Origin of the sequence: Escherichia sp. HH26CH (genome assembly GCF_009820205.1) — a bacterium.
In the GTDB taxonomy this organism is placed as follows: Bacteria; Pseudomonadota; Gammaproteobacteria; order Enterobacterales; family Enterobacteriaceae; genus Escherichia; species Escherichia coli_F.
The window spans coordinates 1-57671 of sequence record NZ_VNXM01000038.1 but is presented as its reverse complement, the minus strand read 5'-3'; the positions used below and the strand labels follow the sequence as shown (position 1 = coordinate 57671).

The following is a 57671-nucleotide window of genomic DNA, read 5'->3' as shown; positions in this document are numbered from 1 at the left end:
CTGATTATTGGGGGAACGCGATTATTCCTAATATGACAAATTATCGACATAACACCATTACGGTAAATACTCAGGGGCACGATAATCTTGATATCGTTGATGCAACACAAGATGTTATTCCTTCGAAAGGTGCCGTCATTGGTGTCAATTTTAAAGCACGTAATGGTATGAGAGCATTATTGACATTGCTCCACGATAAAGAATACGTACCCTTTGGATCATTGCTGACATTAGGGGATAGTACATCAATTGTCGGTGAGGATGGTGAGGTTTATATTACTGGTGTGCAAAATGCCATGTCATTTACGGTACAGTGGGGAAAAGAAAACAATCAGCAATGTACAGGGATTATAGCTGTGCCAGAAACATATACCAAAGGTATCTATAAGGCCACAATAGAGTGCCGATAACAAACAGGACATGAATGAATAATGAAGCCAGGATTTTTCTCTTATGTAAAAACATTACTGACTATAATATTTCTTGCCTTAGTTGCCATTCCTGAGGTTTTCGCCGGTTGCAGCATTTCGGGAAATGGGGGAAATCCGGCAAAAATAGAATTCTCAGTTCCAGCGTTAGATGTTAATAACGATGCAGAGCCGGGAACGATTATTACCACACTCGAAGCTACTAGTAATTCAATTTCAGTTTCCTGCTCGGCGAATGGTGACATTTGGCAAGGGTTTACCGTCTTGACAAATAGCGATTTGCGTACCGATAACCCCCTTCATGATGTGTTTCAGACGAATGTTCCAGGGATTGGTTTTCGTGCTGCATGGGCGAATAACGTTAATGCGCAACTCACCTCAGGTTATTTAATAACACCATGGCATAAAGGCTCATCAATAGTGAATAGAGGATATGTTTATCCGATAAAAATACATGCAGCTATTCAGTTTGTTGTGACAGGGCCTGTCGGTAATGGGGTCATTGACACCAGTAAATTAGTTGCTGACTGGAAGTATGACAATCTTGTTATAGGACAGCTTCGTTTTATTTCTGTGCCGGTAAATATTATACCAGGGACATGTGATCTTATTAATAAGAATATTACCGTTCCACTCGATGATATCGGAACAGATGATTTTGATGTTAACAATGTGTCACCGGTAGTTTCTGATGATAGGTTTTCAATTCATATTGAAAATTGTTCCCAGGATGTAAAGGTTGATTACCGTTTCACCTCCGCAGGATCCACGGGGATAACGAGTAATAATATTCTCAATATTGAGTCTGGATCGGGGATGGCGGAAGGTGTTGGCCTGCAGATCCTGGACAGTAATAACAATGTTATAGCATTTGATACAGAGTATACTGTTATCGAAAAAACTACTTTAAATCAAAATATTAACATCCCATTAAAGGCGCGTTATATCAAAACGGGTAATGTAAAAAGTGGTCTGGTTAATTCTGTCGCCACCTTTGAAGTGTATTATCGATAAGCTTTCCCTGACTCCTATTTCATAAATGTTAATGTGATTTTACTTTGCAGTGCAATCATTAACATTTTTTGATTCCTCTGGTTGATTCTTGAACTTTTATATTGAACTGAAGGGGATGCTACTTGCTATCGCCGTAGCGTTTCGAATATTATCTTATCTTTATAATAATCATTCTCGTTTACGTTATCATTCACTTTACATCAGAGATATACCAATGGCGCGTTCCAAAACTGCTCAGCCAAACCACTCACTGCGTAAAATCGCAGTTGTAGTAGCCACAGCGGTTAGCGGCATGTCTGTTTATGCACAGGCAGCGGTTGAACCGAAAGAAGACACTATCACCGTTACCGCTGCACCAGCGCCGCAAGAAAGCGCATGGGGGCCAGCTGCAACTATTGCGGCGCGACAGTCCGCTACCGGCACCAAAACCGATACACCGATTCAAAAAGTGCCACAGTCTATTTCTGTTGTGACCGCCGAAGAGATGGCGCTGCATCAGCCGAAGTCAGTAAAAGAGGCGCTTAGCTACACGCCGGGTGTCTCTGTTGGTACGCGTGGCGCATCCAACACCTATGACCACCTGATCATTCGCGGCTTTGCGGCAGAAGGCCAAAGCCAGAATAACTATCTCAACGGCCTGAAGTTGCAGGGCAACTTCTATAACGATGCGGTCATTGACCCGTATATGCTGGAACGCGCTGAAATTATGCGTGGCCCGGTTTCAGTGCTTTACGGTAAAAGCAGTCCTGGCGGCCTGTTGAATATGGTCAGCAAGCGTCCGACTACTGAACCGCTGAAAGAAGTTCAGTTTAAAGCCGGTACTGACAGCCTGTTCCAGACCGGTTTTGACTTTAGCGATGCGCTGGATGATGACGGTGTTTACTCTTATCGCCTGACCGGTCTTGCGCGCTCTGCCAATGCCCAGCAAAAGGGCGCGGAAGAGCAGCGTTATGCCATTGCGCCAGCGTTTACCTGGCGTCCGGATGATAAAACCAATTTCACCTTCCTTTCTTACTTCCAGAACGAGCCGGAAACCGGTTATTACGGCTGGCTGCCGAAAGAGGGAACCGTTGAGCCGCTGCCGAACGGTAAGCGTCTGCCGACAGATTTTAACGAAGGGGCGAAGAACAACACCTATTCTCGTAATGAGAAGATGGTGGGCTACAGCTTCGATCACGAATTTAACGACACCTTTACTGTGCGTCAGAACCTGCGCTTTGCTGAAAACAAAACCTCGCAAAACAGCGTTTATGGTTACGGCGTCTGCTCCGATCCGGCGAATGCTTACAGCAAACAGTGTGCCGCTTTAGCGCCAGCCGATAAAGGTCACTACCTGGCACGTAAATACGTCGTTGATGATGAGAAGCTGCAAAACTTCTCCGTTGATACCCAGTTGCAGAGCAAGTTTGCCACTGGCGATATCGACCACACTCTGCTGACCGGCGTCGACTTTATGCGTATGCGTAATGACATCAACGCCTGGTTTGGTTACGACGACTCCGTACCGCTGCTCGATCTGTACAATCCGGTGAATACCGATTTCGACTTCAATGCGAAAGATCCGGCAAACTCCGGTCCTTACCGCATTTTGAATAAGCAGAAACAAACGGGTGTTTATGTTCAGGATCAGGCGCAGTGGGATAAAGTGCTGGTCACCCTGGGCGGTCGTTATGACTGGGCGGATCAAGAGTCTCATAACCGCGTTGAAGGGACGACCGATAAACGTGATGACAAACAGTTTACCTGGCGTGGTGGTGTTAACTACCTGTTTGATAATGGTATAACACCTTACTTCAGCTATAGCGAATCGTTTGAACCTTCTTCACAAGTTGGGAAGGATGGTAATATTTTTGCGCCGTCTAAAGGTAAGCAGTATGAGGTCGGCGTGAAATATGTACCGGAAGATCGCCCAATTGTGGTTACTGGTGCTGTGTATAATCTCACTAAAACCAACAACCTGATGGCGGACCCTGAGGGTTCCTTCTTCTCGGTTGAAGGTGGCGAGATCCGCGCTCGTGGCGTAGAAATCGAAGCGAAAGCGGCGCTGTCGGCGAGTGTTAACGTAGTAGGTTCTTATACTTACACCGATGCGGAATACACCACCGACACTACCTATAAAGGCAATACGCCTGCACAGGTGCCAAAACACATGGCTTCGCTGTGGGCTGACTATACCTTCTTTGACGGTCCGCTTTCAGGTCTGACGCTGGGCACCGGTGGTCGTTATACTGGCTCCAGCTATGGTGATCCGGCTAACTCCTTTAAAGTGGGAAGTTATACGGTCGTGGATGCGTTAGTGCGTTATGATCTGGCGCGGGTCGGCATGGCTGGCTCCAACGTGGCGCTGCATGTCAACAACCTGTTCGATCGTGAATACGTCGCCAGCTGCTTTAATACCTATGGCTGCTTCTGGGGCGCAGAACGTCAGGTCGTTGCAACCGCAACCTTCCGTTTCTAATTTCTCTTTTGGGGCACGGATTTCCGTGCCCGTTTCACAAGTTGGCTGTTATGCAGGAATACACGAATCATTCCGATACCACTTTTGCACTGCGTAATATCTCCTTTCGTGTGCCCGGGCGCACGCTTTTGCATCCGCTGTCGTTAACCTTTCCTGCCGGGAAAGTGACCGGTCTGATTGGTCACAACGGCTCTGGTAAATCCACGCTGTTAAAAATGTTGGGCCGCCATCAGCCACCGTCAGAAGGTGAAATTCTTCTTGATGCCCAGCCGCTGGAAAGCTGGAGCAGCAAAGCGTTTGCCCGCAAGGTGGCTTATTTGCCGCAGCAGCTTCCTCCGGCAGAAGGGATGACGGTGCGTGAACTGGTGGCGATTGGTCGTTACCCGTGGCATGGCGCGCTGGGGCGCTTTGGCGCGGCAGATCGCGAAAAGGTCGAAGAGGCTATCGCGCTGGTTGGCTTAAAACCGCTGGCGCATCGGCTGGTCGATAGCCTCTCTGGCGGCGAACGTCAGCGGGCGTGGATCGCCATGCTGGTGGCGCAGGATAGCCGTTGTCTGTTGCTCGACGAACCGACCTCGGCGCTGGATATCGCCCACCAGGTTGATGTGCTGGCGCTGGTGCACCGTTTAAGTCAGGAACGTGGTCTGACGGTCATTGCCGTGCTGCACGATATCAATATGGCTGCGCGTTACTGTGATTATCTGGTCGCCCTGCGCGGCGGTGAAATGATTGCTCAGGGAACGCCTGCGGAAATTATGCGCGGCGAAACCCTCGAAATGATTTATGGCATCCCGATGGGTATTTTGCCGCATCCGGCGGGTGCTGCACCTGTGAGTTTTGTTTATTGATGAGCGGCTTACCTCTTATTTCGCGCCGTCGACTGTTAACGGCGATGGCGCTTTCTCCGTTGTTATGGCAGATGAATACCGCCCGCGCGGCGGCTATTGATCCCAATCGTATTGTGGCGCTGGAGTGGTTGCCGGTGGAATTACTGCTGGCGCTCGGCATCGTACCTTACGGCGTGGCGGATACCATCAACTATCGCCTGTGGGTCAGCGAGCCACCATTGCCGGATTCAGTGATTGACGTTGGTTTGCGTACAGAACCTAACCTTGAACTGCTGACCGAAATGAAACCGTCGTTTATGGTCTGGTCGGCAGGGTATGGCCCTTCACCAGAAATGCTGGCACGCATTGCGCCTGGGCGCGGATTTAACTTCAGCGACGGCAAACAGCCGCTGGCGATGGCGCGTAAGTCACTGACGGAAATGGCAGATTTACTTAACCTGCAAAGCGCAGCAGAAACGCATTTAGCGCACTATGAAGACTTTATCCGCAGCATGAACCCCCGCTTTGTGAAGCGTGGTGCGCGTCCGTTATTACTGACGACACTTATCGATCCGCGCCATATGCTGGTCTTCGGCCCGAACAGCCTGTTCCAGGAAATTCTCGATGAGTACGGCATCCCAAATGCCTGGCAAGGAGAAACCAACTTCTGGGGCAGTACTGCCGTCAGTATCGATCGTCTGGCAGCGTATAAGGACGTTGATGTGCTCTGTTTTGATCACGACAACAGCAAAGACATGGACGCACTAATGGCAACCCCGCTGTGGCAGGCCATGCCGTTTGTCCGTGCCGGACGCTTTCAGCGCGTCCCCGCAGTTTGGTTTTATGGTGCGACGCTCTCGGCAATGCATTTTGTGCGTATTCTGGATAACGCCATTGGAGGTAAAGCGTGAGTAAACGTATTGCGCTTTTCCCGGCGTTATTGTTGGCGCTGCTGGTGATTGCCGCAGCAATGCTCACCTGGATGAACTTCTCTCAGGCGCTGCCGCGTAGTCAGTGGGCGCAGGCCATCTGGTCGCCGGATATCGATGTCATCGAGCAGATGATTTTTCACTACAGCTTGCTGCCACGTCTGGCGATTTCGCTGCTGGTGGGGGCGGGCCTGGGGCTGGTGGGCGTGCTATTTCAGCAAGTGCTGCGTAACCCGCTGGCGGAGCCGACCACGTTGGGCGTCGCAACTGGTGCGCAACTGGGAATTACTGTCACTACACTCTGGGCGATCCCTGGTGCGATGGCGAGCCAGTTTGCTGCGCTGGCGGGGGCTTGCGTTGTTGGCTTAATTGTCTTTGGCGTCGCGTGGGGGAAACGGCTTTCGCCGGTAACACTGATCCTCGCGGGGCTGGTGGTGAGCCTTTATTGTGGGGCAATTAATCAGCTACTGGTTATCTTCCATCACGACCAGCTGCAAAGCATGTTCCTGTGGAGTACCGGAACGCTGACGCAAACCGACTGGGGCGGCGTTGAGCGTTTATGGCCACAGCTGCTGGGCGGCGTGATGTTGACGTTACTGCTACTTCGTCCATTAACCCTGATGGGGCTTGATGATGGCGTGGCGCGTAATCTCGGACTGGCTTTATCGCTCGCGCGTCTGGCGGCGCTGTCGCTGGCGATAGTCATCAGTGCTCTGCTGGTGAACGCGGTGGGGATTATCGGCTTTATCGGGTTGTTCGCGCCGCTGCTGGCAAAAATGCTGGGGGCGCGGCGTCTGCTGCCAAGACTGCTGCTGGCGTCACTGATTGGTGCGCTGATCCTCTGGCTTTCCGATCAAATCATCCTCTGGCTGACTCGCGTGTGGATGGAAGTTTCTACCGGTTCGGTCACTGCGCTCATCGGTGCGCCGCTGCTGCTGTGGCTGCTGCCGCGTTTACGCAGCATTAGCGCGCCGGATATGAAGGTGAACGATCGTGTCGCTGCTGAACGCCAACATGTGCTGGCGTTTGCCCTCGCGGGCGGCGTGCTGCTGTTGATGGCTGTGGTGGTGGCGCTGTCGTTTGGTCGTGATGCGCACGGCTGGACGTGGGCGAGCGGGGCGTTGCTCGAGGATTTGATGCCCTGGCGCTGGCCGCGAATTATGGCGGCGCTGTTTGCGGGCGTCATGCTGGCGGTGGCGGGCTGTATTATTCAGCGGCTGACCGGAAACCCGATGGCAAGCCCGGAAGTGCTGGGGATTAGTTCCGGCGCGGCGTTTGGTGTGGTGTTGATGCTGTTTTTGGTGCCGGGTAATGCCTTTGGCTGGCTGTTACCCGCGGGCAGTCTCGGCGCGGCGGTGACGCTGTTGATCATTATGATCGCTGCCGGACGCGGTGGATTTTCCCCACACCGCATGTTACTGGCGGGGATGGCCTTAAGTACCGCGTTCACCATGCTTTTGATGATGTTGCAGGCAAGTGGTGACCCGCGAATGGCGCAAGTGCTGACGTGGATTTCCGGTTCGACCTACAACGCGACCGAGGCGCAGGTCTGGCGCACGGGAATTGTGATGGTAATTTTGCTGGCGATTACCCCGCTGTGCCGCCGCTGGCTGACCATTTTACCGCTGGGCGGTGATACCGCACGAGCAGTGGGAATGGCGCTGACGCCGACGCGAATTGCGCTACTGCTGCTGGCGGCTTGCCTGACGGCGACCGCGACAATGACCATTGGACCGTTGAGTTTTGTTGGTCTGATGGCACCGCATATCGCGCGGATGATGGGCTTTCGACGGACGATGCCGCATATTGTGATTTCGGCGCTGGTGGGGGGATTACTGCTGGTGTTCGCTGACTGGTGTGGGCGGATGGTGCTGTTTCCATTCCAGATCCCAGCGGGGCTGCTGTCGACCTTTATCGGCGCGCCGTATTTTATCTATTTGTTGAGAAAGCAGAGCCGTTAATAAAATGCCTCGCCCGGTGGGCGAGGCAAAATCATCACAACTTCGCAAACACCCGACGTGCAGCATCGATGGTGTTATTGATATCTTCCATGCTGTGCGCCACAGACATAAAGCCCGCTTCAAATGCCGACGGTGCCAGATACACACCTTCATCCAGCATCATATGGAAGAAACGCTTAAAGCGCTCGACGTCGCAGGCCATCACATCCTGATAGCACGTCACGGACTCGGCGTCGGTAAAGAAAATACCGAACATGCCGCCAACATGGTTAACGACCAATGGAATTCCCGCTTCTTCTGCCGCTTCCCGCAGACCTTCTGCCAGACGTGTTGTCAGCTCATCCAGCGTCTCGTGAACGCCCGGCTGCGCGACTTCATTCAGACAGGCGAAACCGGCTGCCATCGCAATCGGGTTACCGGAAAGCGTACCCGCCTGATAGACCGGACCGGTCGGGGCCAGCGCATCCATCACATCACGACGACCACCGAATGCGCCTACCGGCATTCCACCGCCGATGATTTTGCCCAGGCAGGTGAGGTCTGGCACCACGTCGTAATAATCCTGCGCGCCAGCCAGCGCCACGCGGAAACCGGTCATCACTTCATCGATGATCAGCAATGCGCCAAATTCGTCGCACAGTGCGCGCAGACCCGGTAGGAACTCTGGCAGCGGCGGAACACAGTTCATGTTGCCTGCTACTGGCTCGACAATAATACAGGCAATCTCTTGCGGGTATTGCTCAAACGCGGCGCGTACAGAGGCCAGATCGTTATAAGTACAGGTTAATGTATGTTTGGCGAAATCTGCCGGAACGCCCGGCGAGTTTGGCTGGCCTAACGTGAGTGCGCCAGAACCGGCTTTTACCAGCAGGCAGTCAGCGTGACCGTGGTAACAACCTTCAAATTTAATGATTTTGTCGCGACCGGTAAAACCGCGGGCCAGGCGGATGGCACTCATTGTCGCTTCAGTGCCGGAGTTCACCATGCGCACCATATCCATGGTCGGGACCAGTTCGGTCACCAGTTGCGCCATTTTCACTTCCATTTCGGTCGGTGCGCCAAAGCTCAGACCGCGTTCGGCGGCTTCAATCACGGCATTGCGGATCGCCGGATGGTTATGGCCCAGCACCATCGGCCCCCAGGAACCGACATAATCGATATAGGCTTTGCCATCAACATCGTACAGATAAGCGCCGTCCGCTTTTTCGATAAACAGTGGAGTGCCGCCCACGCCGGTAAAGGCGCGAACAGGGGAGTTCACACCGCCAGGGATCAGCTCGCGCGCTGCGCTGTAAAGATTTTCAGACTTACTCATGGAGGGTTCCTGATTCGTAGAAAAAGTGAATGGCTGCTATTCTATGTTATTCATAACAAGTTAAATACTCGTCAAACGTCAGGTTGCTTGTGCTGGTGCAATCCTGATTTCATAGAGTATAAAAGTTTTGTGCATTTGAAACATTACGCTTTGCAAAGGATTTTCATGGAACGTGCGAGTAAAATGCCGTCATCTTATTTGTATGACCAATAAGTGATCATTGGATGAAAACTGATACTCCCTCTTTAGAAACACCGCAGGCTGCGCGCCTGCGACGCAGACAACTGATTCGCCAACTTCTTGAGCGCGATAAAACCCCGTTAGTCATTTTGTTTATGGCTGCCGTCGTCGGCACGCTTGTCGGGCTGGCAGCTGTTGCTTTTGACAAAGGCGTCGCCTGGTTACAGAACCAACGGATGGGGGCGCTGGTCCATACTGCCGATAATTATCCGCTACTGTTAACCGTCGCTTTTCTCTGTTCGGCGGTGCTGGCGATGTTCGGCTACTTTTTGGTGCGCAAATACGCGCCGGAAGCCGGTGGCTCGGGGATCCCAGAAATTGAAGGGGCGCTGGAAGATCAACGTCCCGTTCGCTGGTGGCGTGTATTGCCGGTGAAATTCTTTGGCGGGCTTGGGACACTCGGCGGCGGCATGGTGTTGGGGCGTGAAGGGCCAACCGTGCAGATCGGCGGTAATATCGGTCGGATGGTGCTTGATATATTCCGCCTGAAAGGTGATGAAGCGCGCCATACGCTGCTGGCAACCGGTGCAGCAGCGGGTCTGGCTGCGGCCTTTAATGCGCCGCTGGCGGGTATTTTGTTTATTATCGAAGAGATGCGTCCGCAGTTTCGCTATACGTTAATTTCGATTAAAGCGGTATTTATTGGTGTCATTATGTCGACCATTATGTACCGGATTTTTAATCATGAAGTTGCGTTGATTGACGTCGGTAAACTTTCTGACGCGCCGCTTAATACACTGTGGCTTTATCTGATCCTCGGTATTATTTTTGGCATTTTCGGCCCTATTTTTAATAAATGGGTGCTGGGGATGCAGGATTTGCTGCACCGTGTGCACGGCGGCAATATTACCAAATGGGTACTGATGGGCGGTGCGATTGGCGGTCTGTGTGGATTGCTGGGGTTTGTGGCACCAGCAACTTCGGGCGGCGGCTTTAACCTGATTCCTATCGCTACCGCAGGGAACTTCAGCATGGGAATGCTGGTGTTTATCTTCGTCGCGCGAGTCATTACTACCTTACTTTGCTTCTCTTCCGGTGCGCCGGGCGGTATTTTTGCCCCGATGTTGGCGCTGGGTACTGTGCTGGGTACTGCTTTCGGAATGGTTGCCGTTGAGCTGTTTCCGCAATATCACCTTGAGGCGGGGACGTTTGCTATTGCCGGAATGGGGGCGTTACTGGCGGCATCTATTCGCGCGCCGTTAACGGGTATCATCCTGGTTCTGGAGATGACCGATAACTACCAGCTCATTTTGCCAATGATTATTACCGGTCTTGGCGCAACACTATTAGCGCAATTTACCGGCGGGAAACCGCTATACTCGGCGATTCTTGCACGCACGCTGGCGAAACAGGAAGCTGAGCAACTGGCGCGAAGCAAGGCCGCATCAGCCAGCGAGAATACTTGAACGAAATACCAGGGTATTAGATAATGGCGATTATTATTGGGTTAGAATTTGCCCAATTGCCGATGTCGTTTGGAGCAAAATATGAGTGATGACGTAGCACTGCCGCTGGAGTTTACCGACGCAGCAGCCAACAAAGTTAAAAGCCTGATCGCTGACGAAGATAACCCGAATCTGAAATTACGCGTGTATATCACCGGTGGCGGTTGCAGCGGCTTCCAGTATGGTTTCACCTTTGATGATCAGGTGAACGAAGGCGATATGACCATCGAAAAACAGGGCGTTGGCCTGGTGGTTGACCCGATGAGCCTGCAATATCTGGTCGGCGGTTCCGTTGACTATACCGAAGGTCTGGAAGGTTCTCGTTTCATCGTGACCAACCCGAACGCGAAAAGCACCTGCGGTTGCGGTTCTTCCTTCAGCATCTAATCTGTTGTTCATGTGCCGGATAAACTATCCGGCACATCTTCTCTCTTCAACGCCCATTCTCATCCAGCGCAAACGTCGGTAGCTTAAGATGCCAACGAATAGCCGCCAGCCGAATCAATAGCGTCACGACCATGCCCATCATACTGGCTGTTTCCAGTGGTACGGAAAATGTGTAATAAGCCGTAGCGTGGACAATACCGCCAATAATACAGGCAGTTGCGTAGATTTCTGTACGTAAAATCATGGGGATTTCGCGGGCCAGTACATCACGAATGATCCCGCCGCCAACGCCAGTAATGACGCCCATACAAACCGCGATTAACGGACCGGCTTCCGCATTAAAGGCTTTATTCACGCCAATGCCGACAAACACCGCCAGACCAACGGCGTCCAGCACCGGCAACATCCATTTTGGTAAGCGTCTTGGCTGGCGCACCAGCACGATGGTCAGCATGCTGGTTACCATTGCAACGACCAGATCGGTGGGATCTTTCACCCAAAATACCGGGCCGTGATCCAGCGCCATGTCGCGAATTGTCCCGCCGCCTACTGCGGTAACCACGCCCAGTACCAGAACACCAAAAGGGTCCATACGCAATTTTCCGGCTAACAAAACGCCGGAGATGGCAAATACCGCTGTGCCGACTATATCCAGCCAATAGACGAGCATTGTTCTATCCCCACTGAGCACCTGAAAAGATCAGGCGCTAATCTACCTGTGAAAGCGCATTACAGAGCTGTTGTGCAGCGAGGATAATACGTGGGCTTGCACGTTCAAACCAGTCACTCGTGAGAGGAATAACGGGAATTTTGAGCTGTTCACCCCAGTATTGTTTGATTTTAGGAATTTGGTCCGGTCCACCTGTAATGACAATCGCCTGTGGCGCGCGTGCTAACACCTGTTCGCGGCTAACTTGCGGCCAGGGAACCCGGCTGTCTTTAAAGATGTTTTCTCCGCCACAAACTTCGAGTACCTGGTTTTGAATCGACTCTTTTCCACTGGTAAATGGCGGATTAATGCCGAATTGCAGAAAAACACGTTTTTTAGGTTTATCAGCATATTGCGCTTTCAATTGTGCGTACTGGTCCAGCAGGGATTGCGCGGCTTGTTCAGCCTTGTCCGGTTGTGGGCTCCAGGGGGCCAGTTGACGTAACGCATTGGCAATTTGTTCAATGCTTGTCGCATCGACCCACATCACTTTTATTCCCAGCGAAGCTAACTGGTCAACCTGCCGCTCGGCATTACCTCCACGCCAGGCAATCACCAGATCGGGTTTAAGGGCCACAATGCGTTCGAGATTCATCCCCTGCCAGGTTGAAACCTGCTCAATCTTTTGCGCTTGTGGAGGGTAGTCGGAATAACTGCTGACCCCAACCGGCGTGATCCCGGCGGCAAAAGCAAGTTCAGTGTTGGCGGGTGAAAGCGTGATGACGCGCGGTGCGGCGTTGAGCCACAGAGGGGCGAGAAAAGACAGGGCGACCAGCGCCCTGAACAGTGACTTAGCCATGTGCCAGTTTCTGCACCAGTGACTCAACCATCAGGCTGGACTGTTTAGCAGCAACAGCCAGGAACTCATCGAAGCTAAGATGAGACTGTTGATCGGCCACGTCGGAGATGGCGCGTACGACAACAAACGGGACGTTAAAATTGTGGCAGACATGAGCGATTGCCGTCGCTTCCATCTCTACTGCAATGGCCTGCGGGAAGTTGTGGCGGATTTTCGCCAGGCCAACAGAACCGTTGATGAAAGCGTCGCCGCTGACAATCAGGCCACGTACAGCGTTAAGATTCAGTTCGGCAATGCAGGCCTCAGCGGCAGCGATCAGTTTATCGTCAGCTTTGAAGCCAGCCGGGCAGCCAGGTAACTGACCGTATTCGTAACCAAATGCCGTGACATCCGCGTCGTGATAACGTGCTTCGTCCGAGACAACGATATCGCCCACTTTCAGCGTTGGTGCCAGGCCACCGGCAGAACCGGTGTTAATAATCACATCTGGCTTGCAGTGTTCCAACAGCAGAGTGGCACCCAGCGCCGCAGCGACTTTACCGATGCCCGATTTCAGAAGCGCAACCTCGGTTCCATTCAGTTGGCCGGTATAGATTTCGCAACCGCCCAGACTGATAGTTTGACGGTTTTCGATTTTGTCACGCAGCAGCGTAACTTCTTCTTCCATTGCACCAATGATGCCGATTTTCATAGATTTACTCGCGATAAGCCCGATTTGAAGGCATAGTTTACCATGCGCTTATGGGGAAGCGTATTTCTCACGCGGGAGAGGACATGGCACAGATTGATTTCCGAAAAAAAATAAACTGGCATCGTCGTTACCGTTCACCGCAGGGCGTTAAAACCGAACATGAGATCCTGCGAATCTTCGAGAGCGATCGCGGGCGTATCATCAACTCTCCGGCAATTCGTCGTCTGCAACAAAAGACCCAGGTTTTTCCACTGGAGCGCAATGCCGCCGTGCGCACGCGTCTTACCCACTCGATGGAAGTCCAGCAGGTGGGGCGCTACATCGCCAAAGAAATTTTAAGCCGTCTGAAAGAGCTTAAATTGCTGGAAGCATACGGCCTGGATGAACTGACCGGCCCCTTTGAAAGTATTGTTGAGATGTCATGCCTGATGCACGATATCGGCAATCCGCCGTTTGGCCATTTTGGTGAAGCGGCGATAAATGACTGGTTTCGCCAGCGTTTGTTTCCGGCTGATGCCGAAAGCCAGCCTCTGACTGACGATCGCTGCAGCGTGGCGGCATTACGTTTACGGGACGGGGAAGAACCGCTTAACGAGCTGCGGCGCAAAATACGTCAGGACTTATGTCATTTTGAGGGGAATGCACAAGGCATTCGTCTGGTGCATATATTGATGCGGATGAATCTCACCTGGGCACAGGTTGGCGGTATTTTAAAATATACTCGTCCGGCGTGGTGGCGTGGTGAAACGCCTGAGACACATCACTATTTAATGAAAAAGCCGGGTTATTATCTTTCTGAAGAAGCCTATATTGCCCGGTTGCGTAAAGAACTTAATTTGGCGCTTTACAGTCGTTTTCCATTAACGTGGATTATGGAAGCTGCCGACGACATCTCCTATTGTGTGGCAGACCTTGAAGATGCGGTAGAGAAAAGAATATTTACCGTTGAGCAGCTTTATCATCATTTGCACGAGGCGTGGGGCCAGCATGAGAAAGGTTCGCTCTTTTCGCTGGTGGTTGAAAATGCCTGGGAAAAATCACGCTCAAATAGTTTAAGCCGCAGTACGGAAGATCAGTTTTTTATGTATTTACGGGTAAACACCCTAAATAAACTGGTACCCTACGCGGCACAACGATTTATTGATAATCTGCCTGCGATTTTCGCCGGAACGTTTAATCATGCATTATTGGAAGATGCCAGCGAATGCAGCGATCTTCTAAAGCTATATAAAAATGTCGCTGTAAAACATGTGTTTAGCCATCCAGATGTCGAGCAGCTTGAATTGCAGGGCTATCGGGTCATTAGCGGATTATTAGAGATTTATCGCCCTTTATTAAGCCTGTCGTTATCAGACTTTACTGAACTGGTAGAAAAAGAACGGGTGAAACGTTTCCCTATTGAATCGCGCTTATTCCACAAACTCTCGACGCGCCATCGGCTGGCCTATGTCGAGGCTGTCAGTAAATTACCGTCAGATTCTCCTGAGTTTCCGCTATGGGAATATTATTACCGCTGCCGCCTGCTACAGGATTATATCAGCGGTATGACCGACCTCTATGCGTGGGATGAATACCGACGTCTGATGGCCGTAGAACAATAACCAGGCTTTTGTAAAGACGAACAATAAATTTTTACCTTTTGCAGAAACTTTAGTTCGGAACTTCGCGCTATAAAACGAATCTGAAGAACACAGCAATTTTGCGTTATCTGTTAATCGAGACTGAAATACATGAAAAAAACCACATTAGCACTGAGTGCACTGGCTCTGAGTTTAGGTTTGGCGTTATCTCCGCTCTCTGCAACGGCGGCTGAGACTTCTTCAGCAACGACAGCCCAGCAGATGCCAAGCCTTGCACCGATGCTCGAAAAGGTGATGCCTTCAGTGGTCAGCATTAACGTAGAAGGTAGCACAACCGTTAATACGCCGCGTATGCCGCGTAATTTCCAGCAGTTCTTCGGTGATGATTCTCCGTTCTGCCAGGAAGGTTCTCCGTTCCAGAGCTCTCCGTTCTGCCAGGGGGGCCAGGGCGGTAATGGCGGCGGCCAGCAACAGAAATTCATGGCGCTGGGTTCCGGCGTCATCATTGATGCCGATAAAGGCTATGTCGTCACCAACAACCACGTTGTTGATAACGCGACGGTGATTAAAGTCCAGCTGAGCGATGGTCGTAAGTTCGACGCGAAGATGGTTGGCAAAGATCCGCGCTCTGATATCGCGCTGATCCAGATCCAGAACCCGAAAAATCTGACCGCAATTAAGATGGCGGATTCTGATGCACTGCGCGTGGGTGATTACACCGTAGCAATTGGTAACCCGTTTGGTCTGGGCGAGACGGTAACTTCCGGGATTGTCTCTGCGCTGGGGCGTAGCGGTCTGAATGCCGAAAACTATGAAAACTTCATCCAGACCGATGCAGCGATCAACCGTGGTAACTCCGGTGGTGCGCTGGTTAACCTGAACGGCGAACTGATCGGTATCAACACCGCGATCCTCGCACCGGACGGCGGCAACATCGGTATCGGTTTTGCTATCCCGAGTAACATGGTGAAAAACCTGACCTCGCAGATGGTGGAATACGGCCAGGTGAAACGCGGTGAGCTGGGTATTATGGGGACTGAGCTGAACTCCGATCTGGCGAAAGCGATGAAAGTTGACGCCCAGCGCGGTGCTTTCGTAAGCCAGGTTCTGCCGAACTCTTCCGCCGCGAAAGCGGGCATTAAAGCGGGTGATGTGATCACCTCACTGAACGGTAAGCCAATCAGCAGCTTTGCCGCACTGCGTGCTCAGGTGGGCACTATGCCGGTAGGCAGCAAACTGACCCTGGGCTTACTGCGCGACGGGAAGCAGGTTAACGTGAACCTGGAACTGCAGCAGAGCAGCCAGAATCAGGTTGATTCCAGCACCATCTTCAACGGCATTGAAGGCGCTGAGATGAGCAACAAAGGCAAAGATCAGGGCGTGGTGGTGAACAACGTGAAAACGGGCACTCCGGCTGCGCAGATCGGCCTGAAGAAAGGTGATGTGATTATTGGTGCGAACCAGCAGGCAGTGAAAAACATCGCTGAACTGCGTAAAGTTCTCGACAGCAAACCGTCTGTGCTGGCACTGAATATTCAGCGCGGCGACAGCACCATCTATCTGTTAATGCAGTAATCTTCCTCAACCCCTTCCTGAAAACGGGAAGGGGTTCTCCTTACAATCTGTGAACTTCACCACAACTCCATACATCTTCCTCATCCTTTGGGCATTTGCACAATGCCGTACGTTACGTACTTCCTTATGCTAAGCCGTGCATAACGGAGGACTTATGGCTGGCTGGCATCTTGATACCAAAATGGCGCAGGATATCGTGGCGCGCACCATGCGCATCATTGATACCAATATTAACGTAATGGATGCCCGCGGGCGTATTATCGGCAGCGGCGATCGTGAGCGTATTGGTGAATTGCACGAAGGTGCATTGCTGGTACTTTCACAGGGACGAGTCGTCGATATCGATGACGCGGTGGCACGTCATCTGCACGGTGTGCGGCAGGGGATTAATCTACCATTACGGCTGGAAGGTGAAATTGTCGGCGTAATCGGCCTGACTGGTGAACCAGAGAATCTGCGTAAATATGGCGAACTGGTCTGCATGACGGCTGAAATGATGCTGGAACAGTCGCGGTTGATGCATCTGTTGGCGCAGGATAGCCGTTTGCGGGAAGAGTTGGTGATGAACCTGATTCAGGCGGAGGAGAATACTCCCGCACTCACTGAATGGGCGCAACGGTTGGGGATCGATCTCAATCAACCGCGAGTGGTGGCTATTGTTGAGGTCGATAGCGGTCAACTTGGCGTGGATAGCGCAATGGCGGAGTTACAGCAACTGCAAAACGCGCTGACTACACCCGAGCGTAATAATCTGGTGGCGATTGTTTCACTGACCGAAATGGTGGTGTTGAAACCGGCGTTGAATTCGTTTGGGCGCTGGGATGCAGAAGATCATCGTAAGCGAGTTGAACAACTGATTGCCCGCATGAAAGAGTATGGTCAGCTACGTTTTCGCGTTTCGCTGGGTAACTATTTTACCGGACCAGGCAGTATTGCCCGCTCTTATCGTACGGCGAAAACGACGATGGTGGTGGGTAAACAGCGGATGCCCGAAAGTCGCTGCTATTTTTATCAGGATTTGATGTTGCCTGTGTTGCTCGACAGTTTGCGTGGCGATTGGCAGGCCAACGAACTGGCGCGACCGCTGGCGCGGCTGAAAGCGATGGACAATAACGGCTTGCTGCGGCGAACGCTGGCGGCGTGGTTTCGCCACAATGTGCAACCGCTGGCAACGTCAAAGGCGTTGTTTATTCATCGTAATACTCTTGAGTATCGGCTTAATCGTATATCGGAACTGACCGGGCTTGATTTGGGCAATTTTGATGACAGGTTGCTGCTGTATGTGGCGTTACAACTGGATGAAGAGCGGTAGGTCGATTACAAAATTACAGCCGGGTGAGACTTTACCCGGCCCACAGAATGACATTATTTACGCGTCAGTTTTTCCAGATCGGCTTCAATCTCGCTGATCTTATTGGTTACTACTGACTCCAGGTGACGTAAGTCGTCGAGGATCTTACGCTTAAGATCAACTTCGCTGCGGTCACGCTGGCAGATTTGATCAAGCTCATCAATGATATACCGTAAATTCGGGCTGATTTCCTGGACTTCTTTATAACCCTGACCCACACCATCAGCGACGACCGTTTTACGCTGACGCGGATATTTAAACTTCACGCTCTTGGCGAAAAACTCGCCTTTGTCTTTCTGGAAATAGATTTTCAGAATATCGTTGTTGGCTTCCTGCCGGAGGCTGTAACGATCAATTTCTTCAGGATTGGTAATACCCAGACTTTTCAGATTGTCGTACATAGCGTTACCTCAAAATGAGTCAGTAAATTGTGCTTATTTTAGCATTTGGCCTGGCCCGCCCGGCTCGACTGTGATCGCAGAAAGCCTTTTTCTTCCAGACTTCTATCATGGCGTAAAAATCAAAAAATTACCTGCTTTATTCTGGCGATAAAATTCACGTTCTACACCAGTTCCAGCATCGTTACTTCCGGGCGGCAGTTCAGACGCAAACCATACAAACTGCCCACGCCACGGGTTGTGTAGATGTGTCGTTCGCCAAAGGCATTTAATCCGGCGACGTAACGTTTATCTTCGACAGGGGCAAAAGGTTCACCAACCAACGGTACGCGCAGTTGCCCGCCGTGAGTATGGCCGCACAGCATCAGATCCCAGGGTTCATCACGTATGACTTCTTTGCTGTCGGGATTATGTGCCAGCACCAGACGAGGCAGATTTGCTTCGCTGGCGGGAGGTGGTTTGCATTGTCCGGCCCATAAATCACCAGTGCCAACCAGTTCAAATTGCCGTTTTGATGTGGCGATTACCGTTGCCTGGTTAAACAACACAGTGATCCCCGCCGATTTTAACGCCTCGCCAATTAAGCGATTTTTCTCTGTACCCACGGGGTGATCGTGATTGCCAAAACAGGCAAATGTCGGTGCACATTTGGCAAGGGGAGAGAGTACGTCACTGAACGCCGAAAAATTCAGCGGCATATCAAATAAAACATAATCGCCACCCAGCAAAATCAAATCAGGTTTTTGCGCTACGCCAAGGGCAATAGCGTCAGAAATCAGGCTTAAAGGAACAAAACGAGAGTAATGGAGATCGGCCAGAAACAGAATTTTGAATGGTGCGGCTTTTTCTTCAAAAAAGGCGAAGCGGTGATGGCTTAATTCAAGCCAGCCGGGTTCCAGGTAATGCATATAACCGAAACCTGAACTCACCGTTAACGTCGCGGCGGCAGCCTGTAAAAAACGCCTGCGTGTGATCATCATTCATCCCTGTAAAAAAACGGGCAGCTTCATGCTGCCCGTGTACTGACTTTTAGTCGATGGTGCGTAGCAGTTCGTTAATGCCGACTTTGCCGCGAGTTTTCGCGTCAACTTTCTTAACGATAACCGCACAGTAGAGGCTGTATTTGCCATCTTTCGACGGCAGATTACCTGACACAACCACCGAACCAGCCGGAACGCGACCGTAGTGGATTTCGCCGGTTTCACGGTCGTAAATACGGGTGCTCTGACCAATGTATACGCCCATAGAGATGACGGAACCTTCTTCGACAATCACCCCTTCAACCACTTCAGAGCGTGCGCCGATGAAGCAGTTATCTTCAATAATGGTCGGGTTAGCCTGCAGCGGCTCCAGCACGCCGCCGATACCCACGCCACCGGAAAGGTGGACGTTTTTACCAATCTGCGCACAGGAACCGACGGTCGCCCAGGTATCAACCATTGTGCCTTCATCAACATATGCACCGATGTTGACGTAAGACGGCATCAGCACAGTGTTACGGGCGATAAACGCACCTTGACGTACTGCCGCTGGTGGTACAACGCGGAATCCTTCTTTCTGAAAACGCGCTTCGTCGTAGTCGGCGAATTTCATCGGTACTTTATCGAAGTAGCGGCTTTCTGCCCCTTCGATCACCTGATTATCATTAATACGGAAAGAGAGCAGCACCGCTTTTTTCAACCACTGATGCGTCACCCATTGACCGTCAATTTTTTCCGCAACACGCAGTGCGCCGGAATCCAGCAGGGCGATCACCTGATTTACCGCTTCGCGGGTAACGGTGTCTGCATTGGCTGGGGTGATCTCGGCACGGCGTTCAAAAGCGGTTTCAATAATGTTCTGTAACTGCTGCATTGTTAAACTCTTTTCATATCAGTAAACACATCACCCTTTATCGTTTGGATTGAGGGCCTCTGTCAACCGCTGATGCACTTCCTGCTGCAACTCGTTATTAAGCGCACGCCGGTCAGCGGTGGCAATTATGAATAAATCTTCTACTCGCTCGCCAATGGTTGTAATTCGGGCGCCATGAAGCGAAATTCCCAGATCGGCAAAAATTTTCCCGACTCGCGCCAGCAAGCCAGGTTGGTCGAGGGCAATCAATTCGAGGAATGATTTTCGGTCGGTATGGGTCGGCAAAAACGTCACTTCGGTTTCAACAGTAAAATGGCGCAATTTGGCAGGCTGGCGACGCGGCTGCGGTGGCTGCCAGCTACTTTGTGTCAGCACCTGTTCCAGACCAAACCGAATAACCTCATGACGATCGGCGGACAGTGGGCTGCCATCGGGTTCCAGCACTATAAAGGTATCCATCGCCATACCGTCACGAGTGGTGAAAATTTGTGCGTCGTGGACACTTAAATTGCGGCGGTCTAATTCGGCACAGACGGCGGCAAACAGATAGGGGCGGTCCGGGCTCCAGATAAAAATCTCGGTGCCTCCACGCGTAGCCTGCGGGCTAAGCAGTACCAGCGGTTTGCTTAAATCATGCTGTAATAAATGGCGCGCATGCCAGGCCAGTTGATTTGGGCTATGGCGGACAAAATAGTTAGCGCGACAGCGTGACCAAATTTGGTGCAGCGCCTCTTCGTCGATGTTATCCATGCGCAGTAGTGCCAGCGCCTGGAGTTGGTGATGGCGAACCCGTTCGCGCATATCCGGCGTGTTTTGCATTCCGCGTCGTAGCTGCTTTTCGGTGGCAAAATAGAGTTCGCGCAACAGACTTTGCTTCCAGCTATTCCACAGTGTTTCGTTGGTGGCGCAAATGTCAGCCACTGTCAGGCATACCAGATAGCGCAGACGATTTTCCGTTTGAACTTCTTCGGCAAACTGCTTGATGACTTCCGGGTCCTGAATATCGCGGCGCTGAGCTGTCACCGACATCAGCAAGTGCTGGCGAACCAGCCAGGCGACCAGCTGTGTTTCGCGTGAGTTCAGCCCGTGGAGTTCGGCAAAATGCACTACATCCTGAGCACCGAGAATGGAGTGGTCGCCGCCGCGTCCTTTGGCGATATCGTGAAACAGCGCGGCGATGAAAATCAGCTCAGTTGACGGCAGGCGCGGCCAGACGTCCACACACAACGGATGGCGCTGTCGCGTTTCTTCACTGGCAAAACTCTCCAGTTTCAACATCACGCGGATAGTATGTTCATCCACCGTGTAGGCGTGGAACAGGTCAAACTGCATCTGCCCGACGATATGCGACCATTGCGGCATATACGCGCCGAGCACGCTATGGCGATGCATTGGCAATAGTCCGCGTCGCACCGCTCCGGGGTGGCGTAGAATGCTCAAAAACAGTTTTCGCGCTTCCGGAATATTGCACAGTGGTTGTTGCAGATGGCGACGGGCGTGGCGCAACTGGCGCAGCGTGGTGGAGTAAATGCCGGTGATCGCACTGTTGCGCACCATGGTGTAGAACATACGCAAGATGGCTTCCGGCTGGCGCATAAACAGTGTTTCATCACGCAGGTCGATTAGCGTACCGCGTAGCTGAAACTCATCGTCGATTGGACGTGGTTTTTCGTCGGCGGGCAGGGCGAGGATGGCTTCATCGAACAGTTGCAGCAGCATCTGGTTGAGTTCACTGACGCGGCGCGTAACGCGGAAGTAATCCTTCATCATCCGCTCGACGGGTTCGTTACCTTCGCCACTGTAATTCAGACGCTGGGCGACGCTAAGCTGGCGATCAAACAGCAGGCGATTATCGTAACGGCTGACGACCAGATGCAGGGCAAAGCGAATACGCCACAATATATGCAGACATTCGTTTAATTCCGCCCGCTCCGCTGAGGTTAAGAAGCCAAACCCTACCATTTCATCCAGCGATGTTGCGCCAAAATGACGGCGTGCCACCCATTGCAGAGTGTGGATATCACGCAAGCCGCCGGGGCTACTTTTGATGTCTGGCTCAAGGTTGTAGCTGGTGCCGTGGTAACGCTGATGGCGCTGGTTCTGTTCTTCAACTTTCGCTGCGTAGAATTTGTCGGAAGGCCAGAATCCTTCGCTGAAAATATGTTTTTGCAGTTCGAGGAATAACGCAACATCGCCAATTAATAAGCGGGATTCGATTAAATTGGTGGCGACGGTTAAATCCGATAACCCTTCCAGCATGCACTCCTCAAGCGTGCGCACGCTATGACCGACTTCCAGCTTCACATCCCAGAGCAGCGTTAACAGCTCGCCAACTTTCTGTGCCTGATCGTCCGGGAGTTTCTTACGGCTTAAGATCAGTAAATCGATGTCGGAAAGTGGATGCAATTCACCGCGGCCATAGCCACCGACGGCAACCAATGCCAGGTCGGCAATCTGGCTGAATCCCGCTTCAATCCATAACCGTTGCAGGAGTTGGTCGATAAACTCGGTGCGTGCCTCAATCAATTGTTCTGCGGAGTTCCCATTGTCAAAGGCATCACCCAGCCAACGCTGGAAGGTATCAATATGGGCTTTTATCCCACAAACGGTTAATTCATCACGGGGCCAGGCGCATGGATTTTGCGGTTGACCGGGCAGGGTGGGGAGAGCGGTGTTTGCATACTGTTCTGGAAGGGTATTCATTGTGCGCCACCCATAAGATTAAATTATCGTATTAAAAAAGCCGGCATTCGCCGGCTTCATCTTATTCTTCGTGCGAGATTATCGCCGGGATGGTGTCATCCTTGCGTAGCGTCAGAATTTCGCAGCCGTTATCGGTCACCACAATAGTATGCTCATATTGTGCAGACAAGCTGCGATCTTTGGTTTTTACCGTCCAGCCATCTTTCATGGTGCGGATCTCTTTTTTACCCGCGTTGACCATTGGCTCGATGGTGAAGGTCATTCCCGGCTTCAGCACGACGTTGGTTTCACGGGAGTCATAATGCAGCACCTGCGGTTCTTCATGGAAGCCGCGACCAATACCGTGTCCGCAATATTCACGAACGACGGAGAAGCCTTCTGCTTCGACAAATTTCTGAATTGCCGCGCCGATTTCGCGCAGATTAATGCCCGGTTTTACCATGCGTAGCGCCAGGTACAGGCTTTCTTGCGTGATGCGGCACAGACGTTCGCCCATGATGGTCGGCTTACCGACGATAAACATTTTCGAGGTGTCGCCGTGGAAACCATCTTTGATTACAGTGACGTCGATGTTAACGATATCGCCATCTTTCAGCAGCTTGGCGTCGTCAGGGATACCGTGGCATACCACTTCATTAATAGAGATACACACGGATTTCGGATAGCCGTGATAGCCGAGGCAGGCAGAAACCGCGTGTTGTTCATTAACAATGTAATCATTACAGATGCGATCCAGCTCGCCGGTGCTGACGCCCGGTTTAACATACGGTTCGATCATTTCCAGCACTTCGGCAGCCAGTCGGCCAGCGACGCGCATTTTTTCGATATCTTCTGGGGTCTTGATTGAGATAGCCATTAATTCTGTCCATCAGCGTCGGTGATACCGACAATATATATGTAAGTGTCGTCAATGGTATCACACCCGGGCAAATTGAGAATCATTCTGAATTTCGCCAAACGTGCCACTGAACGTTTTCTATAATAGAAAATTCATCGTCTGATGCTGTACACAGCGCCAACAATTATTGGTGTCCACGACGTATTTGTGGTATAAAGCGCGCCGGACTTCCGATCCATTTCGTATACACAGACTGGACGGAAGCGACAATCTCACTTTGTGTAACAACACACACGTATCGGCACATATTCCGGGGTGCCCTTTAGGGTCGGTAATATGGGATACGTGGAGGCATAACCCCAACTTTTATATAGAGGTTTTAATCATGGCAACTGTTTCCATGCGCGACATGCTCAAGGCTGGTGTTCACTTCGGTCACCAGACCCGTTACTGGAACCCGAAAATGAAGCCGTTCATCTTCGGTGCGCGTAACAAAGTTCACATCATCAACCTTGAGAAAACTGTACCGATGTTCAACGAAGCTCTGGCTGAACTGAACAAGATTGCTTCTCGCAAAGGTAAAATCCTTTTCGTTGGTACTAAACGCGCTGCAAGCGAAGCGGTGAAAGACGCTGCTCTGAGCTGCGACCAGTTCTTCGTGAACCATCGCTGGCTGGGCGGTATGCTGACTAACTGGAAAACCGTTCGTCAGTCCATCAAACGTCTGAAAGACCTGGAAACTCAGTCTCAGGACGGTACTTTCGACAAGCTGACCAAGAAAGAAGCGCTGATGCGCACTCGTGAGCTGGAGAAACTGGAAAACAGCCTGGGCGGTATCAAAGACATGGGCGGTCTGCCGGACGCTCTGTTTGTAATCGATGCTGACCACGAACACATTGCTATCAAAGAAGCAAACAACCTGGGTATTCCGGTATTTGCTATCGTTGATACCAACTCTGATCCGGACGGTGTTGACTTCGTTATCCCGGGTAACGACGACGCAATCCGTGCTGTGACCCTGTACCTGGGCGCTGTTGCTGCAACCGTACGTGAAGGCCGTTCTCAGGATCTGGCTTCCCAGGCGGAAGAAAGCTTCGTAGAAGCTGAGTAATAAGGCTTGATAACTCCCCCAAAATAGTTCGAGTTGCAGAAAGGCGGCAAGCTCGAGAATTCCCGGGAGCTTACATCAGTAAGTGACCGGGATGAGCGAGCGAAGACAACGCATCTGCGGCGCGAAATATGAAGGGGGAGAGCCCTTATAGACCAGGTAGTACACGTTTGGTTAGGGGGCCTGCATATGGCCCCCTTTTTCACTTTTATATCTGTGCGGTTTAATGCCGGGCAGATCACATCTCCGAGGATTTTAGAATGGCTGAAATTACCGCATCCCTGGTAAAAGAGCTGCGTGAGCGTACTGGCGCAGGCATGATGGATTGCAAAAAAGCACTGACTGAAGCTAACGGCGACATCGAGCTGGCAATCGAAAACATGCGTAAGTCCGGTGCTATCAAAGCAGCGAAAAAAGCAGGCAACGTTGCTGCTGACGGCGTGATCAAAACCAAAATCGACGGCAACTACGGCATCATTCTGGAAGTTAACTGCCAGACTGACTTCGTTGCAAAAGACGCTGGTTTCCAGGCGTTCGCAGACAAAGTTCTGGACGCAGCTGTTGCTGGCAAAATCACTGACGTTGAAGTTCTGAAAGCACAGTTCGAAGAAGAACGTGTTGCGCTGGTAGCGAAAATCGGTGAAAACATCAACATTCGCCGCGTTGCTGCGCTGGAAGGCGACGTTCTGGGTTCTTATCAGCACGGTGCGCGTATCGGCGTTCTGGTTGCTGCTAAAGGCGCTGACGAAGAGCTGGTTAAACACATCGCTATGCACGTTGCTGCAAGCAAACCAGAATTCATCAAACCGGAAGACGTTTCCGCTGAAGTGGTAGAGAAAGAATACCAGGTTCAGCTGGATATCGCGATGCAGTCTGGTAAGCCGAAAGAAATCGCAGAGAAAATGGTTGAAGGCCGCATGAAGAAATTCACCGGCGAAGTTTCTCTGACCGGTCAGCCGTTCGTTATGGAACCAAGCAAAACTGTTGGTCAGCTGCTGAAAGAGCATAACGCTGAAGTGACTGGCTTCATCCGCTTCGAAGTGGGTGAAGGCATCGAGAAAGTTGAGACTGACTTTGCAGCAGAAGTTGCTGCGATGTCCAAGCAGTCTTAATTATCGAAAAGGAGCCGCCTGAGGGCGGCTTCTTTTTGCGCCCATCTTGTAAATTCAGCTAACCCTTATGGGGCTGCGCTGAAAAGCGACGTACAATGTCGCCGGTATTAATTCATTTCAATCGTTGACAGTCTCAGGAAAGAAACATGGCTACCAATGCAAAACCCGTCTATAAACGCATTCTGCTTAAGTTGAGTGGCGAAGCTCTGCAGGGCACGGAAGGCTTCGGTATTGATGCAAGCATACTGGATCGTATGGCTCAGGAAATCAAAGAACTGGTTGAACTGGGTATTCAGGTTGGTGTGGTGATTGGTGGGGGTAACCTGTTCCGTGGCGCTGGTCTGGCGAAAGCGGGTATGAACCGCGTTGTGGGCGACCACATGGGGATGCTGGCGACTGTAATGAACGGCCTGGCAATGCGTGATGCACTGCACCGCGCCTATGTGAACGCTCGTCTGATGTCCGCTATTCCATTGAATGGCGTGTGCGACAGCTACAGCTGGGCAGAAGCTATCAGCTTGTTGCGCAACAACCGTGTGGTGATCCTCTCCGCCGGTACAGGTAACCCGTTCTTTACCACCGACTCAGCAGCTTGCCTGCGTGGTATCGAAATTGAAGCTGATGTGGTGCTGAAAGCAACCAAAGTTGACGGCGTGTTTACCGCTGATCCGGCGAAAGATCCAACCGCAACCATGTACGAGCAACTGACTTACAGCGAAGTGCTGGAAAAAGAGCTGAAAGTCATGGACCTGGCGGCCTTCACGCTGGCTCGTGACCATAAATTACCGATTCGTGTTTTCAACATGAACAAACCGGGTGCGCTGCGCCGTGTGGTAATGGGTGAAAAAGAAGGGACTTTAATCACGGAATAATTCCCGTGATGGATAAATAAGGGTAAGATTCCGCACAAGTATCGCGGGGGCGTAAGTCTGGTTATAAGGCGTTATTGTTGCAGGCAGTTTGGTCACGGCCAGCGCGCAGCAACCGGAGCGTACACAAGTACGTGAGGATGGCGAGCACTGCCCGGGGCCAAAATGGCAAATAAAATAGCCTAATAATCCAGACGATTACCCGTAATATGTTTAATCAGGGCTATACTTAGCACACTTCCACTGTGTGTGACTGTCTGGTCTGACTGAGACAAGTTTTCAAGGATTCGTAACGTGATTAGCGATATCAGAAAAGATGCTGAAGTACGCATGGATAAATGCGTAGAAGCGTTCAAAACCCAAATCAGCAAAATACGCACGGGTCGTGCTTCTCCCAGCCTGCTGGATGGCATTGTCGTGGAATATTACGGCACGCCGACGCCGCTGCGTCAGCTGGCAAGCGTAACGGTAGAAGATTCCCGTACTCTGAAAATCAACGTGTTTGATCGTTCAATGTCTCCGGCCGTTGAAAAAGCGATTATGGCGTCCGATCTTGGCCTGAACCCGAACTCTGCGGGTAGCGACATCCGTGTTCCGCTGCCACCGCTGACGGAAGAACGTCGTAAAGATCTGACCAAAATTGTTCGTGGTGAAGCAGAGCAAGCGCGTGTTGCAGTACGCAACGTGCGTCGTGACGCGAACGACAAAGTGAAAGCACTGTTGAAAGATAAAGAGATCAGCGAAGACGACGATCGCCGTTCTCAGGACGATGTACAGAAACTGACTGATGCTGCAATCAAGAAAATTGAAGCGGCGCTGGCAGACAAAGAAGCAGAACTGATGCAGTTCTGATTTCTTGAACGACAAAAAACGCCGCTCAGTAGATCCTTGCGGATCGGCTGGCGGCGTTTTGCTTTTTATTCTGTCTCAACTCTGGATGTTTCATGAAGCAACTCACCATTCTGGGCTCGACCGGCTCGATTGGTTGCAGCACGCTGGACGTGGTGCGCCATAATCCCGAACACTTCCGCGTAGTTGCGCTGGTGGCAGGCAAAAATGTCACTCGCATGGTAGAACAGTGCCTGGAATTCTCTCCCCGCTATGCTGTAATGGACGATGAAGCGAGTGCGAAACTTCTTAAAACGATGCTACAGCAACAGGGTAGCCGCACCGAAGTCTTAAGTGGGCAACAAGCCGCTTGCGATATGGCAGCGCTTGAGGATGTTGATCAGGTGATGGCAGCCATTGTTGGCGCTGCTGGGCTGTTACCTACGCTTGCTGCGATCCGCGCGGGTAAAACCATTTTGCTGGCCAATAAAGAATCACTGGTTACTTGCGGACGTCTGTTTATGGACGCCGTAAAGCAGAGCAAAGCGCAATTGTTACCGGTCGATAGCGAACATAACGCCATTTTTCAGAGTTTACCGCAACCTATCCAGCATAATCTGGGATACGCTGACCTTGAGCAAAATGGCGTGGTGTCCATTTTACTTACCGGGTCTGGTGGCCCTTTCCGTGAGACGCCATTGCGCGATTTGGCAACAATGACGCCGGATCAAGCCTGCCGTCATCCGAACTGGTCGATGGGGCGTAAAATTTCTGTCGATTCGGCTACCATGATGAACAAAGGTCTGGAATACATTGAAGCGCGTTGGTTGTTTAACGCCAGTGCCAGCCAGATGGAAGTGCTGATTCATCCGCAGTCAGTGATTCACTCAATGGTGCGTTATCAGGACGGCAGTGTTCTGGCGCAGTTGGGTGAACCGGATATGCGTACGCCAATTGCCCACACCATGGCCTGGCCGAATCGCGTGAACTCTGGTGTGAAGCCGCTCGATTTTTGCAAACTCAGTGCGTTGACATTTGCCGCACCGGATTATGATCGCTATCCATGCCTTAAACTGGCAATGGAGGCGTTCGAACAAGGCCAGGCTGCGACGACTGCATTGAATGCCGCAAACGAAATCACCGTTGCAGCCTTTCTTGCGCAACAAATCCGCTTTACGGATATCGCCGCGTTGAATTTATCCGTACTGGAAAAAATGGATATGCGCGAACCACAATGTGTGGACGATGTGTTATCTGTTGATGCGAACGCGCGTGAAGTCGCCAGAAAAGAGGTGATGCGTCTCGCAAGCTGAGGATAATCCGGCTACAGAGAGTCACGCTATTTGTTAGCGTAGGGCTTCAGTGATATAGTCTGCGCCATCTGATCGTAAGTAGTTGGCTTTATAAGGTCAGGTATGCCGTGGTTTTACACGGCTTTTTTTTGTATAGGCTTCAGTATTCCTGAGTACCGTAAACCCTGTCAGGGAATAAGAAACGCGTGATGTTGTCTGCTACTCAACCACTTAGCGAAAAATTGCCAGTACATGGCTGTCGTCATGTTGCGATCATTATGGACGGCAATGGCCGCTGGGCAAAAAAGCAAGGGAAGATTCGTGCCTTTGGGCATAAAGCCGGGGCAAAATCCGTCCGCCGGGCTGTCTCTTTTGCGGCCAACAACGGTATTGAGGCGTTAACTCTGTATGCCTTTAGTAGTGAAAACTGGAACCGACCAGCGCAGGAAGTCAGTGCGTTAATGGAACTGTTTGTGTGGGCGCTTGATAGCGAAGTAAAGAGTCTGCACCGACATAACGTGCGTCTGCGTATTATTGGCGATACCAGTCGCTTTAACTCGCGTTTGCAAGAACGTATTCGTAAATCGGAAGCGCTAACAGCCGGAAATACCGGTCTAACGCTGAATATTGCGGCGAACTACGGTGGACGTTGGGATATAGTCCAGGGAGTCAGGCAACTGGCTGAAAAGGTGCAGCAAGGAAACCTGCAACCAGATCAGATAGATGAAGAGATGCTAAACCAGCATGTCTGTATGCATGAACTGGCCCCTGTAGATTTAGTAATTAGGACTGGGGGGGAGCATCGCATTAGTAACTTTTTGCTTTGGCAAATTGCCTATGCCGAACTTTACTTTACAGATGTTCTCTGGCCCGATTTCGATGAACAAGACTTTGAAGGGGCGTTAAATGCCTTTGCTAATCGAGAGCGTCGTTTCGGCGGCACCGAGCCCGGTGATGAAACAGCCTGATGGGGGTCGCTTTTGCTGAAGTATCGCCTGATATCTGCTTTTGTGTTAATACCCGTCGTCATCGCGGCGTTGTTTCTGTTGCCGCCGGTGGGGTTCGCCATTGTAACGCTGGTGGTCTGTATGCTGGCAGCGTGGGAATGGGGACAGCTTAGCGGTTTTACCACTCGCTCGCAGCGAGTATGGTTGGCGGTGTTATGTGGGTTATTGTTGGCGCTGATGCTTTTTCTGTTGCCGGAATATCACCGAAATATTCATCAACCGCTGGTTGAAATCTCACTTTGGGCTTCGCTGGGTTGGTGGATTGTCGCGCTATTGCTGGTGCTGTTTTACCCAGGTTCCGCAGCAATCTGGCGTAACTCTAAAACATTGCGCATTATTTTTGGCGTGCTAACCATTGTTCCCTTCTTCTGGGGCATGCTGGCGTTACGGGCCTGGCACTACGACGAGAATCATTACAGTGGCGCAATATGGCTGCTCTATGTCATGATCCTGGTATGGGGCGCTGACTCTGGCGCATATATGTTTGGCAAATTGTTTGGTAAACATAAGCTGGCACCGAAGGTTTCTCCGGGTAAAACCTGGCAAGGCTTTATCGGTGGACTCGCGACTGCAGCGGTAATCTCATGGGGTTATGGCATGTGGGCGAATCTCGACGTCGCTCCCGTCACCTTACTCATTTGCTCTATTGTCGCAGCGTTAGCCTCAGTGCTCGGCGATCTGACCGAGAGTATGTTTAAGCGTGAAGCAGGAATTAAGGACAGCGGTCATTTAATTCCAGGACACGGTGGTATTTTAGATCGTATTGATAGTCTGACGGCTGCGGTACCGGTCTTTGCTTGCTTGTTGTTACTGGTATTCAGGACGCTTTAACGGAAGGTAATATGCTGAGTTTTCTCTGGGATTTGGCTTCGTTCATCGTTGCACTGGGTGTACTTATCACCGTGCATGAATTTGGTCATTTCTGGGTTGCCCGGCGTTGTGGTGTTCGCGTTGAGCGTTTCTCAATAGGTTTTGGCAAGGCGCTCTGGCGCCGAACTGATAAGCTAGGCACCGAATATGTCATCGCCCTGATCCCGTTGGGCGGTTATGTCAAAATGCTGGATGAGCGCGCAGAACCGGTTGTTCCGGAACTCCGCCACCATGCCTTCAATAATAAATCTGTCGGCCAACGTGCGGCGATTATTGCCGCAGGTCCGGTTGCAAACTTCATTTTTGCTATCTTTGCCTACTGGCTGGTTTTTATTATTGGTGTGCCTGGCGTACGTCCGGTGGTTGGCGAAATAGCAGCCAATTCGATAGCTGCGGAAGCACAAATTGCACCAGGTACGGAACTAAAAGCCGTAGATGGTATCGAAACGCCTGATTGGGATGCCGTGCGTTTGCAGTTGGTCGATAAAATTGGCGATGAAAGCACCACCATTACGGTAGCGCCATTTGGCAGCGACCAACGACGGGATGTAAAGCTCGATTTACGTCACTGGGCGTTTGAGCCTGATAAAGAAGATCCGGTATCTTCGCTGGGGATTCGTCCTCGTGGCCCGCAAATTGAACCTGTACTGGAAAATGTGCAGCCAAACTCGGCCGCAAGCAAGGCAGGTTTGCAAGCAGGCGACAGGATCGTTAAAGTCGATGGTCAGCCCTTAACGCAGTGGGTGACCTTTGTGATGCTTGTCCGGGATAACCCGGGTAAATCCTTAGCGTTAGAAATCGAAAGACAGGGGAGTCCCTTGTCTTTGACATTAATCCCGGAGAGTAAACCGGGTAATGGTAAAGCGATTGGTTTTGTCGGTATTGAGCCGAAAGTCATTCCTTTGCCAGATGAGTATAAAGTTGTACGCCAGTATGGGCCGTTCAACGCTATCGTCGAAGCCACGGACAAAACGTGGCAGCTGATGAAGCTGACGGTCAGTATGCTGGGAAAATTGATCACCGGTGATGTGAAACTGAACAACCTCAGTGGGCCGATCTCTATCGCCAAGGGGGCTGGGATGACAGCGGAACTCGGGGTTGTTTATTACCTGCCGTTTCTTGCGCTCATTAGCGTGAACTTAGGAATAATTAACCTGTTTCCGTTGCCCGTACTTGATGGGGGGCATCTGCTGTTCCTTGCGATCGAAAAGATCAAGGGCGGACCGGTATCCGAGCGGGTTCAAGACTTTTGTTATCGCATTGGCTCGATTCTGCTGGTGCTGTTAATGGGGCTTGCACTTTTCAATGATTTCTCTCGGTTATGAGAGTTAGTTAGGAAGAACGCATAATAACGATGGCGATGAAAAAGTTGCTCATAGCGTCGCTGCTGTTTAGCAGCGCCACCGTATACGGTGCTGAAGGGTTCGTAGTGAAAGATATTCATTTCGAAGGCCTTCAGCGTGTCGCCGTTGGTGCGGCCCTCCTCAGTATGCCGGTGCGCACAGGCGACACGGTTAATGATGAAGATATCAGTAATACCATTCGCGCTCTGTTTGCTACCGGCAACTTTGAGGATGTTCGCGTCCTTCGTGATGGTGATACCCTTCTGGTTCAGGTAAAAGAACGTCCGACCATTGCCAGCATTACTTTCTCCGGTAACAAATCGGTGAAAGATGACATGCTGAAGCAAAACCTCGAGGCTTCTGGCGTGCGTGTGGGCGAATCCCTCGATCGCACCACCATTGCCGATATCGAGAAAGGTCTGGAAGACTTCTACTACAGCGTCGGTAAATATAGCGCCAGCGTTAAAGCTGTCGTGACCCCGCTGCCGCGCAACCGTGTTGACCTCAAGCTGGTGTTCCAGGAAGGTGTGTCAGCTGAAATCCAGCAAATTAACATTGTTGGTAACCATGCTTTCACCACCGACGAACTGATCTCTCATTTCCAATTGCGTGACGAAGTGCCGTGGTGGAACGTAGTAGGCGATCGTAAATACCAGAAACAGAAACTGGCAGGCGACCTTGAAACCCTGCGCAGCTACTATCTGGATCGCGGTTATGCTCGTTTCAACATTGACTCTACCCAGGTCAGTCTGACGCCAGATAAAAAAGGTATTTACGTCACGGTGAACATCACCGAAGGCGATCAATACAAGCTTTCTGGCGTTGAAGTGAGCGGTAACCTTGCCGGGCACTCCGCTGAAATTGAGCAGTTGACTAAGATCGAGCCGGGTGAGCTGTATAACGGCACCAAAGTGACCAAAATGGAAGATGACATTAAAAAGCTTCTCGGTCGCTACGGTTATGCCTATCCGCGCGTACAGTCGATGCCTGAAATTAACGATGCTGACAAAACCGTTAAATTACGTGTGAACGTTGATGCGGGTAACCGTTTCTATGTGCGTAAGATCCGTTTTGAAGGTAACGATACCTCGAAAGATGCCGTCCTGCGTCGCGAAATGCGTCAGATGGAAGGTGCATGGCTGGGGAGCGATCTGGTCGATCAGGGTAAGGAGCGTCTGAATCGTCTGGGCTTCTTTGAAACTGTCGATACCGATACCCAACGTGTTCCGGGTAGCCCGGACCAGGTTGATGTAGTCTACAAGGTGAAAGAACGTAACACCGGTAGCTTCAACTTCGGGATTGGTTACGGTACTGAAAGTGGCGTGAGCTTCCAGGCTGGTGTGCAACAGGATAACTGGTTAGGTACGGGTTATGCTGTTGGTATCAACGGGACCAAAAACGATTACCAGACCTATGCTGAACTGTCGGTAACCAACCCGTACTTCACCGTAGATGGCGTAAGCCTCGGTGGTCGTCTCTTCTATAATGACTTCCAGGCAGATGACGCCGACCTGTCCGACTATACCAACAAGAGTTATGGTACAGACGTGACGTTGGGCTTCCCGATTAACGAATATAACTCGCTGCGTGCAGGTCTGGGTTATGTACATAACTCCCTGTCCAACATGCAGCCTCAGGTTGCGATGTGGCGTTATCTGTACTCTATGGGTGAACATCCGAGTACCTCTGATCAGGATAACAGCTTCAAAACGGACGACTTCACGTTCAACTATGGTTGGACCTATAACAAGCTTGACCGTGGTTACTTCCCGACAGATGGTTCACGTGTCAACCTGACCGGTAAAGTGACCATTCCGGGATCGGATAACGAATACTACAAAGTGACGTTAGACACGGCGACTTATGTGCCGATCGATGACGATCACAAATGGGTTGTTCTGGGTCGTACCCGCTGGGGTTATGGTGATGGTTTAGGCGGCAAAGAGATGCCGTTCTACGAGAACTTCTATGCCGGTGGTTCCAGCACCGTGCGCGGCTTCCAGTCCAATACCATTGGTCCGAAAGCAGTTTACTTCCCGCATCAGGCTAGTAATTATGATCCGGACTATGATTACGAATGTGCGACTCAGGACGGCGCGAAAGACCTGTGTAAATCGGATGATGCTGTAGGCGGTAACGCTATGGCGGTTGCCAGCCTCGAGTTCATCACCCCGACGCCGTTCATTAGCGACAAGTATGCTAACTCGGTTCGTACTTCCTTCTTCTGGGATATGGGTACCGTTTGGGATACAAACTGGGATTCCAGCCAATATTCTGGATATCCGGACTATAGTGATCCAAGCAATATCCGTATGTCTGCGGGTATCGCATTACAATGGATGTCCCCATTGGGGCCGTTGGTGTTCTCCTACGCCCAGCCGTTCAAAAAGTACGATGGAGACAAGGCAGAACAGTTCCAGTTTAACATCGGTAAAACCTGGTAAGTGTTCTCCACAAAGGAATGTAGTGGTAGTGTAGCGATGACTTTAGGCGATCAATATAAGATCGCCGGGCCACGCAAAGAACTGCACCCTCCGGTGCAAATGGGATGGTAAGGAGTTTATTGTGAAAAAGTGGTTATTAGCTGCAGGTCTCGGTTTAGCACTGGCAACTTCTGCTCAGGCGGCTGACAAAATTGCAATCGTCAATATGGGCAGCCTGTTCCAGCAGGTAGCGCAGAAAACCGGTGTTTCTAACACGCTGGAAAATGAGTTCAAAGGCCGTGCCAGCGAACTGCAGCGTATGGAAACCGATCTGCAGGCTAAAATGAAAAAGCTGCAGTCCATGAAAGCGGGCAGCGATCGTACCAAACTGGAAAAAGACGTGATGGCTCAGCGCCAGACTTTTGCTCAGAAAGCGCAGGCTTTTGAGCAGGATCGCGCTCGTCGTTCCAACGAAGAACGCGGCAAACTGGTTACTCGTATCCAGACTGCTGTGAAATCCGTTGCCAACAGCCAGGATATCGATCTGGTTGTTGATGCAAACGCCGTTGCTTACAACAGCAGCGATGTAAAAGACATCACTGCTGACGTACTGAAACAGGTTAAATAAGTAATGCCTTCAATTCGACTGGCTGATTTAGCGCAGCAGTTGGATGCAGAACTACACGGTGATGGCGATATCGTCATCACCGGCGTTGCGTCCATGCAATCTGCACAAACAGGTCACATCACGTTCATGGTTAACCCAAAATACCGTGAGCATTTAGGCTTGTGCCAGGCGTCCGCGGTTGTCATGACCCAGGACGATCTTCCTTTCGCGAAAAGTGCCGCGCTGGTAGTGAAGAACCCCTACCTGACTTACGCACGCATGGCGCAAATTTTAGATACCACGCCGCAGCCCGCGCAGAACATTGCACCCAGTGCAGTGATTGACGCGACGGCGAAGCTGGGTAACAACGTATCGATTGGCGCTAACGCGGTGATTGAGTCCGGCGTTGAACTGGGCGATAACGTGATTATCGGTGCCGGTTGCTTCGTAGGTAAAAACAGCAAAATCGGTGCAGGTTCGCGTCTCTGGGCGAACGTAACCATTTACCATGAGATCCAGATCGGTCAGAATTGCCTGATCCAGTCCGGAACAGTGGTAGGCGCAGACGGCTTTGGCTATGCCAACGATCGGGGTAACTGGGTGAAGATCCCACAGATTGGTCGCGTAATTATTGGTGATCGCGTGGAGATCGGTGCCTGTACTACTATCGATCGCGGTGCGCTGGATGACACCGTTATTGGCAATGGCGTGATCATTGATAACCAGTGCCAGATTGCACATAACGTCGTGATTGGCGACAATACGGCGGTTGCCGGTGGCGTCATTATGGCGGGAAGCCTGAAAATTGGTCGTTACTGCATGATCGGCGGAGCCAGCGTAATCAATGGGCATATGGAAATATGCGACAAAGTGACGGTTACGGGCATGGGTATGGTGATGCGTCCCATCACTGAACCAGGCGTCTATTCCTCAGGCATTCCGCTGCAACCCAACAAAGTCTGGCGCAAAACCGCTGCACTGGTGATGAACATTGATGACATGAGCAAGCGTTTGAAATCGCTTGAGCGCAAGGTTAATCAACAAGACTAACGTTCCATCTTTTGTTCGCCAAACTTTACGGCCTGTCTCATTCTTACGATTGCGGCAGGCCGTGTTATTATTGTCGTTTCTTATATTTTGACAGGAAGAGTATCTTGACTACTAACACTCATACTCTGCAGATTGAAGAGATTTTAGAACTTCTGCCACACCGTTTCCCGTTCTTACTGGTGGATCGCGTGCTGGATTTTGAAGAAGGTCGTTTTCTGCGCGCAGTAAAAAATGTCTCTGTCAATGAGCCATTCTTCCAGGGCCATTTCCCTGGAAAACCGATTTTCCCGGGTGTGCTGATTCTGGAAGCAATGGCACAGGCAACAGGTATTCTGGCGTTTAAAAGCGTAGGAAAACTGGAACCGGGTGAGCTGTACTATTTCGCTGGTATTGACGAAGCGCGCTTCAAGCGCCCGGTCGTGCCTGGCGATCAAATGATCATGGAAGTCACTTTCGAAAAAACGCGCCGCGGCCTGACCCGTTTTAAAGGGGTTGCTCTGGTCGACGGTAAAGTAGTTTGCGAAGCAACGATGATGTGTGCTCGTAGCCGGGAGGCCTGATACGTGATTGATAAATCCGCCTTTGTGCATCCAACCGCCATTGTGGAAGAGGGCGCATCGATTGCCGCCAACGCTCACATTGGTCCTTTTTGTATCGTTGGACCCCATGTCGAAATTGGTGAGGGTACCGTACTGAAATCTCACGTTGTCGTGAATGGTCATACTAAAATTGGCCGCGACAATGAGATTTATCAGTTCGCCTCCATCGGCGAAGTCAACCAGGATCTTAAATATGCTGGCGAACCGACCCGTGTGGAAATCGGCGATCGTAACCGCATTCGCGAAAGCGTCACCATTCATCGTGGCACAGTCCAGGGCGGTGGATTGACGAAGGTGGGCAGCGACAACTTACTGATGATCAACGCGCACATTGCGCACGATTGTACGGTAGGTAACCGCTGTATCCTCGCCAACAACGCAACGCTGGCGGGTCATGTATCGGTAGACGACTTCGCGATCATCGGCGGCATGACCGCAGTCCATCAGTTCTGCATCATTGGTGCGCACGTGATGGTTGGCGGCTGTTCCGGTGTGGCGCAGGACGTCCCTCCTTATGTCATTGCGCAGGGTAACCACGCAACGCCGTTCGGTGTCAACATCGAAGGGCTGAAGCGCCGCGGATTCAGCCGTGAGGCGATTACCGCTATCCGCAATGCGTATAAGCTGATTTATCGCAGCGGTAAAACGCTCGATGAAGTGAAACCGGAAATTGCCGAACTGGCGGAAACATATCCGGAAGTAAAAGCCTTTACCGATTTCTTTGCACGCTCAACGCGCGGTCTGATTCGTTAATGACTGAACAGCGTCCATTAACGATTGCCCTGGTCGCCGGAGAAACCTCCGGCGATATCCTTGGGGCCGGTTTAATCCGTGCTCTGAAAGAACGAGTGCCCAACGCCCGCTTTGTTGGCGTTGCCGGGCCACGAATGCAGGCCGAAGGCTGCGAAGCCTGGTACGAAATGGAAGAGTTGGCGGTGATGGGCATTGTTGAAGTGCTCGGTCGTCTGCGTCGCTTACTGCATATTCGTGCCGATCTGACAAAGCGTTTTGGCGAACTGAAGCCAGATGTTTTTGTCGGCATTGATGCACCTGACTTCAATATTACCCTCGAAGGTAATCTTAAAAAGCAGGGTATCAAAACCATTCATTACGTCAGTCCGTCCGTCTGGGCGTGGCGACAGAAACGCGTTTTCAAAATAGGCAGAGCCACCGATCTGGTGCTCGCATTTCTGCCTTTCGAAAAAGCGTTTTATGACAAATACAACGTGCCGTGCCGTTTTATCGGTCACACCATGGCTGATGCCATGCCGTTAGATCCAGATAAAAATGCCGCCCGTGATGTGCTGGGGATCCCTCACGATGCTCACTGTCTTGCGTTGCTGCCGGGAAGCCGTGGTGCGGAAGTGGAGATGCTGAGTGCCGATTTCCTGAAAACGGCCCAGCTTTTGCGTCAGACATATCCCGATCTCGAGATCGTGGTGCCGCTGGTGAATGCCAAACGCCGCGAGCAGTTTGAGCGTATCAAAGCTGAAGTTGCGCCAGACCTGTCAGTTCATCTGCTGGATGGAATGGGCCGTGAGGCGATGGTCGCCAGCGATGCGGCGCTATTGGCGTCGGGTACGGCTGCACTGGAGTGCATGCTGGCAAAATGCCCGATGGTGGTGGGGTATCGCATGAAGCCTTTCACCTTCTGGTTGGCGAAGCGGCTGGTGAAAACCGATTATGTCTCGCTGCCAAACCTGCTGGCGGGCAGAGAGTTAGTTAAAGAATTATTGCAGGAAGAGTGTGAGCCGCAAAAACTGGCTGCGGCGCTGTTACCGCTGTTGGCGAACGGGAAAACCAGCCACGCGATGCACGATACCTTCCGTGAACTGCATCAGCAGATCCGCTGCAATGCCGATGAGCAGGCGGCACAAGCCGTTCTGGAGTTAGCACAATGATCGAATTTGTTTATCCGCACACGCAGCTGGTTGCGGGTGTGGATGAAGTTGGACGCGGGCCGTTGGTTGGCGCGGTGGTTACCGCTGCTGTAATCCTTGACCCGACGCGCCCGATTGCCGGGCTGAATGATTCCAAAAAGCTGAGCGAAAAACGCCGTCTGGCGCTCTGTGAAGAGATCAAAGAGAAAGCGTTGAGCTGGAGTCTGGGCCGCGCGGAACCCCACGAAATCGACGAACTGAACATTCTTCATGCGACCATGCTGGCGATGCAGCGCGCCGTCGCGGGGCTGCATATTGCGCCGGAATATGTGTTGATTGATGGTAACCGCTGCCCAAAATTACCGATGCCTTCGATGGCAGTGGTGAAAGGCGATAGCCGCGTACCGGAAATCAGTGCTGCGTCTATCCTGGCGAAAGTGACGCGCGACGCTGAAATGGCGGCGCTGGATATTGTTTTCCCGCAATATGGTTTTGCCCAGCACAAAGGGTATCCAACCGCTTTTCATCTGGAAAAACTGGCTGAATATGGCGCGACTGAACATCATCGTCGCAGCTTTGGGCCTGTCAAACGCGCACTGGGACTTGCGTCCTGATTCTTGTGTCGAGATTAAGTAAACCGGAATCTGAAGATGTCTGAACCACGTTTCGTACACCTGCGGGTGCACAGCGACTACTCGATGATCGATGGCCTGGCCAAAACCGCACCGCTGGTAAAAAAGGCGGCGGCGTTAGGTATGCCAGCACTGGCGATCACCGATTTCACCAACCTTTGCGGTCTGGTGAAGTTCTACGGAGCGGGACATGGCGCAGGGATTAAGCCCATCGTCGGGGCAGATTTTAATGTCCAGTGCGACCTGCTGGGTGATGAGTTAACCCACCTGACGGTGCTGGCGGCGAACAATACCGGCTATCAGAATCTGACGTTGCTGATCTCAAAAGCGTATCAGCGCGGGTACGGTGCCGCTGGGCCTATCATCGATCGCGACTGGCTTATCGAATTAAACGAAGGGCTGATCCTCCTTTCCGGCGGGCGCATGGGCGACGTCGGGCGCAGCCTTTTGCGTGGTAACAGCGCGCTGGTAGATGAGTGCGTTGCGTTTTATGAAGAGCACTTCCCGGATCGCTATTTTCTCGAGCTGATCCGCACCGGCAGGCCGGACGAAGAAAGTTATCTGCACGCGGCAGTGGAGCTGGCGGAAGCGCGCGGTTTGCCCGTCGTGGCGACCAATGACGTGCGCTTTATCGACAGCAGCGACTTTGACGCGCACGAAATCCGCGTCGCGATCCATGACGGCTTTACTCTCGACGATCCCAAACGCCCGCGTAATTATTCGCCGCAGCAATATATGCGCAGCGAAGAGGAGATGTGCGAGCTGTTTGCCGACATCCCCGAAGCCCTTGCCAACACTGTTGAGATCGCCAAACGCTGTAACGTGACTGTGCGTCTGGGTGAATACTTCCTGCCGCAGTTCCCGACCGGGGACATGAGCACCGAAGATTATCTGGTCAAGCGTGCAAAAGAAGGCCTGGAAGAGCGTCTGGCGTTTTTATTCCCTGACGAGGAAGAACGTCTTAAGCGTCGCCCGGAGTATGACGAGCGTCTGGATACTGAACTTCAGGTTATCAACCAGATGGGCTTCCCGGGTTACTTCCTCATCGTTATGGAATTTATCCAGTGGTCGAAGGATAACGGCGTACCGGTAGGGCCTGGCCGTGGTTCCGGTGCAGGGTCACTGGTGGCCTACGCGCTGAAAATTACCGACCTCGATCCGCTGGAATTTGACCTGCTGTTCGAACGTTTCCTTAACCCGGAACGTGTCTCCATGCCTGACTTTGACGTTGACTTCTGTATGGAGAAACGCGATCAGGTTATCGAACACGTGGCAGACATGTACGGTCGTGATGCGGTATCGCAGATCATCACCTTCGGTACAATGGCGGCAAAAGCGGTGATCCGCGACGTAGGCCGCGTGCTGGGGCATCCATACGGCTTTGTCGATCGTATCTCGAAACTGATCCCGCCCGATCCGGGGATGACGCTGGCGAAAGCGTTTGAAGCCGAGCCGCAACTGCCGGAAATCTACGAAGCGGACGAAGAAGTTAAGGCGCTGATCGACATGGCGCGCAAACTGGAAGGGGTCACCCGTAACGCTGGTAAGCACGCCGGTGGGGTGGTTATCGCGCCGACCAAAATTACCGATTTTGCGCCGCTTTATTGCGATGAAGAGGGCAAACATCCGGTTACCCAGTTTGATAAAAGCGACGTTGAATACGCCGGGCTGGTGAAGTTCGACTTCCTTGGTTTGCGTACGCTCACCATCATCAACTGGGCGCTGGAGATGATCAACAAGCGGCGGGCGAAGAATGGCGAGCCGCCGCTGGATATCGCCGCGATCCCGCTGGATGACAAGAAAAGTTTCGACATGCTGCAACGCTCGGAAACCACGGCGGTATTCCAGCTTGAATCGCGCGGCATGAAGGACCTGATCAAGCGTCTGCAACCTGACTGCTTCGAAGATATGATCGCACTGGTGGCACTGTTCCGCCCCGGCCCGTTGCAATCAGGGATGGTGGATAACTTTATCGACCGTAAACATGGTCGCGAAGAGATCTCCTATCCGGATGTGCAGTGGCAGCATGAAAGCCTGAAACCGGTACTGGAGCCAACCTACGGCATCATCCTGTATCAGGAACAGGTCATGCAGATTGCCCAGGTGCTTTCTGGTTATACCCTCGGTGGCGCGGATATGCTGCGTCGTGCGATGGGTAAGAAAAAGCCGGAAGAGATGGCCAAGCAGCGTTCTGTATTTGCTGAAGGCGCAGAAAAGAACGGGATCAACGCCGAACTGGCGATGAAAATCTTCGACCTGGTGGAGAAATTCGCCGGTTACGGATTTAACAAATCGCACTCTGCGGCCTATGCTTTGGTTTCATATCAAACGTTATGGCTGAAAGCGCACTATCCAGCGGAGTTTATGGCGGCAGTAATGACCGCCGATATGGACAACACCGAGAAGGTGGTGGGCCTGGTGGATGAGTGCTGGCGGATGGGGCTGAAAATCCTGCCACCAGATATAAACTCCGGTCTTTACCATTTCCACGTCAACGACGACGGCGAAATCGTGTATGGTATTGGCGCGATCAAAGGGGTAGGTGAAGGTCCGATTGAGGCGATCATCGAAGCCCGTAATAAAGGCGGCTATTTCCGTGAACTGTTTGATCTCTGCGCCCGTACAGACACCAAAAAGTTAAACCGGCGAGTGCTGGAAAAACTGATCATGTCCGGGGCGTTTGACCGTCTTGGGCCACACCGCGCGGCGCTGATGAACTCGCTGGGCGATGCGTTAAAGGCGGCTGATCAACACGCGAAAGCAGAAGCCATCGGTCAGGCTGATATGTTCGGCGTGCTGGCAGAAGAGCCGGAACAAATTGAACAATCCTACGCCAGTTGCCAACCGTGGCCGGAGCAGGTGGTGTTAGATGGGGAACGTGAAACGTTAGGTCTGTACCTGACGGGACACCCTATCAACCAGTATTTAAAAGAGATTGAGCGTTATGTCGGAGGCGTAAGGCTGAAAGACATGCACCCGACAGAACGTGGTAAAGTCACCACGGCTGCGGGGCTCGTTGTTGCTGCGCGGGTTATGGTCACCAAGCGCGGCAATCGTATCGGTATCTGCACGCTGGATGACCGTTCCGGGCGGCTGGAAGTGATGTTGTTTACTGACGCCCTGGATAAATACCAGCAATTGCTGGAAAAAGACCGCATACTTATCGTCAGCGGACAGGTCAGCTTTGATGACTTCAGCGGTGGGCTTAAAATGACCGCTCGCGAAGTGATGGATATTGACGAAGCCCGGGAAAAATATGCTCGCGGGCTTGCTATCTCGCTGACGGACAGGCAAATTGATGACCAGCTTTTAAACCGACTCCGTCAGTCTCTGGAACCCCACCGCTCTGGGACAATTCCAGTACATCTCTACTATCAGAGGGCGGATGCACGCGCGCGGTTGCGTTTTGGCGCGACGTGGCGTGTCTCTCCGAGCGATCGTTTATTAAACGATCTCCGTGGCCTCATTGGTTCGGAGCAGGTGGAACTGGAGTTTGACTAATACAGGAATACTATGAGTCTGAATTTCCTTGATTTTGAACAGCCGATTGCAGAGCTGGAAGCGAAAATCGATTCTCTGACTGCGGTTAGCCGCCAGGATGAGAAACTGGATATTAATATCGATGAAGAAGTGCATCGTCTGCGTGAAAAAAGCGTAGAATTGACGCGTAAAATCTTCGCCGATCTCGGTGCATGGCAGATTGCGCAACTGGCACGCCATCCACAGCGTCCTTATACCCTGGATTACGTTCGCCTGGCCTTTGATGAATTTGACGAACTGGCTGGCGACCGCGCGTATGCAGACGATAAAGCTATCGTCGGGGGTATCGCCCGTCTCGATGGTCGTCCGGTGATGATCATTGGTCATCAAAAAGGTCGTGAAACCAAAGAAAAAATTCGCCGTAACTTTGGTATGCCAGCGCCAGAAGGTTACCGCAAAGCACTGCGTCTGATGCAAATGGCTGAACGCTTTAAGATGCCCATCATCACCTTTATCGACACCCCGGGGGCTTATCCGGGCGTGGGCGCAGAAGAACGCGGTCAGTCTGAAGCCATTGCACGCAACCTGCGTGAAATGTCTCGCCTTAGCGTACCGACTATCTGCACCGTTATCGGTGAAGGTGGTTCTGGCGGCGCGCTGGCGATTGGCGTGGGCGATAAAGTGAATATGCTGCAATACAGCACCTATTCTGTTATCTCGCCGGAAGGTTGTGCGTCCATTCTGTGGAAGAGCGCCGACAAAGCGCCGCTGGCGGCTGAAGCGATGGGGATCATCGCTCCGCGTTTGAAAGAACTGAAACTGATCGACTCCATCATCCCGGAACCGCTGGGCGGTGCTCACCGTAACCCGGAAGCGATGGCGGCGTCTCTGAAAGCGCAGCTGCTGGCGGATCTGGCCGATCTCGACGTGTTAAGCACTGAAGATTTAAAAAATCGTCGTTATCAGCGCCTGATGAGCTACGGTTACGCGTAATTCGCAAATGTTCTGAAAAGGGTCACTTCGGTGGCCCTTTTTTATCGCCATGGTTTGAGCGGGCTATGATTAAGGAAGGATTTTCCAGGAGGAACACATGAACATCATTGCCATTATGGGACCGCATGGCGTCTTTTATAAAGATGAGCCCATCAAAGAACTGGAGTCGGCGCTGGTGGCGCAAGGTTTTCAGATTATCTGGCCACAAAACAGCGTTGATTTGCTGAAATTTATCGAACACAACCCACGAATATGCGGCGTGATTTTTGACTGGGATGAATACAGTCTCGATTTATGTAGCGATATCAATCAACTTAATGAATATCTCCCGCTTTATGCCTTCATCAATACTCACTCGACGATGGATGTCAGCGTGCAGGATATGCGGATGGCGCTCTGGTTCTTTGAATATGCGCTGGGGCAGGCAGAAGATATCGCCATTCGTATGCGTCAGTACACCAACGAATATCTCGATAACATTACCCCGCCATTCACTAAAGCCTTGTTTACTTATGTCAAAGAGCGGAAGTACACCTTTTGTACGCCGGGGCATATGGGTGGTACCGCGTATCAGAAAAGCCCGGTAGGCTGTCTGTTTTATGATTTTTTCGGCGGGAATACCCTCAAGGCGGACGTCTCTATTTCGGTAACCGAGCTAGGTTCGTTGCTCGACCACACCGGGCCACATCTGGAAGCGGAAGAGTACATCGCACGGACTTTCGGCGCGGAACAGAGTTATATCGTCACCAACGGAACATCGACGTCGAACAAAATTGTGGGTATGTACGCCGCGCCATCCGGCAGTACGCTGTTAATTGACCGCAATTGTCATAAATCGCTGGCGCATCTGTTGATGATGAACGATGTCGTGCCGGTCTGGCTAAAACCAACACGTAATGCGTTGGGGATTCTGGGTGGGATCCCGCGACGAGAATTTACCCGCGACAGTATCGAAGAGAAAGTCGCTGCTACCACGCAGGCACAATGGCCGGTTCATGCGGTGATCACCAACTCAACCTATGATGGCTTGCTCTACAACACCGACTGGATCAAACAGACGCTGGATGTCCCCTCGATCCACTTCGATTCCGCCTGGGTCCCGTATACTCATTTTCATCCGATCTATCAGGGCAAAAGTGGTATGAGTGGCGATCGGGTGGCAGGAAAAGTTTTCTTCGAAACGCAATCGACCCACAAAATGCTGGCGGCGTTGTCGCAGGCATCACTGATCCACATTAAAGGTGAGTACGACGAAGAGGCGTTTAATGAAGCCTTTATGATGCATACCACCACTTCGCCCAGTTATCCCATTGTTGCTTCGGTTGAGACAGCGGCGGCGATGCTGCGTGGTAATCCGGGCAAACGGCTGATTAACCGTTCAGTAGAACGAGCGCTGCATTTTCGCAAAGAGGTCCAGCGGCTGCGGGAAGAGTCTGACGGCTGGTTTTTCGATATCTGGCAACCGCCGCAGGTGGATGAAGCCGAATGCTGGCCCGTTGCGCCTGGCGAACAGTGGCACGGCTTTAACGATGCGGATGCCGATCATATGTTTCTCGATCCGGTTAAAGTCACTATTTTGACACCGGGGATGGACGAGCAGGGCAATATGAGCGATGAGGGGATCCCGGCGGCGCTGGTGGCAAAATTCCTCGACGAACGTGGGATCGTAGTAGAGAAAACCGGCCCTTATAACCTGCTGTTTCTCTTTAGTATTGGCATCGATAAAACCAAAGCAATGGGATTATTGCGTGGGTTGACGGAATTTAAGCGCTCTTACGATCTCAACCTGCGGATCAAAAATATGCTGCCCGATCTCTATGCAGAAGATCCCGATTTTTATCGCAATATGCGTATTCAGGATCTGGCGCAAGGGATCCATAAGCTGATTCGTAAACACGATCTTCCCGGTTTGATGTTGCGAGCATTTGATACTTTACCGGAGATGATCATGACGCCACATCAGGCATGGCAACGGCAGATTAAAGGCGAAGTAGAAACCATTGCGCTGGAACAACTGGTCGGTAGAGTATCGGCAAATATGATCCTGCCTTATCCGCCTGGCGTACCGCTACTGATGCCAGGAGAAATGCTGACCGAGGAGAGCCGCACGGTACTCGATTTTCTGCTGATGCTCTGTTCAGTGGGCCAGCGCTACCCCGGCTTTGAAACGGATATTCACGGCGCGAAACAGGACGAAGATGGCGTTTACCGCGTACGAGTCCTAAAAATGGCGGGATAACTTGCCAGAGCGGCTTCCGGGCGAGTAACGTGCTGTTAACAAATAAAGGAGGCGTTATGCTGGGTTTAAAACAGGTTCACCATATTGCGATTATTGCGACGGATTATGCGGTGAGCAAAGCTTTCTACTGCGATATTCTCGGTTTCACGCTGCAAAGCGAAGTCTATCGCGAAGCGCGCGATTCGTGGAAAGGGGATTTGGCGCTTAATGGGCAATATGTGATTGAGCTTTTCTCATTTCCGTTCCCGCCGGAGCGCCCCAGCAGACCGGAAGCTTGCGGCCTGCGTCATCTGGCTTTTAGCGTTGATGATATCGATGCGGCAGTGGCGCATCTTGAAAGCCATAACGTGAAATGTGAAGCCATACGTGTCGATCCCTACACGCAAAAGCGCTTCACATTCTTTAACGATCCGGACGGACTGCCGTTGGAACTGTATGAGCAGTAAGGCTTGTCATCGCCATATTTGCCCGGTAACGTGCCGGGCATTGCTACTGTAAAATCGCACCATCATGACACTCACTCTCAATAGACAACTTCTCATCTCACGCCAGATTCTGGTGGCCTTTAGCGGCGGGCTTGACTCCACCGTTCTGCTGCATCAGTTGGTGCAGTGGCGGACGGAAAATCCGGGCGTCACCCTGCGCGCTATTCATGTGCATCATGGTTTAAGTGCCAACGCTGATGCTTGGGTGAAACATTGTGAAAATATCTGCCAGCAGTGGCAGGTGCCGCTGGTGGTTGAGCGTGTGCAACTTGCGCAAGAGGGGCTAGGTATTGAGGCTCAGGCGCGGCAGGCACGTTATCAGGCATTTGCTCGTACCCTGTTACCTGGTGAAGTGCTGGTTACAGCGCAACATCTCGACGATCAATGTGAAACGTTTCTGCTGGCGTTAAAACGTGGTAGCGGCCCTGCAGGGCTTTCGGCTATGGCGGAAGTCTCGGAGTTTGCCGGAACGCGGCTGATCCGACCGTTGCTCGCCCGCACACGGGGAGAACTGGAGCAGTGGGCGTTGGCGCATGGTTTACGTTGGATTGAAGACGAAAGTAATCAGGACGACTCATACGATCGTAACTTCCTGCGCCTACGCGTAGTGCCGTTATTGCAGCAGCGTTGGCCGCATTTTGCCGAAGCAACGGCCCGCAGCGCTGCACTTTGTGCTGAGCAAGAGAGCCTGCTGGATGAACTGCTGGCAGATGATTTAGCACACTGTCAAACGCCGCAGGGGACGCTGCAGATTGCGCCAATGCTGGCGATGAGTGATGCCCGTCGCGCGGCGATTATCCGCCGCTGGCTGGCAGGGCAGAATGCACCGATGCCTTCCCGCGACGCGTTGGTGAGGATCTGGCAGGAAGTGGCGCTGGCGCGAGAAGATGCTTCCCCCTGTTTACGTTTGGGGGCGTTTGAAATCCGCCGCTATCAATCGCAACTGTGGTGGATTAAATCCGTCACTGGGCAAAGCGAAACCATTGTGCCGTGGCAGACGTGGTTACAACCGCTGGAATTACCGGCGGCGCTGGGAAGTGTACAGCTTACTGCGGGAGGCGATATTCGCCCTCCGCGTGCAGACGAAGCGGTCAGTGTGCGTTTCAAAGCGCCAGGATTGCTGCATATTGTCGGGCGCAATGGTGGGCGTAAGTTAAAGAAAATCTGGCAGGAACTGGGCGTACCGCCGTGGTTGCGTGACACCACGCCACTGCTGTTTTATGGCGAAACGCTGATTGCAGCGGCAGAGGTATTTGTGACGCAAGAAGGTGTGGCTGAAGGTGAGAATGGCGTAAGTTTTGTCTGGCGGCGAAACGCTTAGTTAAGTGAAAGCCGGATAAGACGCATCAAACGTCGCATCCGGCGAAAGTAAATCAGGACTCGCTCACCACCACCGTACCGATTTCCGGGTGGCTAAAGCTGGTAATTTTATCCAGACGTAGCTCGCGGGTTTCGCCAGCAGCTTCGACGACCAGATATTCCACATTTTTGCGGGAGACTAAATCGCTGGCCTTCCCCTGCAGTTTTTCGCCATCTTTCAGCTCAAGTGTCAGCATTAAATGATGCTGGCAGGCGAGCTCAAGATTATCGTAATCATCACAATTGATTGGTTGATACGTATCATTCATTGACATAATCGCTCACCAGTAAGTTTGCCGCAGCGTATGCTGCTTTTTCCCTGACAGCCTCAGAAAGGGCATCGTCGGCAGCCATTTCATTCAGCACTTTCAAAACGCAGCCCAGCGCGTCCGGAACGTATCCTAAGTCTCCGCTGGCGATTTCCGCGTACCGCTTGCGTATTAACTCACAATATTTTTCCACATGCCCTCCTGTCAGCACTCTGACTTAACCGTGGATGCAAGTCTAAGCCTACGAAGATAAACTCTGTTTCGCAAGGTGACTATACCACACTCATTTCTGCAATATCAGCGTCGCAACTGCACGTATTCCGTTACAATGGCCTCCTGATTCGAAAGGAGTTTTCTTATGGCGCTTAAAGCGACAATTTATAAAGCGACGGTTAATGTGGCCGATCTCGACCGCAACCAGTTTCTCGATGCCTCTCTGACGCTGGCGCGCCACCCTTCAGAAACACAGGAGCGCATGATGCTGCGCCTGCTGGCGTGGCTGAAATATGCCGATGAGCGTCTGCAATTTACCCGAGGTTTGTGTGCCGATGATGAGCCGGAAGCGTGGCTGCGTAATGATCATCTGGGCATTGATTTGTGGATTGAACTGGGATTGCCGGATGAGCGGCGGATTAAGAAAGCCTGCACCCAGGCCGCAGAAGTGGCGCTGTTTGCCTATAATAGTCGGGCAGCGCAAATCTGGTGGCAGCAAAATCAGAGCAAATGTGCGCAGTTTGCCAATCTTTCCATCTGGTATCTGGACGACGAGCAACTGGCAAAAGTGAGCGCCTTTGCCGATCGTACCATGACGCTGCAGGCAACGATTCAGGATGGGGTGATTTGGTTATCGGATGATAAGAATAATCTGGAAGTAAACTTAATCGCCTGGCAACAACCTTCATGATTATGATTTCCCGACATGTTGCTATCCCCGATGGCGAGCTTGAGATCACCGCCATTCGTGCGCAGGGCGCGGGCGGGCAGCATGTGAATAAGACCTCAACGGCTATTCATCTACGTTTTGACATTCGAGCGTCCAGCCTGCCAGAGTATTACAAAGAGCGCCTGCTCGCTGCCAGCCATCATCTGATTAGCAGCGATGGAGTGATTGTCATCAAGGCACAGGAATATCGCAGCCAGGAACTGAACCGCGAAGCGGCGCTGGCACGGTTGGTGGCAGTGATTAAAGAATTAACAACAGAACAAAAAACCCGGCGACCGACACGACCTACCCGCGCATCAAAAGAGCGCAGGCTGGTATCGAAAGCACAAAAATCAAGCGTGAAGGCGTTGCGCGGCAAAGTGCGCGGCGGTCGGGAATAAAAAGAAGGAATGGATGGTGAAAAAAGCGATAGTGACAGCGATGGCTGTAATCAGCCTCTTTACACTGATGGGATGTAATAATCGGGCCGAAGTCGATACGCTTTCCCCGGCGCAGGCCGCTGAACTGAAGCCGATGCCGCAAAGCTGGCGCGGCGTGCTGCCGTGTGCTGATTGCGAAGGTATCGAAACCTCACTGTTCCTCGAAAAAGACGGAACATGGGTGATGAATGAACGTTATCTGGGCGCGCGTGAAGAGCCTTCCTCTTTCGCCTCCTACGGTACATGGGCGCGAACCGCTGACAAACTGGTATTAACCGACAGTAAAGGTGAAAAGTCATATTATCGGGCGAAAGGAGATGCGCTGGAGATGCTCGATCGTGAAGGCAATCCGATCGAATCGCAGTTCAACTATACACTGGAACCGGCAAAATCCAGCCTGCCAGTGACGCCGATGACTCTACGCGGCATGTATTTTTATATGGCTGATGCGGCAACCTTTACTGATTGTGCGACCGGAAAACGTTTCATGGTAGCGAATAACGCTGAGCTGGAACGGGGCTATTTGGCTGCCCGCGGCAACAGCGAGAAACCGGTGTTACTGTCAGTAGAAGGTCACTTTACGCTTGAGGCTAATCCGGATACTGGTGCGCCGACCAAAGTATTTGCGCCCGATACGGCAGGTAAATTTTACCCGCACCAGGATTGCAGTAGTTTGGGGCAGTAAGCCATCGTGAGACAGAAACAAACGAAAAATTGCCTGATGCGCAGCGCTTATCAGGCCTACAGCCAATAATGCAACATTTTGTATTAGCACGATTTTGTAGGCCGGGTAAGGCGCTCACGCCTCATCCGGTATTTTGTGGACGAGGCTGGCTTTTATCACTGAGTCAACCCAACGAAGCGACCCGCTTTGATATAAATCCCTGGCTTCAAGTGCCCAATATACTCTAATTGCGTTTCTGGCTTAAACACAGAGACATCGCCAGTACGCATATGCATCAGATCGGCAGGGCTAATCCAGCCAGACTGTGCCAGCGTAAGCGGATGTCCGGCTTTGGCAAATGCATCAGTGACAAATTCCGAACAAAACCACGACTTTTTGTCTCCTTCGCTCACACTGCTTAACTGCGCTTTCGCCAGGCCGCTGACGCACTGTTGGCGAAAATCCTCGGAGAACGGATTCAGTGAGCACATCTGGCGAGTCACCATAAATGGAATAAATTCGACAATGCCGCGATAGTTATAACCGCTATCTTTGATTTTATTGGCAAACGCGGTAATTTCTGTGGCTTGTTGCGGGGTAAGATCCGGGACTCGTAAGACGAAAAGCTTATCACTATGCTTCATCGCTTTTTTAAGGGAAACAATCTGGATGCCATCTCCTGTCGCTTCTGCAACGTTATTATCTCCCAAAAAGATTGCAACGTGGCTCACTGAGGAAGTGCTGAAGACGCGGATACCAAATGAAGTTACCCCAAGGCTTGAGGAGAACAGTAAATCGCCGGGTTTGAGATCAGGTTCTGTTATTTCTTTTATTGATTGTTCGGTGAAAGAGCTTTGATGCTGGAATTTGACTGCCCATGTTTTTGCCTTGGCATCTACCGCTGTGGCTGATGAGTCTGGTTGGCTGATATCAACGGTACAGGCCGAAAGTAAAAGAAAGCAGGGGAGAAGCAGGCACCAGTGCGCCTTTGGTTTATCCATTTTATACAATCCATGTAAAAAAGGGTCCTGAAATTCAGGACCCTTTCTGGCATCAGCCTTTAATCTGTTTCACCAGATAATCGACGATGTCACCGGTCTTAATTAACTGTTTCTCACCGTTACGACGGTATTTGTATTCGATATCGTCGTTGTCGAGGTTACGGTCGCCCAACACGATAGTGTGCGGAATACCGATCAGTTCCATATCAGCAAACATCACGCCCGGACGTTCTTTGCGATCATCCAGCAGCACTTCGATACCCTGTGCGCGCAGTTCGCTATACAGTTTCTCAGCCAGCTCCTGTACGCGGAAGGATTTGTGCATGTTCATCGGCAGAATCGCCACCTGGAAAGGTGCGATAGCGTCAGGCCATACGATGCCGCGTTCGTCGTAGTTCTGCTCAATTGCCGCCGCTACTACGCGCGTTACGCCGATACCGTAGCAACCCATAGTCAGGATCTGATTACGGCCATCTTCACCCTGAACGGAGGCTTTAAGTGCTTCGGAGTACTTAGTACCCAGCTGGAAGATGTGACCGACTTCGATACCACGTTTGATCAGCAGCGTACCCTGTCCATCCGGGCTTGGATCGCCAGCCACTACGTTACGGATATCCGCAACTTCCGGGGTTGCGACATCGCGATCCCAGTTGATACCGAAGTAGTGTTTGCCATCGATGTTAGCACCAGCAGCAAAATCACTCATCGCCGCAACAGTACGGTCAATTACTACCGGAATCGGCATGTTTACCGGACCCAGTGAACCCGGACCGGCTTTAACCACGGCACGAATTTCTTCTTCAGTCGCGAAAGTCAGCGGGCTTGCAACCTGCGGCAGTTTCTCAGCTTTAACTTCGTTCAGCTCGTGGTCACCGCGAACCAGCAGCGCAACCAGCGGGAAGCTACTGCCTTCAACGGCTTTAACCAGCAGAGTCTTAACCGTTTTTTCAATCGGCAGATTGAATTGTTCTACCAGTTCAGCGATGGTTTTCGCGTTCGGCGTATCAACCAGCGTCATTTCCTGGGTAGCAGCAGCGCGCGGTTCTTTCGGCGCGATAGCTTCTGCCAGCTCAATGTTCGCTGCATAGTCAGAGGTGTCGGAGAAGACCACATCGTCTTCACCGCTCTGCGCCAGCACCTGGAATTCGTGAGAGGCGCTGCCGCCGATAGAACCGGTATCGGCCTGTACGGCGCGGAAATCCAGCCCCATGCGGCTGAAGATTTTGCTGTAGGCCGCATACATTGCATCGTAGGTTTCCTGCAGGGATTCCTGAGAGGTATGGAAAGAGTAAGCATCTTTCATCAGGAATTCGCGGGAACGCATGACGCCGAAACGCGGGCGTACTTCATCACGGAACTTGGTTTGGATCTGATAGAAGTTCAGCGGCAGCTGTTTGTAAGAGCTCAGCTCGTTACGAATCAGGTCGGTAATCACTTCTTCATGAGTTGGGCCAAGTACGAACGGACGGTCACCACGGTCAGCAATACGCAGCAATTCCGGGCCATACTGTTCCCAACGACCACTCTCTTGCCACAGTTCAGATGGCTGAACCACCGGCATTAACACCTCGATCGCACCGGCGTTGTTCATCTCTTCACGCACGATGTTTTCGACTTTTTTCAGAACGCGCACGCCGGTCGGCAGCCAGGTGTATAACCCGGAGGCCAGCTTGCGGATCATCCCGGCGCGTAACATCAGCTGATGGCTGATCACCTCGGCGTCGGCAGGTGTCTCCTTAAGAGTGGAGAGCAGGTATTGGCTAGTACGCATGTTGTTACGGTTCCAGTTGGAAGGTAGAGCAGGCTCAAGGCGAGCCTGGGACAAAAAAAGTGATTTAGTTTACCAGTGCAAAAGAAATGTCAAAAGAGAAGGGCGCGAATTTAACGCGGTTCCAGCGCAAAGACTTCAAAACCAGCGTCGGTGACGCGCCAGCGAACGTTAAAATTATGCAGCCAGACGGCATAGGTTTTGCCCGTTTCCTCACCTTTACGATAGGCTGGACGCGGGTCCTGCGCCAGTACTTCGCGGATAAACAGCGTTAACTGCGGATAGCGCTTCTCCAATGTCAAAAGCTGCTTTTCGACCTCTAAGGTAAAACTCACCGCCATCTCTGCCGCTGGTGCACTTTGCGCATAGCTGGCACTGGCATCAGGAAGCGATTCGGCAAAGGGAAGATACGGTTTGATATCTACCACCGGCGTACCATCGACCAGATCCAGACTGCCGAGCTTCAGAATCACGTTATCTTTATGACAAATAACTTCCTTCAGCTCTACCAGCGACATACCAATCGGGTTAGGGCGGAAAGTAGAGCGTGTGGCGAAAACGCCCATTCTGGCGTTACCGCCGAGGCGCGGTGGACGCACAGTCGGACGCCAGCCGCCTTCCATTGTTTGATGAAAGACAAAAAGGATCCATAAATGGCTAAACGCTTCCAGGCCGCGAACGGCGTCGGCCTGGTTGTAGGGAGCAATGAGATGCAGTTCACCGTTGGCGCTTTTTACCAGACCTGGCTGGCGCGGAACGGCGAATTTTTCTTTATAGGGCGAGCGAATAACGCCTATTTGCTCGAACTGGAAACTGCTCATTTCGCCGTAATGTTAAGCGCAGAACCGATACATACAGCCTGACGATAGCAGCCTGGCGTACCGCTGGTAACTTCGCAGCTATGCAGTAATACCGCATTGGCTTTCATTTTAGAGGCATTGATTTGCATCCGCTTACGCGCGGTTGGAATGCTCGGCGGAGAGTCCTGATTAGAGGCCTGGCAAGAATCGCCACTGACTTCACCGAGATCGCGGAATGGTTTGCCGACTAATTCTTCTGCATTGGTATAAATTCGGACCGGCGCGGCGCGCGGTGCTTTCGGTTTTGCAGGCTCCGCTTTCGGCTGGGGTGCAGTGCTTTGAACGGGTTCGACAGGGGATCTGCTTAACATGGAACAGCCGCTTAGCATGAGTGCTACTAAACAGATCGGTAAAGCACGCATAGTATTTCCTCAATGTATGATCAAAACGTCAATATTGAATCAGGAGCTTGTAAAAATGACAAGACGGGCAAGCGCCCGTCCTGAATGATATTACAAATTGTGGAAACAGCCTAAAAATTACCAGCCTTTAACAGCGCCACCGTTAAACACTTTGTTCGCTGCTTCGTAAACTTCGTCAGACTGATAAGCCTGGACGAATTTCTTCACGTTCTCTGCGTCTTTATTATCTTCACGCGTCACGATCAGGTTTACGTACGGAGACTCTTTATCTTCGACAAAGATACCGTCTTTCGCCGGAGTCAGGCCAATCTGGCTGGCATAGGTGGTGTTGATAACCGCCAGAGCGATTTGCGCATCGTCCAGAGAGCGCGGCAGCTGCGGTGCTTCCAGCTCAACAATTTTCAGGTTTTTTGGGTTCTCAACAACATCAAGAACTGTTGGCAACAGGCCAACGCCATCTTTCAGTTTGATCAAGCCCACTTTTTGCAGCAGCAGCAGTGAACGACCAAGGTTAGTCGGGTCGTTTGGCACGGCAACCTGCGAACCATCCTGCAGTTCATCCAGCGATTTGATTTTCTTGGAGTAACCGGCAATCGGATACACAAACGTGTTGCCTACTGCGACCAGTTTGTAGCCACGATCTTTCAGTTGCTGATCAAGGTACGGTTTATGCTGGAAGGCGTTGGCGTCGATATCGCCTTTGCTCAATGCTTCGTTTGGCAGAACATAGTCGTTGAAGGTGACCAGCTCAACGTCCAGGCCATATTTGTCTTTCGCGACTTTCTGCGCGACTTCTGCAACCTGCTGTTCGGCACCAACAATCACGCCGACTTTAATGTGGTTTGGATCTTTTTCATCCTGACCGCAGCCTACCAGTGCCAGTGATCCAATCAGGGCTCCCACTGCCGCAAAGGTTTTGAATTTGAACGCCATACCTTATTCCTTCTTCAATTATTTATGTTGTGTTGAACGTTATTTGCGAGTGACAGCCCGGACGATGCGGTCGCCTGCGAACTGAATTAAATAAACCAGAATGACCAGCAATACCAGTACCGTATTCATCACCGTCGCGTTGTAGCCGATGTAGCCATACTGATAGCCAATCTGACCTAAACCACCGGCACCGACTGCGCCACCCATTGCGGAATAACCAACCAGGGTAATCAGGGTGATAGTTGCCGCATTCACCAGACCTGGCAACGCCTCCGGTAACAGCACTTTACGGACGATCTGCATTGGCGTGGCACCCATTGCGCGGGAAGCTTCAATTAACCCGGTTGGGATCTCCAGCAGAGCGTTCTCGACCATACGGGCAATAAACGGTGCTGCACCAACTGTCAGCGGAACAATCGCTGCTTGCAAACCAATCGATGTACCGACAATAACGCGAGTAAACGGAATCATCCATACCAGCAAGATAATGAACGGGATGGATCGGAAAATGTTCACAATCGCAGAAACGGTACGATACAGCTTCGCGTTAGCAATAATTTGCCCCGGACGCGTGACATAAAGCAGGACGCCAACCGGCAGGCCAATCACAAAACCAAAAAAACCGGATACGAAGGTCATTGCCAGCGTTTCCCATACGCCACGAACCAGCAGCCACATCATCGGCTCAGACATAACCCAGTACCTCTACTTTTACATGGTGTTCCTGCAGCCAGGCAATGGCGGCTTGCGTATCTTGTTGTGTGCCGTGCATTTCAGTCAGCATGATGCCGAACTTAACGCCACCGGCGTAATCCATCTGCGCGCTAATAATGTTGTTATTGACGTTGAAACGACGCGCGGTTTCAGAAAGCAGCGGGGCATCGACCGATTGACCGGTAAACTCCAGACGCAGCATCGGCACGCAGTCAGCGAATGGTTCCGCTTGCAGTCGTTCCTGATAGTCTTCCGGGATATCCAGATGCAGGGTCGACTGAATAAACTTCTGCGCTAGCGGCGTTTTCGGATGCGAGAACACTTCACTTACCGTGTCCTGCTCGATCAACTCGCCATTACTGATCACCGCCACGCAATCACAAATGCGCTTCACAACGTCCATTTCGTGGGTGATCAACAGAATCGTCAAACCCAGACGACGATTGATGTCTTTCAGCAGTTCGAGAATAGAACGTGTTGTTGCCGGGTCCAGCGCGCTGGTGGCCTCATCACACAGCAATACTTTGGGATTGCTGGCTAACGCACGGGCAATCGCCACACGTTGTTTCTGCCCACCGGAAAGGTTAGACGGGTAACTATCATGCTTATCGCCAAGACCAACCAATGACAGTAATTCTGTCACGCGACGTTTAATCTCGTCTTTCGGCGTGTTGTCCAGCTCCAGCGGCAGTGCCACGTTGCCAAAAACAGTGCGCGAAGAGAGCAGGTTAAAATGCTGGAAAATCATACCAATCTGGCGGCGAGCTTTGGTCAACTCGGATTCTGACAGCGTGGTCAGTTCCTGACCATCGACCAGCACGCTACCCTCGGTTGGGCGCTCCAGCAGGTTTACACAACGGATAAGCGTACTTTTACCCGCACCTGAGGCACCGATAACGCCATAAATTTGTCCAGCTGGCACATGCAGGCTGACGTTGTTCAACGCCTGGATGGTGCGGGTGCCCTGGTGGAACACTTTGGTGATATTCGAAAGTTTTATCATTGATTATTTATTATCGTCATTAAGTTAGTCGTGGCATTTCGAATGCCTGAAACGGTCAAAGCCGTCAATGAAATGGATGTTAAGGCATCCAGACGTCTAAATCAATCAGGTTTATGCGAAGAGCACTTTCTTGCAGGTCGAAACATGCGATACTAGCGTCACATGCCTTATTAAGGAGCTATAAAAGGTGGCGAAGAGCGTACCCGCAATTTTTCTTGACCGTGATGGCACCATTAATGTCGATCACGGCTATGTCCATGAGATCGACAACTTTGAATTTATCGACGGTGTTATTGACGCCATGCGCGAGCTAAAAAAAATGGGCTTTGCGCTGGTGGTAGTAACCAACCAGTCTGGCATTGCTCGCGGTAAATTTACTGAAGCACAGTTTGAAACGCTGACCGAGTGGATGGACTGGTCGCTGGCGGACCGCGATGTCGATCTGGATGGTATCTATTATTGCCCGCATCATCCGCAGGGTAGTGTTGAAGAGTTTCGCCAGGTCTGCGACTGCCGCAAACCACATCCGGGGATGCTTTTGTCAGCACGCGATTATTTGCATATTGATATGGCCGCTTCTTATATGGTGGGCGATAAATTAGAAGATATGCAGGCAGCGGCTGCGGCGAACGTGGGAACAAAAGTGCTGGTGCGTACGGGAAAACCTATTACGCCTGAAGCAGAAAACGCGGCGGATTGGGTGTTAAATAGCCTGGCAGACCTGCCGCAAGCGATAAAAAAGCAGCAAAAACCGGCGTAATGATTAAAAGATGAGCGGTTGAAATAAAAATGCATTTTTCCGCTTGTCTTCCTGAGACGACTCCCTATAATGCGCCTCCATCGACACGGCGGATGTGAATCACTTCACACAAACAGCCGGTTCGGTTGAAGAGAAAAAATCCTGAAATTCAGGGTTGACTCTGAAAGAGGAAAGCGTAATATACGCCACCTCGCGACAGTGAGCTGAAAGCCGCGTCGCAACTGCTCTTTAACAATTTATCAGACAATCTGTGTGGGCACTCGAAGATACGGATTCTTAACGTCGCAAGACGAAAAA

The 57671-nt window shown here is 51.7% G+C and carries 55 protein-coding genes (1 of these 55 running past the window's edge); 37 read left to right on the top strand and 18 right to left on the bottom strand.

Annotated elements, in window-relative coordinates; translation table 11 throughout:
* The 6 genes from FQ015_RS12260 to fhuB all read left to right on the top strand — a co-directional run.
* Nucleotides 1-410: the 3' portion of a fimbria/pilus outer membrane usher protein gene (locus FQ015_RS12260; protein WP_160524103.1), read on the top strand. The gene continues 2065 nt to the left of window position 1, outside the view; the window shows 410 of its 2475 coding nt (coding positions 2066-2475); the start codon falls outside the window, past its left edge; the stop codon is at nt 408-410.
* 21 nt (nt 411-431) lie between these two features.
* On the top strand, nt 432-1442 hold the full coding sequence (locus FQ015_RS12255) for a fimbrial protein (protein ID WP_160524102.1): 1011 nt from the start codon (nt 432-434) through the stop codon (nt 1440-1442).
* Between the two features lie 214 nt (nt 1443-1656).
* Nucleotides 1657-3900, top strand: a complete 2244-nt coding sequence (gene fhuA / locus FQ015_RS12250) for a ferrichrome porin FhuA (protein ID WP_160524101.1) — start codon at nt 1657-1659, stop codon at nt 3898-3900.
* Nucleotides 3901-3950: 50 nt separating this feature from the next.
* Nucleotides 3951-4748: a Fe3+-hydroxamate ABC transporter ATP-binding protein FhuC gene (gene fhuC / locus FQ015_RS12245; protein ID WP_039021632.1), complete on the top strand. Its 798-nt coding sequence runs from the start codon at nt 3951-3953 to the stop codon at nt 4746-4748.
* Entirely contained in the window at nt 4748-5638 is an 891-nt protein-coding gene (gene fhuD, locus FQ015_RS12240; RefSeq protein ID WP_160524100.1) for a Fe(3+)-hydroxamate ABC transporter substrate-binding protein FhuD, read from the top strand. Before fhuC ends, fhuD begins: the two co-directional genes overlap by 1 nt.
* Nucleotides 5635-7617 (top strand): Fe(3+)-hydroxamate ABC transporter permease FhuB, encoded by a 1983-nt coding sequence (fhuB, locus tag FQ015_RS12235; RefSeq protein WP_160524099.1) that lies wholly within the window; start codon nt 5635-5637, stop codon nt 7615-7617. The genes fhuD and fhuB overlap by 4 nt, the downstream gene beginning before the upstream one ends.
* Nucleotides 7618-7651: 34 nt before the next feature.
* Here fhuB and hemL read toward each other — a convergent pair whose 3' ends face one another.
* Complete coding sequence (gene hemL, locus FQ015_RS12230; RefSeq protein WP_032302414.1) at nt 7652-8932, bottom strand: glutamate-1-semialdehyde 2,1-aminomutase; 1281 nt, start codon at nt 8930-8932, stop codon at nt 7652-7654.
* A gap of 165 nt (nt 8933-9097) precedes the next feature.
* On the opposite strand from hemL, the gene yadX reads away from it, so the two are divergent.
* From yadX to erpA, 4 genes are read left to right on the top strand one after another with little or no spacing between them, the layout of a single operon-like run.
* A complete protein-coding gene (yadX, locus tag FQ015_RS24205; protein ID WP_211180485.1) occupies nt 9098-9145 on the top strand; it encodes a protein YadX in 48 nt (15 codons plus the stop codon).
* An 11-nt stretch (nt 9146-9156) separates the two neighbouring features.
* Nucleotides 9157-10578 (top strand): H(+)/Cl(-) exchange transporter ClcA, encoded by a 1422-nt coding sequence (gene clcA, locus FQ015_RS12225; protein WP_160524098.1) that lies wholly within the window; start codon nt 9157-9159, stop codon nt 10576-10578.
* 23 nt (nt 10579-10601) lie between these two features.
* On the top strand, nt 10602-10667 hold the full coding sequence (yadW, locus tag FQ015_RS12220) for a small protein YadW (RefSeq protein WP_120795373.1): 66 nt from the start codon (nt 10602-10604) through the stop codon (nt 10665-10667).
* Nucleotides 10660-11004: an iron-sulfur cluster insertion protein ErpA gene (gene erpA, locus FQ015_RS12215; RefSeq protein WP_001295564.1), complete on the top strand. Its 345-nt coding sequence runs from the start codon at nt 10660-10662 to the stop codon at nt 11002-11004. The genes yadW and erpA overlap by 8 nt, the downstream gene beginning before the upstream one ends.
* 46 nt (nt 11005-11050) lie before the next feature.
* Here erpA and FQ015_RS12210 read toward each other — a convergent pair whose 3' ends face one another.
* The 3 genes from FQ015_RS12210 to mtnN are packed head-to-tail and all read right to left on the bottom strand — an operon-like array spanning nt 11051 to nt 13203.
* Complete coding sequence (locus FQ015_RS12210) at nt 11051-11674, bottom strand: TRIC cation channel family protein (RefSeq protein ID WP_000964221.1); 624 nt, start codon at nt 11672-11674, stop codon at nt 11051-11053.
* 37 nt (nt 11675-11711) lie between these two features.
* Nucleotides 11712-12512, bottom strand: coding sequence for a vitamin B12 ABC transporter substrate-binding protein BtuF (gene btuF, locus FQ015_RS12205; protein ID WP_001306218.1), 801 nt, complete (start codon nt 12510-12512; stop codon nt 11712-11714).
* On the bottom strand, nt 12505-13203 hold the full coding sequence (mtnN, locus tag FQ015_RS12200) for a 5'-methylthioadenosine/S-adenosylhomocysteine nucleosidase (protein ID WP_000689844.1): 699 nt from the start codon (nt 13201-13203) through the stop codon (nt 12505-12507). The genes btuF and mtnN overlap by 8 nt, the downstream gene beginning before the upstream one ends.
* 83 nt (nt 13204-13286) lie before the next feature.
* On the opposite strand from mtnN, the gene dgt reads away from it, so the two are divergent.
* From dgt to cdaR, 3 genes are all read left to right on the top strand, one after another.
* Nucleotides 13287-14804, top strand: a complete 1518-nt coding sequence (dgt, locus tag FQ015_RS12195; protein WP_160524097.1) for a dGTPase — start codon at nt 13287-13289, stop codon at nt 14802-14804.
* A gap of 129 nt (nt 14805-14933) precedes the next feature.
* Nucleotides 14934-16358 (top strand): serine endoprotease DegP, encoded by a 1425-nt coding sequence (gene degP / locus FQ015_RS12190; RefSeq protein ID WP_000753942.1) that lies wholly within the window; start codon nt 14934-14936, stop codon nt 16356-16358.
* Nucleotides 16359-16512: 154 nt separating this feature from the next.
* Nucleotides 16513-17670 (top strand): DNA-binding transcriptional regulator CdaR, encoded by a 1158-nt coding sequence (cdaR, locus tag FQ015_RS12185; protein ID WP_000929430.1) that lies wholly within the window; start codon nt 16513-16515, stop codon nt 17668-17670.
* Nucleotides 17671-17723: 53 nt separating this feature from the next.
* Here cdaR and FQ015_RS12180 read toward each other — a convergent pair whose 3' ends face one another.
* The 5 genes from FQ015_RS12180 to map form a co-directional block, all read right to left on the bottom strand.
* Entirely contained in the window at nt 17724-18110 is a 387-nt protein-coding gene (locus FQ015_RS12180; RefSeq protein WP_000272188.1) for a DUF3461 family protein, read from the bottom strand.
* Nucleotides 18111-18271: 161 nt separating this feature from the next.
* On the bottom strand, nt 18272-19084 hold the full coding sequence (yaeI, locus tag FQ015_RS12175; RefSeq protein ID WP_103253563.1) for a phosphodiesterase YaeI: 813 nt from the start codon (nt 19082-19084) through the stop codon (nt 18272-18274).
* Between the two features lie 52 nt (nt 19085-19136).
* The gene (gene dapD, locus FQ015_RS12170) at nt 19137-19961 is read right to left on the bottom strand and encodes a 2,3,4,5-tetrahydropyridine-2,6-dicarboxylate N-succinyltransferase (RefSeq protein ID WP_001186650.1); all 825 of its coding nucleotides are present in this window, start codon (nt 19959-19961) and stop codon (nt 19137-19139) included.
* A gap of 30 nt (nt 19962-19991) precedes the next feature.
* A complete protein-coding gene (glnD, locus tag FQ015_RS12165; protein WP_039021638.1) occupies nt 19992-22664 on the bottom strand; it encodes a bifunctional uridylyltransferase/uridylyl-removing protein GlnD in 2673 nt (890 codons plus the stop codon).
* Nucleotides 22665-22725: 61 nt separating this feature from the next.
* Nucleotides 22726-23520: a type I methionyl aminopeptidase gene (gene map / locus FQ015_RS12160; protein ID WP_039021639.1), complete on the bottom strand. Its 795-nt coding sequence runs from the start codon at nt 23518-23520 to the stop codon at nt 22726-22728.
* A 367-nt stretch (nt 23521-23887) separates the two neighbouring features.
* On the opposite strand from map, the gene rpsB reads away from it, so the two are divergent.
* The 20 genes from rpsB (at nt 23888) to tilS (ending at nt 47640) form a co-directional block, all read left to right on the top strand.
* Complete coding sequence (gene rpsB, locus FQ015_RS12155) at nt 23888-24613, top strand: 30S ribosomal protein S2 (RefSeq protein ID WP_000246882.1); 726 nt, start codon at nt 23888-23890, stop codon at nt 24611-24613.
* A 257-nt stretch (nt 24614-24870) separates the two neighbouring features.
* Entirely contained in the window at nt 24871-25722 is an 852-nt protein-coding gene (tsf, locus tag FQ015_RS12150; RefSeq protein WP_000818114.1) for a translation elongation factor Ts, read from the top strand.
* A gap of 146 nt (nt 25723-25868) precedes the next feature.
* Nucleotides 25869-26594: a UMP kinase gene (pyrH, locus tag FQ015_RS12145; protein ID WP_000224573.1), complete on the top strand. Its 726-nt coding sequence runs from the start codon at nt 25869-25871 to the stop codon at nt 26592-26594.
* A gap of 291 nt (nt 26595-26885) precedes the next feature.
* Nucleotides 26886-27443 (top strand): ribosome recycling factor, encoded by a 558-nt coding sequence (frr, locus tag FQ015_RS12140; RefSeq protein ID WP_000622418.1) that lies wholly within the window; start codon nt 26886-26888, stop codon nt 27441-27443.
* 92 nt (nt 27444-27535) lie between these two features.
* Nucleotides 27536-28732 carry a 1-deoxy-D-xylulose-5-phosphate reductoisomerase gene (gene ispC, locus FQ015_RS12135; protein ID WP_000811923.1) on the top strand — a complete coding sequence of 399 codons (1197 nt, stop codon included), beginning with the start codon at nt 27536-27538 and terminating at the stop codon, nt 28730-28732.
* A gap of 188 nt (nt 28733-28920) precedes the next feature.
* Nucleotides 28921-29679: a (2E,6E)-farnesyl-diphosphate-specific ditrans,polycis-undecaprenyl-diphosphate synthase gene (gene ispU, locus FQ015_RS12130; RefSeq protein ID WP_001517776.1), complete on the top strand. Its 759-nt coding sequence runs from the start codon at nt 28921-28923 to the stop codon at nt 29677-29679.
* 12 nt (nt 29680-29691) lie between these two features.
* Nucleotides 29692-30549 (top strand): phosphatidate cytidylyltransferase, encoded by an 858-nt coding sequence (gene cdsA / locus FQ015_RS12125; protein ID WP_000922437.1) that lies wholly within the window; start codon nt 29692-29694, stop codon nt 30547-30549.
* Between the two features lie 11 nt (nt 30550-30560).
* Nucleotides 30561-31913 carry a sigma E protease regulator RseP gene (gene rseP / locus FQ015_RS12120; protein ID WP_001295561.1) on the top strand — a complete coding sequence of 451 codons (1353 nt, stop codon included), beginning with the start codon at nt 30561-30563 and terminating at the stop codon, nt 31911-31913.
* Nucleotides 31914-31942: 29 nt separating this feature from the next.
* Entirely contained in the window at nt 31943-34375 is a 2433-nt protein-coding gene (gene bamA / locus FQ015_RS12115; RefSeq protein ID WP_001240896.1) for an outer membrane protein assembly factor BamA, read from the top strand.
* A gap of 121 nt (nt 34376-34496) precedes the next feature.
* The gene (skp, locus tag FQ015_RS12110; RefSeq protein ID WP_000758956.1) at nt 34497-34982 is read left to right on the top strand and encodes a molecular chaperone Skp; all 486 of its coding nucleotides are present in this window, start codon (nt 34497-34499) and stop codon (nt 34980-34982) included.
* A gap of 3 nt (nt 34983-34985) precedes the next feature.
* Complete coding sequence (gene lpxD / locus FQ015_RS12105) at nt 34986-36011, top strand: UDP-3-O-(3-hydroxymyristoyl)glucosamine N-acyltransferase (RefSeq protein WP_001139282.1); 1026 nt, start codon at nt 34986-34988, stop codon at nt 36009-36011.
* A gap of 104 nt (nt 36012-36115) precedes the next feature.
* Nucleotides 36116-36571: a 3-hydroxyacyl-ACP dehydratase FabZ gene (gene fabZ, locus FQ015_RS12100; protein ID WP_000210739.1), complete on the top strand. Its 456-nt coding sequence runs from the start codon at nt 36116-36118 to the stop codon at nt 36569-36571.
* A gap of 3 nt (nt 36572-36574) precedes the next feature.
* Nucleotides 36575-37363, top strand: coding sequence for an acyl-ACP--UDP-N-acetylglucosamine O-acyltransferase (lpxA, locus tag FQ015_RS12095; RefSeq protein ID WP_000565958.1), 789 nt, complete (start codon nt 36575-36577; stop codon nt 37361-37363).
* A complete protein-coding gene (lpxB, locus tag FQ015_RS12090; RefSeq protein ID WP_000139667.1) occupies nt 37363-38511 on the top strand; it encodes a lipid-A-disaccharide synthase in 1149 nt (382 codons plus the stop codon). The genes lpxA and lpxB overlap by 1 nt, the downstream gene beginning before the upstream one ends.
* The gene (rnhB, locus tag FQ015_RS12085; protein WP_000569442.1) at nt 38508-39104 is read left to right on the top strand and encodes a ribonuclease HII; all 597 of its coding nucleotides are present in this window, start codon (nt 38508-38510) and stop codon (nt 39102-39104) included. Before lpxB ends, rnhB begins: the two co-directional genes overlap by 4 nt.
* 36 nt (nt 39105-39140) lie before the next feature.
* The gene (gene dnaE / locus FQ015_RS12080) at nt 39141-42623 is read left to right on the top strand and encodes a DNA polymerase III subunit alpha (RefSeq protein ID WP_001294748.1); all 3483 of its coding nucleotides are present in this window, start codon (nt 39141-39143) and stop codon (nt 42621-42623) included.
* Nucleotides 42624-42635: 12 nt separating this feature from the next.
* Nucleotides 42636-43595, top strand: a complete 960-nt coding sequence (gene accA / locus FQ015_RS12075) for an acetyl-CoA carboxylase carboxyl transferase subunit alpha (RefSeq protein WP_000055746.1) — start codon at nt 42636-42638, stop codon at nt 43593-43595.
* Nucleotides 43596-43692: 97 nt separating this feature from the next.
* Entirely contained in the window at nt 43693-45834 is a 2142-nt protein-coding gene (ldcC, locus tag FQ015_RS12070; protein WP_001021007.1) for a lysine decarboxylase LdcC, read from the top strand.
* A 56-nt stretch (nt 45835-45890) separates the two neighbouring features.
* Nucleotides 45891-46280, top strand: coding sequence for a VOC family protein (locus FQ015_RS12065; RefSeq protein WP_000901098.1), 390 nt, complete (start codon nt 45891-45893; stop codon nt 46278-46280).
* Nucleotides 46281-46344: 64 nt separating this feature from the next.
* Entirely contained in the window at nt 46345-47640 is a 1296-nt protein-coding gene (gene tilS, locus FQ015_RS12060; protein WP_000176508.1) for a tRNA lysidine(34) synthetase TilS, read from the top strand.
* A 52-nt stretch (nt 47641-47692) separates the two neighbouring features.
* Here the strand turns inward: tilS and rof are convergent, their stop codons facing one another.
* Complete coding sequence (rof, locus tag FQ015_RS12055) at nt 47693-47953, bottom strand: Rho-binding antiterminator (protein ID WP_000062318.1); 261 nt, start codon at nt 47951-47953, stop codon at nt 47693-47695.
* Complete coding sequence (locus FQ015_RS12050) at nt 47940-48140, bottom strand: YaeP family protein (protein WP_000417058.1); 201 nt, start codon at nt 48138-48140, stop codon at nt 47940-47942. Before FQ015_RS12050 ends, rof begins: the two co-directional genes overlap by 14 nt.
* A 165-nt stretch (nt 48141-48305) precedes the next feature.
* Between FQ015_RS12050 and FQ015_RS12045 the strand changes: the two genes are divergently transcribed.
* The 3 genes from FQ015_RS12045 to nlpE are packed head-to-tail and all read left to right on the top strand — an operon-like array spanning nt 48306 to nt 49994.
* Nucleotides 48306-48851 carry a YaeQ family protein gene (locus tag FQ015_RS12045; RefSeq protein ID WP_001185279.1) on the top strand — a complete coding sequence of 182 codons (546 nt, stop codon included), beginning with the start codon at nt 48306-48308 and terminating at the stop codon, nt 48849-48851.
* Nucleotides 48848-49270 carry an alternative ribosome rescue aminoacyl-tRNA hydrolase ArfB gene (gene arfB / locus FQ015_RS12040; RefSeq protein WP_000605341.1) on the top strand — a complete coding sequence of 141 codons (423 nt, stop codon included), beginning with the start codon at nt 48848-48850 and terminating at the stop codon, nt 49268-49270. Before FQ015_RS12045 ends, arfB begins: the two co-directional genes overlap by 4 nt.
* Nucleotides 49271-49283: 13 nt before the next feature.
* Entirely contained in the window at nt 49284-49994 is a 711-nt protein-coding gene (gene nlpE / locus FQ015_RS12035) for an envelope stress response activation lipoprotein NlpE (protein WP_000239168.1), read from the top strand.
* A gap of 155 nt (nt 49995-50149) precedes the next feature.
* Here nlpE and FQ015_RS12030 read toward each other — a convergent pair whose 3' ends face one another.
* The 7 genes from FQ015_RS12030 to metN all read right to left on the bottom strand — a co-directional run bounded on the left by FQ015_RS12030 (nt 50150) and on the right by metN (nt 56614).
* Nucleotides 50150-50974: a YaeF family permuted papain-like enzyme gene (locus FQ015_RS12030; protein ID WP_001353447.1), complete on the bottom strand. Its 825-nt coding sequence runs from the start codon at nt 50972-50974 to the stop codon at nt 50150-50152.
* Nucleotides 50975-51026: 52 nt separating this feature from the next.
* Nucleotides 51027-52745 (bottom strand): proline--tRNA ligase, encoded by a 1719-nt coding sequence (proS, locus tag FQ015_RS12025; protein ID WP_001260696.1) that lies wholly within the window; start codon nt 52743-52745, stop codon nt 51027-51029.
* A gap of 110 nt (nt 52746-52855) precedes the next feature.
* Nucleotides 52856-53563, bottom strand: a complete 708-nt coding sequence (gene tsaA, locus FQ015_RS12020) for a tRNA (N6-threonylcarbamoyladenosine(37)-N6)-methyltransferase TrmO (protein WP_000093999.1) — start codon at nt 53561-53563, stop codon at nt 52856-52858.
* The gene (rcsF, locus tag FQ015_RS12015; protein ID WP_001202321.1) at nt 53560-53964 is read right to left on the bottom strand and encodes an Rcs stress response system protein RcsF; all 405 of its coding nucleotides are present in this window, start codon (nt 53962-53964) and stop codon (nt 53560-53562) included. The genes tsaA and rcsF overlap by 4 nt, the downstream gene beginning before the upstream one ends.
* Nucleotides 53965-54081: 117 nt before the next feature.
* On the bottom strand, nt 54082-54897 hold the full coding sequence (metQ, locus tag FQ015_RS12010; RefSeq protein WP_000874226.1) for a methionine ABC transporter substrate-binding lipoprotein MetQ: 816 nt from the start codon (nt 54895-54897) through the stop codon (nt 54082-54084).
* A gap of 39 nt (nt 54898-54936) precedes the next feature.
* The gene (locus tag FQ015_RS12005; protein WP_001294600.1) at nt 54937-55590 is read right to left on the bottom strand and encodes a methionine ABC transporter permease MetI; all 654 of its coding nucleotides are present in this window, start codon (nt 55588-55590) and stop codon (nt 54937-54939) included.
* On the bottom strand, nt 55583-56614 hold the full coding sequence (gene metN / locus FQ015_RS12000; RefSeq protein WP_000593991.1) for a methionine ABC transporter ATP-binding protein MetN: 1032 nt from the start codon (nt 56612-56614) through the stop codon (nt 55583-55585). Before metN ends, FQ015_RS12005 begins: the two co-directional genes overlap by 8 nt.
* Nucleotides 56615-56801: 187 nt before the next feature.
* Between metN and gmhB the strand changes: the two genes are divergently transcribed.
* Nucleotides 56802-57374 carry a D-glycero-beta-D-manno-heptose 1,7-bisphosphate 7-phosphatase gene (gene gmhB / locus FQ015_RS11995; protein ID WP_001140174.1) on the top strand — a complete coding sequence of 191 codons (573 nt, stop codon included), beginning with the start codon at nt 56802-56804 and terminating at the stop codon, nt 57372-57374.
* The last annotated feature ends 297 nt before the right edge of the window (nt 57375-57671 follow it).

What these genes read in the sequence shown, in the direction of transcription:
- arfB (WP_000605341.1), top strand. Translation starts at nt 48,848, where the DNA reads ATGATTATGATTTCCCGACATGTTGCTATCCCCGATGGCGAGCTTGAG.
- tilS (WP_000176508.1), top strand. Translation starts at nt 46,345, where the DNA reads ATGACACTCACTCTCAATAGACAACTTCTCATCTCACGCCAGATTCTG.
- ldcC (WP_001021007.1), top strand. Translation starts at nt 43,693, where the DNA reads ATGAACATCATTGCCATTATGGGACCGCATGGCGTCTTTTATAAAGAT.
- rof (WP_000062318.1), bottom strand. Translation starts at nt 47,953, where the DNA reads ATGTCAATGAATGATACGTATCAACCAATCAATTGTGATGATTACGAT.
- metQ (WP_000874226.1), bottom strand. Translation starts at nt 54,897, where the DNA reads ATGGCGTTCAAATTCAAAACCTTTGCGGCAGTGGGAGCCCTGATTGGA.
- rcsF (WP_001202321.1), bottom strand. Translation starts at nt 53,964, where the DNA reads ATGCGTGCTTTACCGATCTGTTTAGTAGCACTCATGCTAAGCGGCTGT.
- FQ015_RS12210 (WP_000964221.1), bottom strand. Translation starts at nt 11,674, where the DNA reads ATGCTCGTCTATTGGCTGGATATAGTCGGCACAGCGGTATTTGCCATC.
- hemL (WP_032302414.1), bottom strand. Translation starts at nt 8,932, where the DNA reads ATGAGTAAGTCTGAAAATCTTTACAGCGCAGCGCGCGAGCTGATCCCT.
- dnaE (WP_001294748.1), top strand. Translation starts at nt 39,141, where the DNA reads ATGTCTGAACCACGTTTCGTACACCTGCGGGTGCACAGCGACTACTCG.
- FQ015_RS12045 (WP_001185279.1), top strand. Translation starts at nt 48,306, where the DNA reads ATGGCGCTTAAAGCGACAATTTATAAAGCGACGGTTAATGTGGCCGAT.
- degP (WP_000753942.1), top strand. Translation starts at nt 14,934, where the DNA reads ATGAAAAAAACCACATTAGCACTGAGTGCACTGGCTCTGAGTTTAGGT.
- pyrH (WP_000224573.1), top strand. Translation starts at nt 25,869, where the DNA reads ATGGCTACCAATGCAAAACCCGTCTATAAACGCATTCTGCTTAAGTTG.
- tsaA (WP_000093999.1), bottom strand. Translation starts at nt 53,563, where the DNA reads ATGAGCAGTTTCCAGTTCGAGCAAATAGGCGTTATTCGCTCGCCCTAT.
- accA (WP_000055746.1), top strand. Translation starts at nt 42,636, where the DNA reads ATGAGTCTGAATTTCCTTGATTTTGAACAGCCGATTGCAGAGCTGGAA.
- lpxD (WP_001139282.1), top strand. Translation starts at nt 34,986, where the DNA reads ATGCCTTCAATTCGACTGGCTGATTTAGCGCAGCAGTTGGATGCAGAA.
- erpA (WP_001295564.1), top strand. Translation starts at nt 10,660, where the DNA reads ATGAGTGATGACGTAGCACTGCCGCTGGAGTTTACCGACGCAGCAGCC.
- FQ015_RS12180 (WP_000272188.1), bottom strand. Translation starts at nt 18,110, where the DNA reads ATGTACGACAATCTGAAAAGTCTGGGTATTACCAATCCTGAAGAAATT.
- rpsB (WP_000246882.1), top strand. Translation starts at nt 23,888, where the DNA reads ATGGCAACTGTTTCCATGCGCGACATGCTCAAGGCTGGTGTTCACTTC.
- clcA (WP_160524098.1), top strand. Translation starts at nt 9,157, where the DNA reads ATGAAAACTGATACTCCCTCTTTAGAAACACCGCAGGCTGCGCGCCTG.
- fhuD (WP_160524100.1), top strand. Translation starts at nt 4,748, where the DNA reads ATGAGCGGCTTACCTCTTATTTCGCGCCGTCGACTGTTAACGGCGATG.
- btuF (WP_001306218.1), bottom strand. Translation starts at nt 12,512, where the DNA reads ATGGCTAAGTCACTGTTCAGGGCGCTGGTCGCCCTGTCTTTTCTCGCC.
- ispU (WP_001517776.1), top strand. Translation starts at nt 28,921, where the DNA reads ATGTTGTCTGCTACTCAACCACTTAGCGAAAAATTGCCAGTACATGGC.
- dgt (WP_160524097.1), top strand. Translation starts at nt 13,287, where the DNA reads ATGGCACAGATTGATTTCCGAAAAAAAATAAACTGGCATCGTCGTTAC.
- rnhB (WP_000569442.1), top strand. Translation starts at nt 38,508, where the DNA reads ATGATCGAATTTGTTTATCCGCACACGCAGCTGGTTGCGGGTGTGGAT.
- nlpE (WP_000239168.1), top strand. Translation starts at nt 49,284, where the DNA reads ATGGTGAAAAAAGCGATAGTGACAGCGATGGCTGTAATCAGCCTCTTT.
- fhuC (WP_039021632.1), top strand. Translation starts at nt 3,951, where the DNA reads ATGCAGGAATACACGAATCATTCCGATACCACTTTTGCACTGCGTAAT.
- proS (WP_001260696.1), bottom strand. Translation starts at nt 52,745, where the DNA reads ATGCGTACTAGCCAATACCTGCTCTCCACTCTTAAGGAGACACCTGCC.
- mtnN (WP_000689844.1), bottom strand. Translation starts at nt 13,203, where the DNA reads ATGAAAATCGGCATCATTGGTGCAATGGAAGAAGAAGTTACGCTGCTG.
- FQ015_RS12255 (WP_160524102.1), top strand. Translation starts at nt 432, where the DNA reads ATGAAGCCAGGATTTTTCTCTTATGTAAAAACATTACTGACTATAATA.
- ispC (WP_000811923.1), top strand. Translation starts at nt 27,536, where the DNA reads ATGAAGCAACTCACCATTCTGGGCTCGACCGGCTCGATTGGTTGCAGC.
- lpxB (WP_000139667.1), top strand. Translation starts at nt 37,363, where the DNA reads ATGACTGAACAGCGTCCATTAACGATTGCCCTGGTCGCCGGAGAAACC.
- metN (WP_000593991.1), bottom strand. Translation starts at nt 56,614, where the DNA reads ATGATAAAACTTTCGAATATCACCAAAGTGTTCCACCAGGGCACCCGC.
- map (WP_039021639.1), bottom strand. Translation starts at nt 23,520, where the DNA reads ATGGCTATCTCAATCAAGACCCCAGAAGATATCGAAAAAATGCGCGTC.
- cdaR (WP_000929430.1), top strand. Translation starts at nt 16,513, where the DNA reads ATGGCTGGCTGGCATCTTGATACCAAAATGGCGCAGGATATCGTGGCG.
- dapD (WP_001186650.1), bottom strand. Translation starts at nt 19,961, where the DNA reads ATGCAGCAGTTACAGAACATTATTGAAACCGCTTTTGAACGCCGTGCC.
- FQ015_RS12030 (WP_001353447.1), bottom strand. Translation starts at nt 50,974, where the DNA reads ATGGATAAACCAAAGGCGCACTGGTGCCTGCTTCTCCCCTGCTTTCTT.
- FQ015_RS12005 (WP_001294600.1), bottom strand. Translation starts at nt 55,590, where the DNA reads ATGTCTGAGCCGATGATGTGGCTGCTGGTTCGTGGCGTATGGGAAACG.
- FQ015_RS12065 (WP_000901098.1), top strand. Translation starts at nt 45,891, where the DNA reads ATGCTGGGTTTAAAACAGGTTCACCATATTGCGATTATTGCGACGGAT.
- glnD (WP_039021638.1), bottom strand. Translation starts at nt 22,664, where the DNA reads ATGAATACCCTTCCAGAACAGTATGCAAACACCGCTCTCCCCACCCTG.
- bamA (WP_001240896.1), top strand. Translation starts at nt 31,943, where the DNA reads ATGGCGATGAAAAAGTTGCTCATAGCGTCGCTGCTGTTTAGCAGCGCC.
- tsf (WP_000818114.1), top strand. Translation starts at nt 24,871, where the DNA reads ATGGCTGAAATTACCGCATCCCTGGTAAAAGAGCTGCGTGAGCGTACT.
- fhuA (WP_160524101.1), top strand. Translation starts at nt 1,657, where the DNA reads ATGGCGCGTTCCAAAACTGCTCAGCCAAACCACTCACTGCGTAAAATC.
- yaeI (WP_103253563.1), bottom strand. Translation starts at nt 19,084, where the DNA reads ATGATCACACGCAGGCGTTTTTTACAGGCTGCCGCCGCGACGTTAACG.
- rseP (WP_001295561.1), top strand. Translation starts at nt 30,561, where the DNA reads ATGCTGAGTTTTCTCTGGGATTTGGCTTCGTTCATCGTTGCACTGGGT.